This is a genomic window from Sphaerotilus sp. (assembly GCF_031429695.1).
Lineage (GTDB): Bacteria > Pseudomonadota > Gammaproteobacteria > Burkholderiales > Burkholderiaceae_C > Sphaerotilus.
Genome location: NZ_JANPAB010000053.1, coordinates 1 through 55,579, shown reverse-complemented (window position 1 = coordinate 55,579; position 55,579 = coordinate 1). Strand labels below are relative to the sequence as shown.

The window sequence follows — 55,579 nt, the reverse complement described above, 5'->3', positions numbered from 1 at the left end:
CGGCCGCCTCGTCGAAGTCGAGAACCGCCGCCGCACGCCGGTGACGCTGGAGGTGCTCGAAGCGACGCCGGTCAGCACCGACGAGAAGATCACCGTCACCCGCCAGTTCACCCCCGCGCCGCAGCCCGGCGACTGGCAGGACCAGCCCGGTGTCGTCGCCTGGACGCAGACGCTGGCGCCGGGGCAGAAGGCGCGGTTCGGGGCGGAGTACGTCATCGGCCATGCGAAGGATCTGCCCGTGATCGAGCGGCGGTGAAGGGTAGGGACTGCCAAGCTGTGTTGACATCGGCTACACAGGCTTTTATGCTTTGTGTAGCTGTTGTGTATCCATATCCCGGAGAACCCCATGCGTGATGCCGCCATCAACCTGCGTGCGCTGCCCGAGCAGCGCGACCTGATCGACCATGCGGCGAACCTGCTGGGCAAGAACCGCTCGGACTTCATGCTGGAGGCGGCGTGCGAGCGCGCCCAGGCGGTGGTGCTGGACCAGGTGTTCTTCCGCCTGGACGACGACAAGTTCCAGCAGTTCACCGCATGGCTGGACGCACCGCCGGCCGCCAATCCCGGTCTGGAGCGACTGTTGACGGTCAAGGCACCGTGGCAGAACCCGTCGGCCGATTGAGGTCCGGGTGATGCAAGAACTGTCTGCACCGCAGCCGCTGGGCACCCACCACCGGCTGACCGAATTCGATTGCGGTGAGCCCTCTCTGGACGATTGGCTTCGGCGTCGGGCCTTGACCAACCACCTGAGCGGGGCGAGCCGCACGTTCGTCGTGGCCGATCTCGACGACGTGGTCCTCGGCTATTACGCGCTCGCAGCCGGCGCGCTGGCCCATGAAGTCGCCACCAGCGCGGTTCGGCGCAACATGCCGGACCCGCTTCCGGTCATGGTGCTGGCCCGGCTGGCGGTGGATCGGCGTGCGCAGGGCGGACGAGTCGGCTCGGCCCTGCTGCAGGACGCCGTGCTGCGTTCACAGGGTGTCGCTCGAAATGCGGGGGTGCGGGCACTGCTGGTTCATGCGCTGCATGAGCGTGCGCGGCAGTTCTACGCGCACTACGGTTTCCAGGCTTCTCCCATCCACCCGATGACGCTGATGCTGCGGCTCAGTCCGCTTTGATCGCTCAGGCATTTGATGCGTTGATCCCCGCCAGCCCCCCCAGCAGATCGACCACCGCCGCCAACTGCTCGCCCGACACCGCCTGCGTGGCGTCCTGGCAGATCACCTCGGCGGACGCCAGCGCGTAGCCGTGCAGTTCCTGCCCTGCGGGGGTCAGCGTCGCATAGCCGACGCGGGCGTCCCGCGGGTCGGACTCGCGCCCCACCAGCCCGATCTTCTCCAGCGGCAGCAGCGTGCGCGTCACGCCCGAGGCGGTCAGTCCCATGCGCTCGGCCAGGTCGATGCGACGCAGCCGGCTGCCTTCGGCGCGGGCGAGGCTGTGCAGCACCATGAAGTCGCTGAAGCTCAGGCCGTGGACGCTGGAGAGCTTGTTGTCCAGGCGGCGGGTTAGGACAGCATAGGCGCGGGTCAGGCGCAAGCAGAGTTCGAGCGAGGTGCTGGGCGTGGACATGGACATGGAGATGCTTTCTTGATGTTTGATCAATCAACTATAAATCAAGCAACTCAACCCTGCAAGGCCCCGTATTTACCCGAATTCAACACAACACGCACTGGAATGCATTGCGTCACGTCAGTACATGCAATATCATGCATTCACTGATTCACCCGATCCCCACCAGATGCACCATCGTGCGTCTCGCCTCTGGAGCTGTCCCATGAGTGATGCCGCTGTTGCCCCCGCCCCCGCCGCCGTCGATTACCGCACCCACCCCACGCGCTACCGCCACTGGAAGCTGTCGTTCGAGGGCGCCGTCGCCACGCTGGCCGCCGATTTCGACGAGAACGCCGGCCTGCGCCCCGGCTACAAGCTCAAGCTCAACAGCTACGACCTGGGCGTGGACATCGAGCTGAACGACGCGATTCAGCGCATCCGCTTCGAGCATCCGGAAGTGCGCACGGTCGTCCTGACCAGCGCGAAGGAGAAGGTGTTCTGCTCGGGCGCCAACATCTTCATGCTGGGCGTGTCGAGCCACGGCTGGAAGGTCAACTTCTGCAAGTTCACCAACGAGACGCGCAACGGGCTGGAAGATTCCTCGACGCACTCGGGCCTGAAGTTCCTGGCCGCCGTGAACGGTGCGTGTGCCGGTGGCGGCTACGAGCTGGCGCTGGCCTGCGACGAGATCATCCTGGTCGATGACCGCTCGTCCGCCGTGTCGCTGCCGGAAGTGCCGCTGCTGGGTGTGCTGCCGGGCACGGGCGGCCTGACCCGCGTGACCGACAAGCGCAAGGTGCGCCACGACCTCGCCGACCTGTTCTGCACCAGCGTCGAAGGCGTGCGCGGCAAGAAGGCCAAGGACTGGCGCCTCGTGGACGACATCGTCAAGCCGGCCCAGTTCGCTGCCAAGGTGCAGGAACGCGCCCTGCAACTCGCCGCCCAGAGCGACCGCCCCGCCGATGGCCAGGGTGTCACGCTGACGCAGGTCGAGCGCACGGTCGACGCCGACGCGCTGCGCTACGCCAACGTCACCGTCGAGATCGACCGCGCCAAGCGCACGGCGACCTGGACCGTCAAGGCCCCCACCGGCGCACAGCCGACCGACATCGCCGGCATCGAAGCCGCAGGTAGCGCGTGGTATCCGCTGCAGATGGCCCGCGAGCTGGAAGACGCGATCCTGTCGATGCGCACCAACGAGCTGGAGATCGGCACCTGGCTGATCAAGACCTCGGGCGACGCCGCTGACGTGCTGGCGATGGACGCCACGCTCGCCGCCCACCAGAACCACTGGCTGGTGCGCGAAACCATCGGCCTGCTGCGCCGCACGTTCAGCCGCTTTGATGTCTCGTCGCGCAGCCTGTTCGCGCTGGTCGAGCCGGGTTCGTGCTTCGCGGGCACCTTCCTCGAACTGGCGCTCGCCTGTGACCGCAGCTACCACCTCGCGTTGCCGGACGACGAGGCCGCCGCGCCGAAGCTCACCGTCGGCGAGGCCAACTTCGGCCGCTACCCGATGGTCACCGGCCAGAGCCGCCTGGGCCGCCGTTTCTACGACGAACAGCCCGCGATGGACGCAGTGCGTGCCGCGATCGGTCAGCCGCTGGACGCCGACGCTGCCTTCGCGCTGGGCCTGGTCACGTCGAACCCGGACGACATCGACTGGGCCGACGAGGTGCGCATCGCCATCGAGGAGCGGGTGTCGATGTCCCCGGACGCGCTGACCGGCCTGGAAGCCAACCTGCGCTTCAACGGCCCCGAGAACATGTTCACGCGCGTCTTCGGCCGCCTGACCGCGTGGCAGAACTGGATTTTCCAGCGCCCCAACGCCGTCGGCGAAAAGGGCGCACTCAAGGTCTACGGCAAGGGCGACAAGGCCGCGTTCGACTGGAACCGGGTCTGATCTGAATCCGCATCGAGTTCAAGGAGCACACACATGAGCAGCATCGACTACAGCCAGAAGATCCCCAACAACGTCAACCTCAGCGAAGACCGCACCCTGCAGCGCGCGCTGGAGCAGTGGCAGCCGAACTTCATCAACTGGTGGGACGACATCGGCCCCGAAGGTTCGACCAACAGCGACGTGTACCTGCGCACCGCCGTCAGCGTCGATCCGCAGGGCTGGGCGCAGTTCGGCCACGTCAAGATGCGCGACTACCGCTGGGGCATCTTCCTGAACCCGGGCGAGACCGACCGCACCATCCACTTCGGCGACCACAAGGGCGAGAAGGCGTGGCAGGACGTGCCCGGCGAGTACCGCGCCAACCTGCGCCGCATCATCGTCACGCAGGGCGACACCGAGCCGGCTTCGGTCGAGCAGCAGCGCCACCTCGGCCTGACCGCGCCGAGCATGTACGACCTGCGCAACCTGTACCAGATCAACGTCGAGGAAGGCCGCCACCTGTGGGCGATGGTCTACCTGCTGCACAAGCACTTCGGCCGCGACGGCCGCGAAGAAGCCGAGGCGCTGCTGGAGCGGCGTTCGGGCGACGAGAACAACCCGCGCATCCTGGGCGCGTTCAATGAAGCGACGCCGGACTGGCTGGCGTTCTTCATGTTCACGTACTTCACCGACCGCGACGGCAAGTTTCAGCTCTGCGCCCTGGCCGAGTCCGCCTTCGACCCGCTGGCCCGCACGTCCAAGTTCATGCTGACCGAGGAAGCGCACCACATGTTCGTGGGCGAGTCCGGCATCAGCCGCGTCATCAGCCGCACCGCGCAGGTGATGAACGAGCTGAAGACCGACGACGTGGGCAAGCTGCGCGCCGCGGGCGTGATTGACCTGCCGACGATCCAGCGTTACATCAACTTCCACTACAGCGTCACCATCGACCTGTTCGGCGCCGACGAGTCGAGCAACGCCGCGACCTTCTACAGCTCCGGTCTGAAGGGCCGCTACGAAGAAGGCAAGCGCGTCGATGACCACCAGTTGCGCGGCCAGACCTACAAGGTGCTGGAAGTGCGTGGCGGCCAGTTGGTCGAGAAGGACGTGCCGATGCTCAACGCGCTGAACGAAGTGCTGCGCGACGACTACATCAAGGACTCGGTGGCTGGCGTGAACCGCTGGAACAAGGTGCTGGAGAAGGCGGGCATCCCGGTGAAGCTGACCGTGCCGCACAAGGCGTTCCACCGCAACATCGGCGCGCTGTCGGGCGTGAAGGTGGCGCCGGACGGCCGCGTGGTGTCGGACGCCGAGTGGGCCGCCAAGGTCGACCAGTGGCTGCCCTCGGGAGGCGACCGTGCCTTTGTCGCCAGCCTGATGGGCCGCGTCATCGAGCCGGGCAAGTTCGCCAACTGGATCGCCCCGCCGGTCATGGGCATCAACCGTCAGCCGGTGGACTTCGAGTACGTGCGCTTCAACTGAGTGCCGCATACTGGAACCACGACCGCTGACAGGGGCCCGAGGGCCCCTTCTTCACGACTTGGAACGACCTGGAGAGCACTCCCATGGACATGGCCGACACGGCAGTCATCCGCCAGCACCTGATCGACCCCGAAATCTGCATCCGCTGCAACACCTGCGAGGCGATCTGCCCGGTGGGTGCGATCACGCACGATGACCGCAATTACGTGGTCGATGCGGGCAAATGCAACCTGTGCATGGCCTGCATCTCGCCGTGTCCGACCGGCTCGATCGACAACTGGCGGGTGATGCCGCGGGTGATGGCCTACACGCCCGAGGTGCAGCTCGAATGGGAGGAACTGCCCGCCGAGCTGACGCCGGAGCAGTTGGCCGAAGCCGGTGTCGCCGACGGCGCGGCGCCGGACATCGAACCCGCGCCCGTGTCGCTGCCGGCCGCTGCCGATGGCGCGACCGCGTTCAACAGCGCGCAGTACGGCGCCACGCTGCCACCGTGGTCCGCCGCCCACGCCTACACCAACCTCTACGGCCCGAAGTCAGCCGAGAAGACGGTGACGGCCACGGTGACCGGCAACGTGCGCGTCACCGAGGTCGGCCAGCACGCGGGCAGCGACTACGACACGCACCACGTCGTGCTCGACTTCGGCGCGATGCCGTTTCCGGTGCTGGAAGGCCAGTCGATCGGCATCGTCCCACCTGGCGTCGATGACAAGGGCCGCAGCCACCACGCCCGCCAGTACTCGATCGCCAGCCCGCGCAACGGCGAGCGCCCCGGCTACAACAACGTCTCGCTGACCATCAAGCGCGTGCTGGAGGACCACCAGGGCCGGCCGGTGCGCGGCGTGGGCAGCAACTACATGTGCGACCTGCAGGTGGGCGACAAGGTGCAGGTGATCGGCCCGTTCGGCACCAGCTTCCTGATGCCCAATCACCCGAAGTCGCACCTCGTGATGATCTGCACTGGCACGGGTTCCGCACCGATGCGGGCGATGACCGAGTGGCGGCGCCGGCTGCGGGCGAGCGGCAAGTTCGAGGGCGGCAAGCTGATGCTGTTCTTCGGTGCCCGCACCAAGGAAGAGCTGCCGTACTTCGGCCCGCTGCAGACGCTGCCCAGGGACTTCATCGACATCAGCTTCACCTTCTCGCGGGAGGCGGGCAAGCCGAAGCGGTACGTGCAGGACGCGCTGCGCGAACGGGCGGCGGATCTGGCGCCGCTGCTGAACGATCCGAATGCGTACTTCTACGTCTGCGGGCTGAAGGCGATGGAGGAAGGCGTCGTGCTGGCGCTGCGCGATGTGGCGCAGCAGGCGGGGCTGCACTGGGACACGGTGGGGGCGGCGCTCAAGGCGCAAGGGCGGCTGCACCTGGAGACGTACTGAGATGGCCATGACCACCCTGTCGATCCACACGCGAGGGCCCGGCGTTGCCCAGGTCACGATGGCCCGCCCGGCGGTGTTCAACGCCTTCGACGAAGCGATGATCGCCGAGCTGGACGCCGCCTTCACCCAGCTCGCCAGTGATGCCGCCGTGCGCGTGATCGTGCTGGCGGGCGAGGGCAAGCACTTCAGCGCCGGCGCCGACCTGCAGTGGATGCAGCGCGCCAGCACCGCCTCGGTCGAGTGGAACGTCGCCGATGCGCGCAAGTTCGCCGGGATGCTGGCGCGCATCGAAGCCTGCCCGAAGCCGACGGTGGCGCGGGTGCAGGGCGCGGCGCTGGGCGGCGGCGTGGGGCTGGCGTGCGCGTGCGACATCGCCATCGCGGCGGACAACGCCAGCTTCTCGGTCAGCGAGGCCAAGTTCGGCATCCTGCCTGCCGTCATCGGCCCTTATGTCGTCAACGCGGTCGGCCTGCGCCAGGCCAAGCGGCTGGCGCTGACGACCACGCGCGTCGCTGCTGCCGAGGCGCTCGCCATCGGCCTGGTGCAGCAGGTGACGGCGCTCGACGCCCTGGATGCGGCCGTGGATGCAACGGTGAAGGAACTGCTCGCGGGCGGCCCGAACGCGCAGCGCGAAATCAAGGCGCTCTACGCCCAGATGCAGCCCGGCCCGGTCACCGCCGAGGTGCGCGAACTCACCGCGCAGACCATCGCCCGCGTGCGCGGCACCGACGAGGCCCGCGAAGGCTTCGCCGCGTTCCTGGGCAAGCGGCCCGCCAACTGGATTCCGCAATGACGACTCCGAACACGACCATGACGATGACCTCGATTCCTCCGCTGAACCTCGCCCCGATGCTGGTCATCGGCGCCGGCATCATGGGCGCTGGCATCGCGCAGGTGGCCGCGCAGGCCGGCCACCCGGTGCTGCTGCACGACGCCCGCGAAGGCGCCGCCGCCGAAGCGAAAACCAAGCTCGCCAAGAGCCTGGACACGCTCGTCGCCAAGGGCAAGCTGACGGCCGAGTCGGTCGCGCAGACGCTCCTGCGCATCACGCCGGTCACCGCGATCGAGGAGGCCGCGCCCGTGCGGCTGGTGGTCGAGGCCATCGTCGAGAAGCTGGAGGTCAAGCGGACGCTGTTCCGGCAACTGGAGGGCATCGTCGCCGCCGACTGCGTGCTGGCGACCAACACCTCGTCGATCTCGGTGACGGCCATTGCCAACGGGCTGGCGCACCCGGAGCGGCTGGTCGGGATGCATTTCTTCAACCCGGTGCCGCTGATGAAGCTGGTCGAGGTCGTCTCCGGCCTGCAGACCGCGCCAGCGGTGGCCGAAGCGATCTTCGCGCTGTCGAAGGTCTGGGGCAAGACGCCGGTCCATGCCCGTTCGACGCCCGGTTTCATCGTCAACCGCATCGCCCGGCCGTACTACGCCGAGACGCTGGCGCTGCTGCTCGAACAGGCGGCGACGCCAGCCGTGCTGGACGCCTGCCTGCGGGCGGCGGGGTTCCGCATGGGTCCGTGCGAGCTGATGGACCTGATCGGCCACGACACCAACTTCTCGGTGACGCAATCCGTGTACGAGGCCAACTTCTTCGACAAGCGGTTCGTGCCATCGCTGGTGCAGCGCGAGATGGTCGATGGCGGGCTGTTCGGCCGCAAGACCGGGCGCGGTTTCTACGCCTATCCGAACGACGGTGCGGCGCTGCCGGTGGCTGTCCACGAGGCGCCGAACACGGCGGGCGAGGTCACGGTGCATGGCGCCGGCCCGATCGCCGATGCGCTGGAGCAGGCCGCCACTGCTGCGCTGTCGTCGCAAGGCTGGGGGCCGGCGCGGGTGACGGACAGCGGCTGGACCGGTCTGGAGATCGACGGCGCCCGTCTGATGCTGACCGATGGCCGCTGCGCCGCGCAGGTCGCTGCCGACACCGGCTGCCGCGACGTGGCGGTGTTCGACCGGCCGGTGGTGCTGCCGTCGGCGGCGGGGGCGGCGCTGGCCTACGCGGTGGCGGGAGGCGCTTCGGTGGCGTGGCGCGGGCAGGCGCCGGCCTGGCTCGCGGCGCTGGGCTTCGCGCCGATGCCACTGGTGGATGTGCCGGGCCTGGTGGTGGCGCGCACGGTCGCGATGCTGATCAACGAGGCGGCGGACGCGGTGCTGCAAGGCGTGTGCTCGACCGAGGGCGCGGACGCGGCGATGAAGCTGGGCGTGAACTACCCGGCGGGGCCGTTCGAGTGGCTCTCGCGCTGGCGCGTCGCCGAGGTGATCGCGCTGCTGGAGGCGCTGGACGCACAGTACCGGGGTGAACGCTACCGCGTCAGCCCCTGGCTGCGCCGCGCCACCTGACGACAGGACGCCATGAAATACGCCGAATTCTTCCCCGGGCAGGTCATCGAAGCCGGCCCGTACCACGTCACCGAGGCCGAAGTGGTGCAGTTCGCTACCGCCTACGACCCGCAGTGGTTCCACACCGACCCCGACGCCGCCGCGCAAGGCCCGTTCGGCGGCCTGATCGCCAGCGGCTGGCAGACCTGCGGCATCGCGATGCGGCTGGTGGCGGACGCGGCGCTGGCGGGCTCGGAATCGTTTGCCTCGCCGGGGCTGGCGTACCTGAAATGGAAACACCCGGTGCGGCCGGGCGACACGCTGCGCGCCCGTGCGCTGGTGCTGGAGACGCGCCGCTCGGGGAGCCAGCCGCATCTGGGCATCCTGCGCTGGCGCTGGCAGCTCTTCAACCAGACGGACACCGAGGTGCTCGACCTCGAAGCGACCAGCCTGTTCGACCTCAACCGTACCTGATCCGGATATCCCATGACCCACGCCTACATCTGCGACGCGATCCGCACCCCCTTCGGCCGCTACGGCGGCGCCTTGTCCAGCGTGCGCGCCGACGACCTCGGCGCGGTGCCGATCCGGGCGCTGATGGCGCGCAATCCGAACGTCGATTGGGCAGCGGTCACCGACGTGCTCTACGGCTGCGCCAACCAGGCCGGCGAGGACAACCGCAACGTGGCGCGCATGTCGGCGCTGCTGGCGGGGCTGCCGATGGACGTGCCCGGTGCGACGATCAACCGGCTGTGCGGCTCGGGCATGGACGCGGTGGGCAGTGCCGCACGGGCGATCCGCGCTGGCGAGGCCGGTCTGATGATCGCGGGTGGCGTGGAGAGCATGAGCCGCGCCCCGTTCGTGATGCCCAAGGCCGAATCCGCCTTCAGCCGCAACAACGCGGTGTATGACACCACGATTGGCTGGCGTTTCGTCAACAAGCTGATGAAGGCGCAGTACGGCGTGGATTCGATGCCGGAGACGGCCGAGAACGTCGCCACCGAGTTCGGCATCGAGCGCGAGGCGCAGGACCGCATGGCGCTGCGCTCGCAGCAGAATGCGGTGAAGGCGCAGCAGGCGGGTGTCTTCGACAGCGAGATCACCCCGGTCAGCATCGCGCAGAAGAAGGGCGACCCGGTCCTGGTCACCAAGGACGAACATCCGCGGGACACCAGCCTGGAATCGCTGGCCAGGCTCAAGGGCGTGGTGCGACCGGACGGGACGGTGACGGCGGGCAATGCGTCGGGGGTGAACGACGGATCGTGTGCGCTGCTGCTGGCGGACGAGGCCAACGCCGCCCGCTACGGCCTGACGCCCCGCGCCCGCGTGGTGGGCATGGCGACGGCGGGCCTGGCGCCGCGGATCATGGGCTTCGGCCCGGCGCCGGCCACGCGCAAGGTGCTGGCGCTCACCGGACTGACGCTGGCGCAGATGGACGTGATCGAGCTGAACGAGGCGTTCGCGGCGCAGGGGCTGGCGGTGCTGCGCGACCTGGGGCTGGCGGACGACGACGCGCGGGTCAATCCGAACGGCGGGGCGATCGCACTGGGCCACCCGCTGGGGGCGAGCGGGGCGCGGCTGGTGACGACGGCGGTGAACCAGCTGCACCGCATCCAAGGGCGCTATGCGCTGTGCACGATGTGCATCGGGGTGGGTCAGGGGATCGCGCTCGTCGTCGAGCGCGTCTGAGCCGCCGCGTCAGTAGTGCGGCGGCAGTTCGTCGCGCAGACTGCGGAAGGCCGGCACGCCGCTGTCGGCACCACTGTTCTGGCGCAACTGGCTGACCTCGCGGGCGAGGGCGTCAAGCTGTTGCTGCTGGCGGATGATGATCTGGTTGAGCTGATCGACCAGGTCTTCGGTGAAGCTGGACTTGATTTCCAGGTCGATCAGACGCTGGGCAATGTCGTGCTCCAGATCCAGGGGGTGGGGCTGCGGATGTTCCATGCCGCCATTGGACGACAGATCCGCCGCAGGGCGCCCGGGAGGGCGCCCGATCGTTCAGGTCATGTCACTTCTTGCGGGCGCGCACCGCGGGCGCCGCCGCGGTGATCGTCGGGGGCGCAGCGCCGGCCGGCAGTGGCTTGGGCTGCACCTTCTTGGGCTTCTTGACCTCCTTGTTGCCGTTCTGACTCTTGGACATGGCAGTTCCTTGTGGGGTGGAGGTGCGAACCAGTATGGACCTGAAGTGCCTCGGCCGTCTGTCTGCCGTGCGTGGCGCTGTCGTATCGTGCGGGCAGGGCGGTCCGCGTCGGACCTGCCTGCCCCTTTCGCCAGAGCCGATCCGATGAGCCTCTACGCTTTCTCTCCCGAACCCCAGGTCGCCGTCCCGGTGGCCGGCCGCGACACGCTGTTCCCGGTGCGCCGCCTTTACTGCGTCGGTCGCAACTACGCCGCCCACGCCCGCGAGATGGGCGGCGACCCCGACCGCGAGCCGCCGTTCTTCTTCTGCAAGCCCGACAACAGCATCGTCGTCGCGCCGCCGGGGCAGACGGTCGAGTTCCCCTACCCGCCGCAGTCCGCCAACGTCCACCACGAGATCGAGCTGGTGGTGGCGATCGGGCGGGGTGGGCGCGACATCCCGGTCGAGCAGGCGCTGGACCACGTCTACGGCTACGCGGTCGGGCTGGACATGACCCGGCGCGACCTGCAGTTCAAGATGCGCGACAAGGGCCGGCCGTGGGAGCTGGGCAAGGCCTTCGACCACTCGGCGCCGATCGGGCCGATCCACGCCGCCGAGGACATCGGCCATCCGGCGGCCGGTGCGGTCTGGTTGCAGGTCGATGGTGCGGACCGCCAGCGCAGCGATATCGACACGCTGATCTGGTCGGTGCCCGAGGTGGTCGCCAACCTCTCGACCTTCTTCGAACTGCAGTCCGGCGACCTCATCTACACCGGCACGCCCGAAGGCGTCGGCCCGGTCGTGCGGGGTCAGGTGATGCGCGGCGGCATCGACGGGCTGGGCGAACTCTCGGTGCGGGTGGTCTGAGGCGCCCGCTTCAGACGCCGACCGTCAGCGTCGCCGCGAAGCCGCTGGTGACGTTGCCGGTGACGGTGGCGATCTGCTTGACGCCAGCGTCGTCGCTGAAGACGTTGTCGCTGGTCAGCGAGATGGCATTGAAGCTCGACACGCTGGCCGAGTAGCCGCTGGCCACGCCGTAGACCTGGGTGCAGGCCGACGAGGGCAGGGCGAGCTGCGAGGTGTGCACGTCGTTGCTGCCGCTGGTGGCCACGGCGAGGCTGGGGAAGACCTCGAAGTGGATGTGCGGCCAGCGCCCGCTGTAGCAGCCGGGGAAGATGGTGGTGAACGTGACCTGGCCGTTTGCGTCCGCGACCTGCACGCCGCGCAGGAAATTCTGGCCCGTGACCCCGCTGGAGTAGAGCGAGTAGCCGCCGTCGGCCGTGCAGTGCCACAGGTAGACCGCGTAGCCGGCCAGGTCGGCGCACGCGGCGGCCGTGTTCACCAGCCGCAGCGTCACCGTCAGCGGCACGCCGCTGGCCGTGCCGCTCAGGCCGTTGAAGCTGCTGCGGATGTCGCTCCGCACGATGCCGGTCTGCGTCAGCACGTTGACCACGCCGCTGCTGTTGGAGTTGGTGCCATCGCCGGGAAAGGGGCCGGCGGTTTCGCCGGGAATGGCGGAGCAGGACGAAACCGTGCCCGTGCCCGTACCCGTGGTGGCTGCGCTGGCCGTGTCGCCGCCGCCACAGCCGATCAGCGGCAGGGCGCCCGCAGCCATGCCACCCAGCATCCGCAGCGCGCGTCGGCGCTGGGCGATGCGGGCGAGTTCCATCTGTTCGAGGTCGTGGCGAAGGCCGTGCGGGTGGTGTGCCATGGCTTGATGCAGGTCAATGTGGAGGTGCGCGATTTTTCGCGCTGCCACGTTGCTGCTGTATCAAGCGGGTGTGTCGAAGTTCACGGCCTTGAAACGCATCAGAACCGCGTCTCCGCGCCTGGCGTGCGCATGCGCTGGTAGATCTCGCGGGCGTGGTGGACCCAGCCGTGGGTGGCCCAGCGGTGGAAGAGGATGGTGCCGCGGATCCACTCGTCGGCGGCGTAGGCGATGAAGATGCCCGGCAGGCCGAAGTAGCGGCTCAGCACCACCGAGCCCACGCCCAGCACCAGGATCAGCGAGGCCATGCTCGCCGCCACTGGATAAACCACATCACCTGTGGCCCGCAGCGCGCCGAGCACGACGATGTTGGCGACCCGGCCGGTCTCCAGTGCGAACGCGATCCACAGCAGGGTCTGGGCGGCATCAATGACTTCCGGATCACGGGTGAAGGCGCGCATCAGCCATGGCGCGCCGCTGGCCGCCAGCAGCGCGAGTGCGCCCGAGGCCAGCATGCCGTTGCGCAGGCCCTTGCGGACGAGCTGGTGCGCGGTGCGGAACTCGCCCGCGCCGACCAGGTGCCCGACCATGATCTCGCAGGCCCAGCCGATCGACAGGCTCACCAGCACCACATATTTCAGCGTCTGCAGCGTGTAGGCCTGCGTGGCCAGCGCCGGCACGCCGAGCTTGGCCGCCGCGGCCAGCGACATCATGAAACCGATCCGGTAGACCAGCTCCAGCGACGCCGCCGGCACGCCCGTGCGCAGCACCGGCATCAGCGACCGCACGGGACAGACCCACCAGTCCCGGCTGTGCGGCACCAGCTTGAGCCGCAGGCGCCAGAACCGCAGGTGCATGACGAGGCCGACCACGCGGCTCACGGTCAGTCCGACCGCGTAGCCGTACAGCCCCAGCCCGTCCCAGCTCCCCACGCCACGCATCAGGACGAAGGCCAGCACCAGATGGACGCTGTGCATCACCAGCATGACCTGCAGCGTGTCGCGGGCGTGCAGGTGGGCACGCAGGATGGCGGCCATCGTCAGGTTGTAGGCCTCCAGCACCAGCGCCAGCGCCAGCGTCTGCATGTAGGGCTCCGCCAGTCGGCTGACCCCGAGCGGCGCGTTCAGCACGTCCAGCGTCCACTCGTTGGCCAGCAGCATCCAGCTCGCCACGAACAGCCCCGCCCAGGTGCTGGCCCCGAGCCCGACCAGCGCCGTGCGCCGCGCCGCTTCGGGCCGCTGTCCGCCGACCGCCTGCGTGACCCCCGCGCCGACACCGATCGCCAGCACGCGGAAGACGACGAACAGCGTCTCCATCACCTGGTTGGTCATGCCGAAGGCACCGGCCGCCACGTCCGAGGTCTGCGAGGCCAGCCACAGCCCGGCCATCGCCACGCTCATGCCGACGAGGAATTCACCGAGGATGGGGCCGGCGATGGCGTTGAGGTGCGGGCGTGTGGGGGTGGTCATGGCGACGGCGGGGATGCGGCGGAAGGGCAGGCGTGGGTGGCCGGAATCGGCACCGGCCATTCTGCGGCGTAATCTTCGTGTAACCCAGCGTGGTCAACGGAAATCCCGGCTCGTCCCCGAGGCGAGCCGGCCGAGCAGCGGGGTCAGGTCCTCGAACTGGCCGGCGATGACGTGGCCGACGCCGTCGCGGCGCTCCCAGGTGCCGCGCACCAGCAGCAGCCGCGCGTGCAGCAGCACGTCCCGGCAGCGTTCGCGCAACCGCTTCCAGACGATGATCTGCACCGAGCCGGTCTCGTCCTCGAGCGAGAGGAACAGCGTGCCGTGCGCGGTGCCGGGCTGCTGGCGCACGGTGACGATGCCGCAGGTGCGCACGGGGCGGCGGTCCGGCTGGTCGAGCAGTTGGGCCGAGGTCAGCAGCCGGCGCGCGGCCAGCCGCGGGCGCAGCAGGGCCAGCGGATGCCGGCGCAGCGTGAGGCCGAGCGCGGCATAGTCCCAGACGATCTCCTCGCCTTCGGGCGCGGCCGGCAGCGCGAGCGGGGCTTCCTCGACCGGGATGTCGCGCCACAGCGGCGGGGTCGGGTGCTGTGCGGCGGCCTGCCAGACCTGCTGGCGGCGGTGGCCGGACAGGCGCTGCAGGGCGTCGGCCGCGGCCAGCGCCGACAGGTCCTGGCGCGTCAGTGCGGCGCGGCGCGCGAGGTCGTCGGCGTCGGTGAAGGGCTGCGCCAGCCGGGCGGCGACGATGCGCTGCGCCGTGTCGCGGCCCAGCCCGGCCACCAGGCGCAGCCCCAGGCGCACGGCGGGCGGGCCGGACCGCGGGCCTTCCAGCGTGCTGTCCACCGCGCTGTCGCAGACCTCGACCGGCCGCACCTCGACGCCGTGCCGGCGCGCGTCCTGCACGAGCTGGCCCGGGCTGTAGAACCCGAGCGGCTGCGCATTCAGCAGCCCGGCGAGGAACTCGGCCGGGTGGTGGCACTTCAGCCAGCTGCTGGCGTAGACCAGCAGCGCGAACGAAGCGGAATGCGATTCGGGGAAGCCGTAGGCCGAGAAGCCCTTGATCTGCTCGAAGATGGCCTCGGCGAAGGCGAGGTCGTAGCCGCGGGCGGTCATGCCGTCCACCAGCCGGGTGCGGTAGCGGGCCAGATCGCCCTGGCGCTTCCACGAGGCCATGGCGCGGCGCAGGTCGTCGGCTTCGCCGGCCGTGAAACCGGCCGCCAGCATGGCGATCTGCATCACCTGTTCCTGGAAGATCGGCACACCCAGCGTGCGGCCCAGCGCCGTTTTCAGCGCCTCGCTGGGATAGGTGACCGGCTCCAGCTTCTGTCGACGGCGCAGGTACGGCTCCACCATGCCGCCCTGGATCGGGCCGGGCCGCACGATGGCGACCTCGATCACCAGGTCGTAGAAGCAGCGGGGCCGCAGGCGCGGCAGCATCGCCTGCTGGGCGCGGCTCTCGATCTGGAACACGCCCACCGTGTCGGCGGCGCAGACCATGTCGTAGGTGGCCTTGTCGTCGTCGGGGATGTCCTGCAGCGTGGGCGCCGGGCCGCCGCGGTGCGCGCCGATCAGGTCGAAGGTCTTGCGGAGTGCCGTGAGCATGCCCAGCGCCAGCACATCGACCTTGAGCAGCCCGAGCGCGTCCAGGTCGTCCTTGTCCCACTCGATGACGGTGCGCCCGGGCATGGCGGCGCGCTCGATCGGCACCATCCGGTCCAGCGGCCCGCGGGTCAGCACGAAGCCGCCGGGGTGCTGCGAGAGGTGGCGCGGAAAGCCCAGCAGCGTCTTCGCCAGCTCCAGCCACTGCTGCAGCGCCGGGTCGTCCGCCGACAGCCCGGCGGCGGCCAGCCCTTCGGGGCGTGCGAGCTGGCCGTCGCTCCAGCGGTGGTCGCGGGCCAGCCAGTCGATGGGCTCGGGCGGGAATCCCAGCGCCTTGCCGACATCGCGGAGCGCGCCGCGGGGGCGGTAGGTGTGCAGCGTGGCGGTCAGCGCGGCGCGGTCGCGGCCGTACTTGGCGTAGAGGTACTGGATGACCTCCTCGCGGCGTTCGTGCTCGAAATCGACGTCGATGTCGGGCGGCTCGTTGCGCTCGCGGCTGATGAAACGCTCGAACAGGGTGGAGAGGTGTTGCGGGTTCACCTCGGTGATGCCCAGGCAGTAGCAGACGACCGAGTTGGCCGCCGAGCCGCGCCCCTGGCAGAGGATGCCGCGTGACCGGGCGAAGGCGACGATGTCCTCGACGGTGAGGAAGTAATGCTCGTAGCCCAGCTCGGCGATCAGGGCCAGCTCGTGGTCGATCTGTTCCCGGATCAACGCGCCCGGGCCTGCCGGCCAGCGCCGGGCCGCGCCCACCCGGGTGAGGCGGCGCAGGCAGCCGGTGGCCGTTTCGCCCGGCGGCACCAGCTCGTGCGGGTACTGGTAGCGCAGCGCGTCGAGCGAGAACCGGCAGCGTTCGGCCACCCGCAGCGTCTCGGCCAGCAGCTCGGCCGGGTAGAGCCGGGCCAGCCGCAGCCGCGGGCGCAGGTGGCGCTCGGCATTGGGCTGCAGGTCCAGCCCGCAGTCGGCCACCGGCCGGCCGGTGCGGATGGCGCAGAGGACATCCTGCAGCGGCTTGCGCGAGCGCACGTGCAGGTGCACATCGCCGGCCGCGACCAGCGGGACACCGCTGTGCCGGCTGGCCTGGCGCAGGGTGTGCAGCCAGTGTTCGTCGTCGAGCTGGCGCAGCAGGGTCACCGCCAGCCAGCAGCGGTCGGCGAAGTGCTGCTGCAGCCACCCGGCCAGCGCCTGTGCCTGGGGCAGCGTCGCCGTGCGGGCCGGTGCGGCCAGGACCAGGCAGCCTGCCAGCGCCGGGCCGGACAGGGCGGCGCGGGGGAGCCGGTAACGGCCTTTTTCGGGCGTGTCGGTGCGCAGCCGGGTGATGAACTGGCAGAGGTTGCCGTAGCCGTCGAGGTGGCAGGCCAGCACGACCAGCGTGCAGGCGCAGGCGTCCTCGCTCTCGGCATTGGCATCGGCATCGACCTGGAACTGCGCCCCCACCAGCAGCGGCAGGCCGCAGGCCTTGGCGGCGACGTGGGCCCGCACGATGCCGGCCAGCGAGGCGTCGTCGGTCAGCGCGAGCGCCGCGTAGCCCAGCGCCTGCGCCCGGGTGACCAGTTCCTCGGGGTGGCTGGCGCCGCGCAGGAACGAGAAGTTGCTCAGGCAGTGCAGCTCGGCGTAGGCGGGCAGGGCGGGATGCATGCCTGGATTCATGCGAAATGGCCCTGCAGGAACCAGCCCGGTTCGGTGCCGGGGGTCCGCTCGGTGGGCCGCTCCTGGTAGATCCAGAGCACGCCGGCCTGTGCGCCGAAGGCGACCCAGTAGTCGCGCTGGACACGGGGCAGGGCGGTCGGGCCGTGCCACCAGCCGGCCTCGACCCGGTGCGGGCCGATCAGCAGCTGCAGCGGCCCCTGGTAACACGGCCGGTGGTTGCGCACGGCCAGCCGCACCGGCTCGGCCAGCACCCAGGTCGGCTGCGGAACGGGTGTCGCGCGGGGCATGGCGGCCGACGGGTGGAGCGGCGCCAGGGTCGCACCGGGCTGCCAGTGCTGCATGCCTTCGAGGCGGTGGTCCTCGTGCAGCACCGGCCGGCAGACCCGCTCCGGCCCGAACCGTGCGGCGATGCACTCCAGCGCCTGTCCGAGCGAGACCGACGCCGCGCCACCGGGCTCGGGCAGCAGCGGGGCACTGGCATCAACCAGCGGCACGACCTCGTCGGCGCGCAGCGTGAGCGCATCCACGGGCGCGGCCAGCGTGAGCTGTTGCAGGTGTTCGCCGAGCAGGCGGCCGAGGTGGACGAGGTCGCGGGTGGCGGCACCCGTGCGCAGTTGCAGCGCGTCGCCCGCGGCGACCGTGCGGGCGCGCAGCGCGTCGTGGTGCCAGTGCAGCGTCAGGGCGCACACGCCAGCCTGGCGCGCGGTGAGCCAGGCATCGAGCTGGGCGAACAGCGGCGCGGTCTCGGCCAGCAGCGCGGCGGTGGTGTCCACCCGGTCCTCCAGCGACCGTTTCACCTCGAAGTGGTCGGCGGTGGGCACCCAGTCATGGCCTTCGGTGCTGAGGCCATAGGCCCGGTCGAGTGCCAGGCCCAGCCCCGGGCCGAAGCGCCGGTGCAGCCCGCCACGCGGCAACCGGCGCACGTCGCCCAGCCGCCGGCAGCCCAGGCGGCCGAGCGTGGCGGCGTGTTCGGCGGCGGCACTCAGGGTGTGCAGTGGCAGCGGGTCGATCAGGTCCGGCAGTGGCACGTCCTCGCGCTCGCCATCGCACTGGCCCGGTGGCCGGCCGGCGCGGGCCAGCGCGAGTGCGGCCAGGCTGGTGGGCGCCCGGCCCAGGGTGCCGATGGCACCGAACGCCTCCGCCCCGCGCACCAGACGTGCCTGCAGCGCGGCTGCCCCACCGAACAGCCGCACGCTGGCGGCCACCTCCATCGCCACCGCCTCCTCCAGCCGTGTCACCCGGGGCGTGAACTGCAGCGCCCAGGCAATGACCGCGTGGGTGTGGTCAGTGGTGGACGGGCCAGGGGTCGGCGCGGTGTCCATGCACCGCAGGGCGTACCAGAGTTTCGGCATGGGGGTTCCCCTCCAGTGGCAAGGCACCGACCCGCAGCAGGCGCGGCGTGAGCACCCGCGCCAGCCCGGCCGGCACGGCGGGCAGGTCGAGCACGCCGTCCAGCGCCGGCCCGCGGCGTTTGAGCAGGCGCACGCGCAACTGCCAGTCCGCCGCCGGCAGCACGGCCACGCGCAGCGGCGCGGGCGAGGCTTCGTGCGCGGCGCTGTCGGGGCGGAACAGGAACACCGGGCACGCGCAGGTCTGCGCCCGCACCTGCAGCCGGCGCAGCGCCACCGCCCGCGCCTGTGGCAGCCAGACCAGCAGCGCGCCGCGGTCCGGCCGCGACTGGAGCACCTGCTCGGCCGCCCACAGCCGCTCGGCCACGGTGCGGGCGTCGATCCAGACCAGATCCCGGGCGCGCAAACCGGCCTGCAGCAGCCCCGGCAGGTGCGGATCGCGTGGCGGCCCGACCAGCACGACCGGCCCGGCCTGCTCCGCCAGCGCCCGCAGTCCGGGCCCGAGCAGGCGCCATTCACACAGCGCCGGTTGTGGCGACAGGATCTCCGTCAATGCCTGGCAGGGCCAGCCCCCGCCGGGCAGCACGGCGTCGAGCAGGGCATGGCCGCTGGGCACCGTGTGCGCCGGCCCGCCCCCCAGCGCATGGCCGCGCCAGAGTGCTGCCGCCACGGACGGGGGCAGGTCCGGGAGGTCGCGCATGGTGGGGTGGGGCAGGGCGGCAGGCATGGCGGTTCGTAGGGGTTCCAATGCGAAATACTGTTTGTTTATACAGTAATTTGGGCCCGCCAACCACCCCATGACCGCCCTGCCGGCGTGATCCTGTCTTGCATGTAACCCCTGCAAGAAAGTACAAAGCTGTACTTTGCTGTCGCTGATCATGGAAAACACTGAGAACTCAATGCAATGCAGTACATGAAGCTGGAGCGGCAGTATCGAGACCCGCATCACGCCACGCCTATCGTTGCACTTGTCGATTGGCTCAGTCTGTTCGATCGGTTCCTTGTTCCACCCCCAAGAGGAGACACCCCATGAAGCTGACGCTCAAAGCATCCCTGGCCCTGGCATTCGGTCTCGCCGCCGGCCTGACAACGATGGCCCAGGCCGCGACCGAACTCGTCGTCGCCACCGTCAACAACGGTCACATGATCGAAATGCAGAAGCTGACCAAGCATTTCGAGACCGCCAACCCTGACATCAAGGTCAAGTGGGTCACGCTGGAAGAAGGCGTGCTGCGCCAGCGCGTGACGACGGACATCGCCACCAAGGGCGGCCAGTTCGACGTGATGACGATCGGCATGTACGAAACCCCGATCTGGGGCAAGAAGGGCTGGCTGCAGGAACTCAAGACCGACGCCGCCTATGACGCCGACGACATCCTGCCGGCCATGCGCAACGGCCTGTCGGTCGGCGGCAAGATGTATGCCGCCCCGTTCTACGGCGAAAGCTCGATGCTGATGTACCGCAAGGATCTGGCCGACAAGGCTGGCATCACCGTCGCGGCCAACCCGACCTGGGCCGACATCAAGACGCTGGCCTCCAAGATCCACGACCCGAAGAACGGCGTGTACGGCATCTGCCTGCGCGGCAAGCCGGGCTGGGGCGACAACATGGCCTTCCTGACCACGCTGGTGAACACCTCCGGTGGCCAGTGGTTCGACATGAACTGGAAGCCGCAGCTCACCAGCAAGCCCTGGAAGGACGCGATCACGTTCTACGTCGATCTGCTGAAGAACTACGGCCCTCCGGGATCGTCGGCCAACAGCTTCAACGAAATCCTGGCGCTGTACAACGAAGGCAAGTGCGGCATGTGGATCGACGCGACGATCGCCGCGTCCTTCATCACCGACCCGAAGCAGTCCAAGGTCGCTGACAAGGTGGCGTTTGCACAGGCCCCGACGATGGTCACCCCGAAGGGCGCCAACTGGCTGTGGGCGTGGGCACTGGCGGTTCCGTCGGGCACCAAGAAGCAGGACGCAGCGCAGAAGTTCGTGAGCTGGGCGACCTCGAAGGAGTACATCGAGCTGGTGGCCAAGACCAACGGCTGGGCGCACGTCCCGACCGGCACCCGCAAGAGCACCTACGCCAACGCCGAGTTCCAGAAGGCCGCCGTCTTCGCCAATGCCGAGAAGGCCGCCATCGACAGCGCCAACCCGAACGACTCGACGCTGCCGAAGTCGCCGTACGTGGGCGTGCAGTTCGCCGCGATCCCCGAGTTCCAGGCGATCGGCATTGCCGTCGGTCAGCAGATGAGCGCGGCCCTGGCCGGCAAGACCTCGATCGACGCGGCGCTGAAGGCCAGCCAGAACGCCGCCGAGCGCGAGATGAAGAAGGCCGGTTACTACAAGTGACCTGATCTGAAGTGATCTGATCCGAGATCCATGTCCGGCGGTCGGTGACCACCGGACATGCCCGACTCCCTGTGGTGAGGTGGGGCGAAGCCGATCGGGCGGGAAGGGGCCACCCCGACCCGCCCGATGGGCCCAGCCCTTCATGGTGACCCCGATGAACCGATTCCTGCCCCGCGCCCTGATGGCGCCCGCGGTGGTCACGCTCTTCCTGTGGATGATCGTGCCGCTGGTCATGACGCTGTACTTCAGCGTCATCCGCTACAACCTGATGCAGCCCGAGAACGTTGGCTTCATCGGACTCGAAAACTTCGAATACTTCATCACCGACCCGTCGTTCGCGACCTCGGTGGTCAACACGCTGCTCCTGCTGGGCAGCGTCATCCTCATCACCGTGCTGATGGGCATTGGCATCGCGCTGCTGATCGACGATCCCTTCCCCGGTCGCGGCCTGGTGCGCATCCTGCTGATCAGCCCCTTCTTCGTCATGCCGACGGTGAACGCGCTGCTGTGGAAGCACATGATGATGAACCCGATCTACGGCGTGCTCGCCCAGGTCTGGATCTTCTTCGGCGCGCAGCCCGTGGACTGGCTGACCGACTTTCCGCTGCTGAGCGTGATCATCATGGTGGCGTGGCAGTGGTTGCCGTTCGCCACGCTGATCTTCATCACCTCGCTGCAGAGCATGGACCGCGACCAGCTCGAAGCCTCGCGCATGGACGGCGCCACCTACCTGCAGCAACTGCGTTATCTGTACCTGCCGCACCTCGGCCGCTCTGTCGCGGTGGTGGTGATGATCGAGATGATCTTCCTGCTGAGCGTGTTCGCCGAGATCTACACGACCACGGGTGGCGGCCCCGGTGACGCCAGCACCAACCTGGCCTTCCTGATCTTCAAGCAGGCACTGCTGAATTTCGATGCTGGCGTGGCCTCGGCCGGGGCGCTGTTCGCGGTGGTGCTGGCCAACATCGCGGCGGTGTTCCTGATCCGCATGGTCGGCAAGAACCTGGACAAGTAAACACCATGGCACGACCCTCCACTTTCACGCCCGCCCTGGCGGCGCGCACCCTCGTCGCCTGGCTGGTGACGCTGATCCTGTTCTTCCCGCTCGGCTGGCTGGTGCTGACGGCGTTCAAGACCGAGCTGCAGGCGATCTCCGTGCCGCCGCTGCTGTTCTTCACGCCCACGCTGGAGAACTTCCACGAGGTGCAGGAGCGCAGCGATTACCTGCTCTACGCGACGAACTCGCTCGTCACCAGCGTGGTCTCGACGCTGCTGGGCCTGCTGCTGGCGGCTCCGGCGGCGTATTCGATGGCCTTCTTCAAGGGGCCGCACACCAAGGACGTGCTGATGTGGATGCTGTCCACGAAGATGATGCCGGCGGTGGGCGCGCTGATGCCGATCTACGTGCTGGCACAGTGGTCGGGCCTGCTCGACACGCAGCTCGGCCTGATCATCATCTTCACGCTGAGCAACCTGCCGATCATGGTGTGGATGCTGTACTCGGGCTACAAGGACATTCCGCCCGAGATCCTCGAAGCCGCCCGCATGGACGGCGCGACCCTGTGGCAGGAGTTCCGCCAGGTGCTGCTGCCGCTGTCGCTGGGCGGGCTGGCCTCGACCGGGCTGCTGTGCCTGGTGCTGAGCTGGAACGAGGCGTTCTGGAGCCTCACGCTCAGTGCAGCCAAGGCCGGCACGCTCGCCGCGCTGATTGCCAGCTATTCGAGTCCGGAAGGGCTGTTCTGGGCCAAGCTGTCTGCCGCTTCGCTGATGGCGATCGCGCCCATCGTCGTGTTCGGCTGGTTCAGCCAGAAGCAACTGGTGCAGGGTCTGACCTTCGGCGCCGTCAAGTAAGAGACAAGAGACATCCCATGGCCTACCTCCAGCTCCAAGGTATCGAGAAATTCTTCGGTGAACACCGCGCCATCAAGGGCATCGACCTGACGATCCAGCAAGGCGAGTTCGTCGTCTTCGTCGGCCCGTCGGGCTGCGGCAAATCGACGCTGCTGCGCCTGATCGCCGGGCTCGAACACATCGACGGCGGCAAGCTGCTGCTCGATGGCAAGGACATCACGCACCTGCCGTCGAGTCAGCGTGACCTCGCCATGGTGTTCCAGAGCTACGCGCTCTACCCGCACATGAGCGTGTACGAGAACATGAGCTTCGCGCTGAAGCTTGCGGGCGTCGATCCCAAGGTGATCCGCGAGAAGGTGGACCGCGCCGCGAAGATCCTCAATCTGACGGATTACCTCGACCGCACGCCCAAGGCGCTGTCGGGTGGACAGCGGCAGCGCGTGGCGATCGGCCGTGCCATCGTGCGGGCGCCGAAGGTGTTCCTGTTCGACGAACCGCTGTCCAACCTCGACGCTGCGCTGCGCGGCCAGACGCGGGTCGAGATCGCCAAGCTGCACCGCGACCTCGGCGCGACCACGATCTACGTCACGCACGACCAGGTGGAAGCCATGACGCTGGCCGACCGCATCGTCGTGCTGCGCGATGGCCTGATCGAGCAGGTCGGCACGCCGCTGGAGCTGTACGACAAGCCGGCGAACCAGTTCGTTGCGCAGTTCATCGGCTCGCCGCAGATGAACGTGGTCGAAGACAAGCATGTGCCGGGTGTGCTGGGCGTGCCGGCCGGTGGGTTCCTTGGGCTGCGGCCGGAGGATGTGACGCTGCAGCCGGCGGCGCAGGCGGCGGCCGGTGGCCTGCCGGGCACGGTCGAGCTGGTCGAGTCGCTCGGCGCCGAGACGCTGATCTACGTGGCGACCGACAGCGGCGCGCAACTGGTCGCACGGCAGGCCACGCGCTCGTCGCTGCGCAACGGCGACCGCGTCGGCATCTTCATCGAATCCGCCAACGCGCACCGTTTCGACGCGCAGGGCCGTGCCGCCCGCATGGTCTGAGCCGGGGAACACCACATGAACCAACCATTCCAGGGCAAAGTCGCCGCCGTCACGGGATCGGCCTCGGGCATCGGCCGGGCGAGTGCCGAGGCCATGCTGGCCGGCGGTGCGCGGGTCGTGCTGATCGACCGTGACGCGGCTGGACTCGCGGCGATGCAGGCGCGGCATGGCGATGCGGCCATCCCGCTGCAGCTCGACCTGCTGGACCCGGCGCAGTGCAAGACGCTGGTGCCGCGGGTGCTCGCACTCGCTGGCCGGCTCGACATCCTGCACGCCAACGCGGGCCTGTACGTCGGCGGCGATCTGGTGGACGCGGACACCGACGCCATCGACCGGATGCTGCACCTGAACATCAACGTCGTGATGAAAAACGTCCGCGACGCGCTGCCGCACATGATCGAACGCGGCTCGGGCGACATCCTCGTCACCAGCTCGCTGGCCGCCCATTACCCGACGCCGTGGGAGCCCGTCTACGCCTCGTCGAAGTGGGCAATCGACTGCTTCGTGCAGACGACGCGCCGGCAGGTGTTCAAGCACGGCATCCGCGTCGGCGCCATCTCGCCGGGGCCGGTGATGACGGGCCTGCTCGCCGACTGGCCGGCCGACAAGCTCGCCGAGGCGCGGGCGTCCGGCAGCCTGCTGGATCCGGCCGAGGTCGGCGAGGTCATCACCTTCATGCTGACCCGGCCGCGTGGCATGACGATCCGCGATGTCGTGATGATGCCCAGCAACTTCGATCTCTGACCTTCCCCGTACAACCTTCACCGACACGACGCCCACCATGAACGTCATCCTGCACCTCGGCCTGGGTTCGTTCCACCGCGCCCACCTGGCCGTCTACCTGCACGAGCTGATCAAGACCGGCGACACCGCGTGGCAACTCGCTGGCGGCAACACCCGCCCCGACATGGCCGAGACGATCGCCGCGCTGCAAGCCCAGGGCGGCGCCTACACGCTGGAGACGATCTCCCCGGCGGGCGAACACCGCTACGAGCGTGTCACCTCGATCCGCCAGGTCATTCCGTACACGCCCGACCTCGCCGGTCTGGTCGCGCAAGGCGCCAGCGCCGACACGAAGATCATCTCCTTCACCGTTACCGAGGCCGGCTACTACCTCGATGCGCAGAACCGCCTCGACCTCGCCACCTTCGCTGACTTGCGTGCCGATCTCGACGCGGCGCGTGCCGGTCATCCCGGCTCGACGATCTACGGCGCGCTGACCGCGATCCTGCGGGCGCGCATGGTCAGCGGCGCGGGCGCGGTGACGCTGCTCAACTGCGACAACCTGCGCCACAACGGCGACCGCTCGCGGGGTGGCCTGCTGCAGTTCATCGAACTCGTCGGCGACACCGCGCTGCTCGACTGGGTGCAGGCCAACACCACCAGCCCGAACGCGATGGTGGACCGCATCACACCGCGTCCGACCCCCGATGTGCGCGAGCGCGTGCTGGCGGCGACTGGCGTGGACGACCCGGCTGCGCTGATGGGCGAGAGCTTCATCCAGTGGGTCATCGAGGACCGTTTCATCGCCGGCCGCCCCGCGTGGGAGACCGTCGGCGTCGAGATGGTGCAGTCGGTGGATGCGTACGAGGAAGCCAAGATCCGCCTGCTCAACGCGACGCACTCCTGCATCGCCTGGGCCGGCACGCTGGTCGGTTACCTCTACATCCACGAGGGCACACACGACCCGGCGATCCGCAAGTTCGCTTTCGACTACGTCACCGACGACACCATCCCGGTGCTCGACACGCCCGAACACCCTTGTCCGATCCACCTGCCGACCTACCGCGACGTGGTGCTCGACCGCTTCGGCAACCCCGCCATCCGCGACACCAACCAGCGCGTGGCGATGGACGGCTTCAGCAAGATCCCCGGCTTCATCGCGCCGACGATCCGCGAGCGGCTGGCCCGCGGCGAGACCATCGACAGCGTGGCGGTGCTGCCGGCGCTGTTCCTGGCCTACCTGCAGCGCTGGCACGCCGGGCAGATTCCGTACACCTACCAGGACCAGGCGATGGACCCGGCGGTGGCGCACGCGGTCTGCGACGCGGCGGACCCGGTCGCGGCTTTCTGCGCCGACCGGCCGCTGTGGGGCGATCTGGCGGGCGATGCGCGGCTGGTCGCGGCGGTGCGCGGGGCCAGCGAGCGGGTCGCGCGCTTCGTGGCCGACCACACCGCAAGCGCAGGACACCCCACCGATTAAGCTCAGGGCCATGCCCGCCAAGCCCCGCACCGTCCCCCGCCAGATCAAGCCCGAGCTGGAGCACGACTACGCCCGCTCGCCCGACCTGGGCTACGAGGCGCCGGGGGAGGCCGGGTTCATCCGCTGTCTGGCGCACGGTTTCCCGACGCCGCTGGCGCGCTGGCACTACCACGACGAGTACGAGCTGCACCTGATCACCAGCACCTCGGGCAAGGTGTTCGTCGGCGACTGGATCGGCCAGTTCCAGCCCGGCCACCTCGTGCTGACCGGGCCGCGCCTGCCGCACAACTGGCTGTCGATGGACCTGCCCGAAGGCGGCGTGGCCGAGCGTGACCTCGTGATCCAGTTCCACCACGAGCCGCTGACCCGCTCGGCGGCGACGATCCCCGAGCTGGCCGAGGTGCTGCCGCTGCTGGAGCGGGCGCGCCATGGCATCGAATTCTTCGGCATGGGCGAAAGCGCCCGGCAGCACTGGCACCGCGTCAAGGCGGGCCGCGGGCTGCGGCGCTTCACGGCGTTCTGCGACTTCCTGTGCGACCTCTCGGCCAGCACCGACTACCGGCTGCTGTCGAACGTGCAGATGCAGAGCATCGACGACGACGACTCGCTCGACCAGATCGACGCCGTGGTCAGCCGCATCACCGACAACCTCTCGCAGCCCTTCTCGGCGGCCGACATCGCCGTCGAACTCGGCATGAGCGAGAGCCGCTTCAGCCGCTTCTTCCGGCGTGCGACCGGCAATACCTTCACCGACTTCGTCAACCGCGTGCGCATCAACCGCGCCTGCCAGTTGCTGATGGAGTCCGACCGGCTGATCACCCACATCTGCTACGAAGTCGGCTTCAACAACGTCGCCAACTTCAACCGCCGCTTCCTGGAAATCAAGGGCATGACGCCGAGCGAGTTCCGCAAGCAGGCGGACAACCGCTTCGGAACCACCGCATGTACCTAGGCATCGATCTCGGCACGTCCGAAGTCAAGTTCCTGCTGCTCGACGCGCAGCACCAGATCCACGCCGTCGTCGGCGAGCCGCTGACCGTGCAGCGCCCGCAGCCGCTGTGGAGCGAGCAGTCGCCCGGCGAGTGGTGGGCGGCGACGGAGCGGGCGATGCAGCGGCTGAAGGCCGAGCACGGGGCGGCGCTGGCGCAGGTGCGTGCGATCGGGCTGTCCGGGCAGATGCACGGGGCGGTGCTGATGGATGCGGCCGGTGAGGTGCTGCGGCCGGCGATCCTGTGGAACGACGGGCGCAGCGGGGCGGAGTGTGCGGAGCTGGAGGCGGCGTGTCCGCGGCTGCACGCCATCGCCGGCAATCTGGCGATGCCGGGGTTCACGGCGCCGAAGCTGCTGTGGGTCCGCAAGCATGAGCCGGACCTGTTCGCCCGCACGGCGACCGTGCTGCTGCCCAAGGACTGGCTGCGCTTCATGCTGACCGGCGAGCGCGTCGGCGAGATGAGCGACGCGGCGGGGACGCTGTGGCTCGATGTCGCGGCGCGGCGCTGGTCGCCCGAAGTGCTCGCCGCGTGTGGGATGAGCGAAGCGCAGATGCCACGGCTGGTCGAGGGCAGCGAGGTGTCGGGGGTGCTCAAGGCGGAGTTGGCCGAGCGCTGGGGCTTGCCGGCGGGCGTGGTCATCGCGGGCGGCGGCGGCGACAACGCGGCGAGCGCGGTCGGCATCGGCGCGGTGCGGCCGGGCGAGGGCTTTGTCTCGCTGGGCACGTCGGGCGTGATCTTCCTGACCAGCGACCGCTTCCGCCCGAACCCGGCCAGCGCGATGCACGCCTTCTGCCACGCGCTGCCCGGCACCTGGCACCAGATGAGCGTGATGCTCAGCGCCGCCAACGGCCTGCGCTGGGTCACGCACCTCGTCGGCGCGGCAAGCGAGGCGGCGCTGCTCGAACAGGTCGCACAACTGACGCCGCAGCAGCGCGAACGCGCCCCGCTGTTCCTGCCCTACCTCAACGGCGAGCGCACACCACACAACAACCCGCACGCGCAGGGCTGCTTCTTCGGCTTGACCAACGACCACGACGCGGCGGCGTTGGGCTACGCGGTGGTCGAGGGCGTGACCTTCGGGCTGCTGGACGGGTGGCACAGCCTGGGTGTGCAGCCGGGCGAGGTGGCGAGCCTGTCGCTGGTCGGCGGCGGGGCGCGCAGCGCGCTGTGGGCGCAACTGCTGGCGAGCGCGATCGGGGTACCGATGGTGACGCGGCACGGTGGTGAGGCCGGCGGGGCGCTGGGGGCGGCGCGGCTGGCTTGGCTCGCGGATGGCGGGGCGGTGGACGAGGTCTGCCGGGCGCCGGAGGTGGCGGCGACGTTTGCGCCGGATGCGGGGGAGGCGGAGGTGCTGGCGGGCCGGTATGCGCGGTTCAGGGCGCTGTATCGGGCGGTCGAGGGCTTGTTTCCTGCGGCTTGACGCGCCGTGCTCCGAACCACCTCACCGTCATGGGATGAACTCACAAGGCACCCACTGCTCGCCAAGTTTGATTGCATCGAATGTCATCTGGCATGTTCCGTAAGTTGAAAAACTGCAGCATATGCGGTGATCTCGGGGGCTTTTGAGCCATTTTCCGTGGGTATCGACGCAGCACTCGCCCTGCTCGAAGGTCGTACAGGACACTGAATATTCCCATTCGGAATAAACCCATTTTATTCCAATCAAGAATAAGATGCCCCCATGAAGCACCTCCTGCGCACCACCTACCAGATCGGCCAGTTGCTGCAATCGGCCCGCAAGCGCGCCGGCTGGTCGCAGACCGAACTGGCCGTGCGGATCAACCTGAGCCAGTCGCGGCTGTCGAAGCTGGAGCAGAACCCGGGGTCGATGACGGTCGAGCAACTGCTGGCGCTGTGCGGGAGCCTCGGGCTGGACCTGACCTTGCAGGTGCGCGGGACGGATGAGCCGGCGACCCCGGCCGAGTGGTGAGCAGGCCGAGGTGAGGTGACGCATGGCCCGCCGATCCCAATCCCAGGCACTGTCGATCTGGTCCAATGGCGAGCGGGTGGGCACCTGGCGCCTGCCGGCGAACGGCCCGATGGAACTCCGCTACGACGCGGCCTGGATGGCCTCGCCCCAAGGTCGGCCGCTCTCGCTGTCCCTGCCGTTCCGGGCGGATGACGCACCGCATGCCGGCGAGCAGGTCGGCCACTACTTCGAGAACCTGCTGCCCGACAGCGACGAGATCCGCAAGCGTCTGGCAAGCAAGTTCAGAACGGCGTCGATCGGTGCGTTCGATCTGCTGCAAGCGATTGGGCGCGATTGTGTCGGCGCGGTGCAGTTGCTGCCCGAAGACGACACCCCGACCGGCTTCGACCGGATCGAGGGCACGGTCCTGGATGACGCGGCGGTCGAGCAGTACCTGAGCCGTGTCGTGGCGCCTGCCGCCTTGAGGATGCACGACGCCGACGAAGACGACTTCCGACTGTCGCTCGCGGGCGCACAGGAAAAGACCGCGCTGCTCCGGCACGACGGCCAGTGGCTGCGCCCGCACGGCGCCACGCCGACCACCCACATCCTGAAACTCCCGCTCGGGCTGGTGGGCAACAGCCGGGTGGATCTGTCGTCCTCGGTCGAGAACGAATGGCTGTGCCTGAACCTGCTGCGCGAGTACGGCCTGCCGGTGCCTTCGTGCGAGATCCTGACCTTCGGGACACGGCGGGTGCTGAGCGTCGAGCGGTTCGACCGGCGCCTGCACCCGTCTGGGCAATGGTGGCTGCGGCTGCCGCAGGAGGATTTCTGTCAGGCGCTGGGCTTGTCGCCACACCTGAAATACGAATCAGATGGTGGCCCCGGCGTGCGCGACCTCGCGCAGATCCTGCGCCAGTCCGACGAGTCCGCACGCGACATCGAGACGCTGCTCACGGCGCAGCTCCTGTTCTGGCTGCTCGCCGCGCCGGACGGCCACGCCAAGAACTTCAGCCTGCACCTGCTGCCCGGCGGGCGCTACCGGCTGGCGCCGCTGTACGACGTGATGTCAATCTGGCCCGTCGAAGGCGCGGGGCCGAACCAGTGGTCGTGGCACAAGGCCCGGCTGGCGATGGCGGTGGTGGGCAAGCGCCGGCACTACCATTTCAAGGAGGTGCAGCGGCGGCACTTCAACGCGATGGCGCAGCACTGCGGGCACGGGCGCGATGCCGAGGCCGTGATCGAGCGGGTGCTGGCAGCGACCGCTGACGTGGTCGATCGGGTCGGTGCGCGACTGCCGATCGGGTTTTCGGCGCGCGTGTTCGAATCGGTGACGCAGGGGCTGGTGCGGACGGCGGCGGCGCTACGACGGATGCCGGCACGGTGAGCCGCCCTCACGCACCGCCTCGCTGCTGATGCCCCGTTACCGACCGTCACGCCACCCACCGACGCCACCCACGACTGGACCGTCAAGATCGACGCCACCGGCCTGCAGCCCGCCACGCGCTATTGGTACCGCTTCAAGGTCGGCACGCAGGTCTCGCCCGTCGGCCGCGCCCGCACGCTGCCGGTCGGCGCGGTCGGGCAGGTGCGGCTGGCGGTGTTCTCCTGCGCGCATTACGGGGCGGGTTACTTCAACGTCTACGCCGCCGCTGCGCAGCGCGAAGACCTGGACGCGGTGCTGCACCTCGGCGACTACCTCTACGAATATGGCCGCGACGGCTACGCCAACGAACAGGCCGCCGCACTCGGCCGCCTCGTCCTGCCGGCGACCGAGCTGCTGACCCTGGCCGACTACCGCCAGCGCCACGCCCAGGTCCGCACCGACGCCGACCTGCAGGTTCTGCACGCCTCGGTGGCGATGATCGCGGTGTGGGACGACCACGAGATTGCCAACGACACCTGGCGCGCAGGGGCCGACAACCACACCGCCGCCACCGAAGGCGCCTTCACCACCCGCCGCGCCGCCGCCGTGCAGGCGTGGCACGAGTGGCTGCCCGTGCGCAGCGGCGCGGACCGGCTGTCGATGCACATGCTCGACCCCCGCGTGCTCGCCCGCGACCAGCAGCTCGACTACGCCAACTTCCTCACCGCCACCGGCTTGAACGCCGCCGCCTTCACCTCCCGGCGCCGATCCTGCTGGACGCGCTGGTGCCGGGCTCGGGCGTCAGCGTCTCGGGCTACGCGGCGATCGTCCAGAAAGCCGCCGGTCGAGTGCCGTGCCGACTGGGTGTACGTCAGCACGGTGGCGTCGCGGACGTACACGGTGGTGTCGGACAAGGCGCTGCGGGTGCTGCCGGGGGTGGGGAACCGGAAGGTGGTGGTCTGACCCTGGCGTGCGTGCGTGGACGACCGATGGCGCGCGGGTCGTGGCACAGTGCAAGACACACCCTGTGCCACCAGACGTGAGGAGTCGCCATGAAGTCCATCCATCACCTGCGCTGCGCAGCGCTGTGCCTGCTCGGCATGGCGGGTCTGGTGCATGCGCAGTTCGACCCGGCCAAGGTCTTGCGCGAGCCCTCCGCAGTCGCGGCGCGCTTTCCCGACCCCGCCGTGTCGTACCCGACGCCAAGCCTGCGCTCGGACCGTACGGATTTCGCTTCGCACGCCGAGGTGCTGGCCTTCCTGGACGAGACGGCCAGGACTTCTGGCGGCCGTGTGCAGATCGAGACCATCGGCCACTCGCAGAAGGGACTGCCAGTGCCGCTCGCCGTGCTGACTGCGCGTGGACGACCCGACCCGGCACTGCCGACGGTAATGGTCATCGCCCAGCAGCATGGCAACGAGCCGGCCAGCGGGGAGGCTGCGCTCGCGCTGGTGCAGCAATTGGCCGGGCCGAGGGCGGCGCTGTTGTCCCGCGTGAACGTGCTGGTCGTGCCACGCGGCAACGCCGACGGCGCCGAACGCTTCGCCCGCGCCACCGCCAACGGCATCGACGTGAACCGCGACCACCTGCTGCTGCGGACACCGGAGGCGCGGGCGATCGCCGCGGCCACGCTGAAGTACGCGCCGCAGGTGGTGCTAGATCTGCATGAGTTCACCGTGGCGGGTCGCTGGGTGGACAAGTTCGGCGTGATGCAGCAGTACGACGCACTGGTGCAGCCCGCGACCGTCGGCAACCTGGACCCGCAGATCGCCGCGACTGCCCAGCGCGACCACGTCGATCGCATCACCGCCGCGTGGACACGCGCCGGCCTGAACAGCTTCGCCTACCACACGACCTCGCCGGACCCGCGTGACCCAGTGGTCTCGATGGGCGGCGTGCAGGCGGACACGGGGCGCAACACCAGTGGCTTGCGCCCGGCGATCAGCCTGCTGATCGAGGTGCGGGGCGTGGGGCTGGGCCGTGCGCACCTGCTCCGGCGGGTCCACACGGCCGTGATCGCCGGCCTGACCGTCGTCGAGACGGCGGCCGAGCAAGGCGGCGCGCTGGTGCAGCTCGTGCGCACGGCGGGGGCGGATACCGGCGCGCTGGCCTGTCGGGGCGAGCTGGTCGTGTCGGCGCGCCACAGCACGACGCGCCAGCGGATGGTCTTCGTCGATGCGGTCACCGGGGCCGACAAGGCGATCGAGGTGGACTGGCGCGCGGCCGAGCCGCTGGACGTGCAGCGCCGCCGCGCCCGGCCCTGCGGCTACCTGATCGCCGCCGAGCAGACCGAGGCGCTGGAGCGGCTGCGGCTGCTGGGCGTGCGGATGCAGCCGATCGATCAGGCGGCGCGCTGGTCCGTCGAGGGCTACCGCGTGCTGGAAGAGTCGGGCGGCCGGCGACAGGACGCGCGCGGAGCCATCGACGATGGTGAAGGCGGGGCCATCCGTCTGCTCGACGTGGCGCTCGAACCCGAGCAGAAGGTGGCCGCGCCCGGCGCCTGGTACGTCGGCCTGGACCAGCCGATGGGTGCGCTGATCGCCGCGGCGCTCGAACCCGATTCGCAGAACAGCTTCGCGGCCAATCGGCTGCTCGACCCGGCACGTCTCTGGCGCGTCCTCCAGGCGCCACCAGCGGGTGCGATGGCGTCACCCGCCCGACCCTAGGCGGCTGGCAACAACGCGCTCAGGCCGAGCGCCACTTCTCCGCCAGCGCATCCGCCCCCGCGATCAGCAGGTGCAGATCCGTCCCCACGCCCACCAGCGTCGCGCCCCGGGCGATGTAGTGCTCCGCCTTGCCATCGGCCGCCAGGATGCCCACCGCCTTGCCAGCGGCGCGCCCCGTGTCGATGGCCTGCGCGATGGCGGCCTGCACCTCGGGATGGCCAGCGTTGCCCCGGTGGCCGAGGCTGGCGGCGAGGTCCGACGGGCCGATGAACACGGCGTCGATGCCCGGCACGGCGCAGATGTCCGCCAGTGCGTCCAGCGCCTCGCGGGACTCGATCTGCACGATCACGCCGATCTCGTCGTTGGCCCGCGCCAGGAAGTCCTTGCGCCGCAGCCAGCCGCCGGCGCGGGTGCTGCTGGCGACACCGCGCTGGCCGTCCGGCGCGAAGCGGGTCCACGAGACCACCTCGCGGGCTTCCTCGACGCTGCGGATGTTGGGCACCATCAGATTCGGTGCGCCAGCGTCGAGCACGCGCTTGATCCAGGCCATGTCGTGGATCGGCACCCGCACGATCGGCGCCACCGGCGTGCTGCGCAGCGCGAGCAGTTGCTCGCCGATGACATGCAGGTCGCTGGGCGTGTGCTCCATGTCGAGCAGCAGCCAGTCGAAGCCCGAGCCGGCCAGCACTTCGACGATCGGCGCATGGGCGAAGTTGACCCACAGCCCGAGCAGCCGCTCGCCGGCCACCAGGGCGCGCTTGAAGGTGTTGTCGGGCAGGGTGTGGGTGATCTGGTGCATGGAATGTCTCCTCAGAGCACGGCGGCGTAGAGCGCGCGCATGTCGTCGCGGCCCATCGGGCGCGGGTTGTTGTTCAGCAGGCGGGTGACCTTGGCGGCGCCGGCCACCAGCGCGTCGAGGTCGTCCTCGGTCACGCCGAGGTCGCGCAGGCGGGTGGTGATGCCGAGGTCGGCGTTGAGCTGCGCCAGCGCCTGCACGAAGGCATCGGCCGCGTCCAAGTCGGACAGGCCTTGCACCGGCAGGTCCATCGCCCGTGCCATCGCGGCGAAACGCGCCTCGCTGCCGATGCGGTTGAAGGCCATCACGGCCGGCAGCAGCATCGCGTTCGACAGCCCGTGCGGCACCCGGTAGCGCCCGCCGAGCGGATAGGCCAGCGCGTGGACGGCGGTGGTGCTGGACGTGGCGATGCAGACGCCGCCGTAGTACGAACCCAGCAGCATGTCCTGCCGCGCCGCCACGTCCTGCCCGTCGGCGAAGGCGCGGCGCAGGCTGCGGCTGATCAGGCGGATGGCCTCCAGGGCGTAGAGGTCGCTGAAGACGTTCTGCTTCTTCGAGGTGTAGCACTCGATGGCGTGGCACAGCGCGTCGATGCCGGTGTGCGCCGTCACCATCGGCGGCAGCGTGCGCGTCAGCAGCGGGTCGAGCAGCACCAGATCCGGCAGCAGGTGCGGGCTGACGATGCCGATCTTCAGCGCGTCCTCGGGGACCAGGAGGATCGAGTTCGGCGTGGCCTCGGCGCCGGTGCCGGCGGTGGTCGGCACCATCACCGTCGGCAGGCCGCGACCGGGCACCGGCGTGCCGGTCAGCAGCGCCCGCACGGCAACCGGATGCGCCAGCAGCACCGCCAGCGCCTTGGCCACGTCGATGGCACTGCCGCCGCCCACGCCGACCACGAGGTCGATCGGGCCTGCCGACTGTGCCGCCGCCAACGCGGCTTCGACATCGGCCACCACAGGTTCGGGCGGCACCGGGTCAAGCGCGACGACGGCTGTGCCCGCCGTTTCCAGCGCCTCACGCACGGCCAGCAGGCCAGGGTCTTGCGTGACGTGGCGGCCCAGCACCAGCAGCAGCCGCTGCGGGCGCCACTGCGCGATCAGCTCGGGCAGTTGCAACAGGCAGCCGGCCCCGGCGACGACGCGGCCGGCCTGGTGCAGCACGGCCGGGAGAGTGGTGAGAGAAGAGGCGATGGCGGTCATGTCGAGGAAGGCAGGTTCGCATCGGCGGGCAGCGTCGCCACCCAGGTTTCGTCGCACTGCACATGGCGGATGTGCTGGCGGTGGTGCGTGTAGGCGACGTGGAGGCGACCGTCGGCGCGCTGGTGGATCGAGGGGTAGGACAGCTCGCGGTTGCGCTGCTCGGCCGAGTTGTTGGTCATGCAGTAGCCGTCGCCCGTCTCCAGGTCGCGGCGCATCGGCCACGTCTGCCCGTCGTCATCGGACAGCATCAGCGCCATCGGCGCACGCGGCGTGCCCCAGAACGCGAGGCGGTGGCCGGTCGTCCCGGCACCAGCCTCGGGCAGCGGATTCACGGCATCGTCCTCGGACTCGATCTCGTCATACAGCGACACGCGGCGCTCCTGCGCGTGTTCGGCGCCGACCGGGTTGCACACCATCGCCAGCCGACCGGACGCCAGCCGGATCACCTGGATCGACGAGTTGTTGTTCGGCACCAAAGTGGGCTGCGGTGCGCTCCAGGTCTCGCCGCCGTCGTGCGACGCGCTGCGGTACACGCGGTCAGCCCAGCGGCTGCGGTAGAAGGCGAGCAGGTGGTCCGGGTTGTCCTGGCTTTGGCTGCCCGCCACGACGTTCATGTGGACGCAGCCCTGGCTGTCCGGCACGGCGCGGGTCTCCCACGTCCGGCCCTGGTCGTGGCTGAGGTAGAGCACGCTGTCGTCGTCGTCACCGCTCCAGCGCAGCCCGGGCAAGGCGCGGCAGCGGAACACCGGCAGCAGCCACGCCCCGTCGCGCCGCACCACCGGCGGCTGGCGCACGAACAGCCCGCTGCCGGGCAGCAGGTCACGCGGCGCGTCCCACGTCCGGCCGCCGTCCTTTGACGTGCGGCAGCGCACGACGGCCGTGTCCTGGTGACCGGCGCGCTGTGCGGTGTGGATCAGCCAGAGGCGGCCGTCCGGGGTGCCAGTGGCGTCGAACAGGATCGGGTTCTGCTCGGAGCGGGCCTCGTCGAAGCTCAGCCGCTCGGGTGTGCTCCACCATGTACCTGCACCGAGGGCCAGCCGCGAGAACCACACGCAGATGTCCGACAGCCCCTCCTGCGTGCCGCCGAACCAGACGCAGCCAAGGCCCCCGTCCGGCAGCGTCGCGAGGTTGGCCGCGTGACTCTGCACGCCCGACGCCGGCAGGTCCAGCACCGCGCCAGCACGCACCAGATCGGGGTGCAGCCCGTGGATCGGCGCGTTCATGCCCGTGCCTTTCGACCCTCGATGAGCTGCTGCGCGTAGCGGATCGCGTCGATCAGGCTGTCCGCGGTCGCCACGCCCTTGCCGGCGATGTCGAACGCCGTGCCGTGGTCCACCGAGGTGCGCAGGATCGGCAGGCCGAGCGTGATGTTCACGCCGCTGATCGCCTGCCACTGCCCCGTCGCCGGATCGACGTGGAAGCCGAGCAGCTTGACCGGGATGTGCCCCTGGTCGTGGAACATCGCCACCACCGCGTCGAACTGGCCGGCGCGCAGCTTGATGAACACCGTGTCGCCCGGCCACGGCCCGCTCATCGCCTCGCCGCGGGCCTGGTACGCGCGGATCACGGGTGCAATCACGGCGTCGTCCTCCTTGCCCAGCACGCCGTTTTCGCCCGCGTGCGGGTTCAGGCCGCAGACCGCCACGCGCGGCTGCGCGAACCCGAGCGTGCGCAGCGCGTCCAGCGTCACGTCGAACACCCGCTCCAGCCGCTGCGGCGTCACCCGGCCCGGCACGCTGGCCAGGGCGCAGTGCGTCGTGACGTGGGTGACGCGCATGTTCTCGTGCGCCAGCATCATCACGGCGTCGCGCTGGCCGGTCAGGTGGGCGAGCAGCTCGGTGTGGCCTTCGAACGCATGGCCGGCGAGGTGCAGCGCCTCCTTCGACAGCGGGCCGGTGACGATGGCATCCGCCTCGCCCGCCTGCACGAGTTCGACCGCCCGCACCACCGCCCGGTACGCCCACTCGCCGCCCGCCGCGCCGACCTCGCCGGTCTGCCAGGGCGCGTCCACCGGGCCGGGGTCGTCCAGTTGGTACAGCGTCGGGTCAGGCGGCAGGCCCATCTGCGCCTCGGCCTGCCGCAGCGCGTCGCCGCAGCCGCAGACGGTCAGCACCAGTTCGCCGGACCGCACGGCGGACTGCAACTGCCGCGCCGCCTTGGCGATGATCTCGGGGCCGATGCCGGCCGGGTCGCCCATCGTCAGGACCAGTCGGGTGGGGGTGCTCATGTCGTGTGTGTCCTCTGGGGTCAGTCGGCCTTGATGTTGGCGGTCTTGATGAGCTGCGCGATGCGGGCATGCTCGATCGGCACCAGCCTGGCGAGTTCGGCGGCGTCGCCACTGGCGGTGGTCACGCCCACGCCACGCAGCTTGTCCACCACCTCGGGGTTCTTCAGCGCGGTCTGCAGCGCGCCCGAGAGTTTGGCCACCACGTCCTTGGGCGTCTTGGCCGGCGCGAACATGCCGTACCAGGCGCTGAACTGCCACTGCGGGAAGCCGGCTTCGGCGAAGGTGGGTACGCCGGGCAGGTCGGGCGTGCGCTGCGGCAGGCCGATCGCGATCGCGCGGATCTTGCCGCCCTTGATCTGGCCCATCGCGGCCGTGGTGGTGTCGAAGATGACGTGCAGGCGCCCGCCGATCAGGTCCAGCGTGTGCGCACTGCCGCCCTTGTACGGGACATGGGTCATCTTGGTGCCGGTGATTTCGGTGAAGATCTCGCCGGCCAGATGCAACGGCGAGCCATTGCCCGACGAGCCGTACATCACCGAGCCGGGGTTCTTCTTGTCGGCGTCCACCAAGTCCTTGAGCGTCTTGTAGGGCGAATCGGGGTTGACGGTGGCGACGATGGGCGCCTGGCCGATCAGGCCGATCGCCTCGAAATCCGTCAGCGGGTTGTAGTCGGCCTTGATCAGGTTGGGGCTGGCAGCGTGCGTGGCCAGACCGCCCACCAGCACGGTGTAGCCGTCGGGTGCGGCCTTGGCCACGGCGTTGGCGCCGAGCAGTGCCGCTGCGCCGGGCTTGTTGTCCACGATGACCTGGGTGCCCAGGGCCTCGCCCATCTTCTGGCCGATCAGGCGGCCGAGCATGTCGTTGGCGCCGCCGGGCGGATAGGGCACGACGACGGTGATCGGCCTGGACGGGAAGGCCGCCTGCGCCAAGGCGGTCAGCGGCGTCACGGCACAGGCCAGTGCTGCCAGGCAAAGGGCGCGGCGGGTGGAACGATGATCGGTCATGGTGTGTCTCCTCGTTGTGGGGTTCAAGGTTCCAACATGCTGCACAAACTTCCACAAAACTTCAATAGGTGTCACAACCATTCCTTCAAACCTTCCACCGACCTACCATCCCCGACCATGTCCATGACTTCCGAAGCTCCTTCCTCTGTCCTGACGGTCGTCTCGCTGCTGCCGGCGCAGCGTCGGCAACGCATCGTCGATTTCCTGCGCCGCCACGGCGCCGTCACGCTGACGCAACTGGAGCAGGCGCTGGACGTGTCGATCTCGACGCTCCGCCGCGACCTTGACGCGCTGGCGGCGGAAGGCGTGATCGACCGCACCCACGGCGGCGCGCTGCTGCGCCAGCAGGGCTACACCGCGTTCGAGCCGGACTCGGTGGCCTCGTCCGAGCTGTCGCCCCGCGAGAAGCGCGCCATCGGGGCGGCGGCGGCCGCGACCTTGCAGCCATACCAGAGCGTCATCTTCGACAGCGGCAGCACGGTGCTCGAAGCCGCCCGCGCCGCCGTGCAGCGCGGCATCCCGTTCACGGCGGTCACCAACGACCTGGCGATCGCGCAGGTGCTCGGCAGCAGCGCGCAGGTGCAGGTCCACGTCTTCGGCGGCCACTTGCGCCCCGGCAGCCAGACGCTCGTCGGCGACGCGCTGATCGAGTCGGCGCGGGCGATCCAGGCCGACGTGCTGCTGTGCGGTGCCCACGCAATCACCGAGGGCGTCATCACCGAGACCTCGCCCGAGGTGGCCGCCGTCAAGCGGGCGCTGATGCGGGCGGCGGTCTGCCGGCGGCTGCTGGTGGATGCGTCCAAGTTCCGGCCGCGCACCTTCATGCAGGTCGCCACGCTGGCCGAGGTCGAGGAGGTCATCTGCGACGACGGACTGGCCACCGAGGAAGCCGAGCGCATCCGCACGCTGGGCAAGCGGTTGACGCTGGTGTCGGTGCCACAGTGACCCCTGCTGCACTGCGCCTGCTGGCCGACGACCTGACCGGGGCGCTGGACAGTGCGGCGGCGTTCGGGGCGGGGGTGCCGGTGCATCTGGACCGTCCCGGCGCGGTGAACGCGGGCGCGGCCGTGCAAGTGGTCGCCACGGCCACGCGGGACGTGCAGGCCGATGAACTGCCTGCGTTGCTCGGTGACTGCGTGCCCTGGCTGGCCGGTGCGGGGCTGGCGTTCAAGAAGGTGGACAGCCTGCTGCGCGGCAACACGCTGGACGAGGTGCGCTGGCTGGCGGCGGCGGGGGGCTTTCGGCGCGTGGTGTTCGCGCCGGCCTTTCCGGCGCAGGGGCGCTACACGCTGGGCGGCCGGCTGGCCGTGGCGCCGCCCGGTGGCTCGGTGGATCAGGCCGAAGCGCGAGGCCAGGATCTGCGCGAGGCGCTGCAGGCAGGTGCATGGCCGGCTGGTTGCACGCTGGAGTTGCCCGAGGTGCGTTCGCAGGCGGATCTGGCCCGGCTCGTTGCCCGGCCCGCACGGCGTGAAACCGACACCGGGCCGACGCTGTGGTGCGGGAGCGCGGGGCTGGCGGCTGCGCTGGCGGATGCAGCGTCGAAGGAAGGCCGGGAGGGGGGCCAGGCAGTCCGCAGACCTCCCAATCCCGGCCCCGTCTGGGTCATCGGCGCGAGCCACCAACCCGTCACGCGCCGCCAGTGGGCACATGCCATGGCCGCGCACCCGGACGCCGTGACCGTCCGCCACGGCGACGCCGCCGAGTTCGACCAGGCGCTGACCCGGCTGGCTGGCGACGCCGCACGCCCCGCACTGGCGCTGCTCGACCTGTCGCCACTGACCCCGCTCATGCCGGCCGAGGCCGCCACGCTGCTGCACGCGCAAGTGCAGCGGCTGGCCGCGTTGCCGCAAGGCCCCGCCCGCCTGCTCGTGCTCGGCGGCGACACGGCGCAGGCGCTGGTGCGCGCCACCGGCGTCGATCACCTCGTGTCCGGCCAACCGGTGCGGCCCGGCTGGGGCCAGGCGAGCTGGGTCGGCGGGCGCTGGGACGGGCTGTGGATGGACTGCCGCTCCGGTGCCTTCGGCGGCGGCGACGACCTGCTGGCGGCGCTGGGCCTGTGACCTGGACCCAGCGTGTGCCGGCCCAGCCCGACATGCCCACGGTGGGCGAGACGGTGCCGGGCTATGCGTTCTATAGCTGGTACGGCCTGTGGGGTCCGGCGGGTCGGCCGGCGGCCATTGCCCAGCGCCTGAACGCCGAGGTCAACAAGGCGCTCGCCACCGACATGAAGGACAAGCTGATCCAGCAGGGCCTCGTGCTCACGCCGGGCAGCATCGCCGACTTCACGAAGTTCCAGGCCGATGACATGGCGGTGTCGGCCCGCATCATCCGCGAGGGCAACATCCGTGCCGAATGAGTCCACCGAGCAAGCCGAAGCGGTTGTTACCGGGGCCAGCTCCGGCATCGGCCATGCCATCGCCCGGATGCTGCTCAATGGCGGCTGGCGGGTCTGCGGGCTGAGCCGCAGCGCACCGGCCGATCTGGCGGCGCACCCGGTGTGTTGCGGGTCGGGCCGCTGGGGGCGTTGCAGCCCGAGGACGGCGAACGGCATGTGGCGCCTGCATGTCGCGGCGGCCGAATGCCTGGCCGATGCGCTGGTGCCGGCGATGGCGCAGCGGGGCCACGGCCGCGTCGTGCTGGGTCGCGCAGGGCAAGGCCGGACGCAGCCAGTACGCGGCGACCAAGGCGGCGCTGGTGGTGCTGGCGCGGCGCTGGGCGGCGGAGGTGGTGGGGCAGGGCGTGACGGTCAACGTCGTGTCCCCGGCCGCCACCGACACCGCGATGCTGGCCGACCCGGCCCGCCGCAGCACCTCGCCGGTGCTGCCCCCGATCGGCCGGCTGATCCGCCCGGAGGAAGTCGCAGCGCTGGTGGCGTTCCTGCTGTCGCCGATGGGGGCGGCCATCACGGGGCAGGAGCTGCAGGTGTGCGGGGGGGCGTCGCTGCCGCGCTGAAAGAAAGTGAAGCTGGTTTGACGGCGTTCCGAGTGAGATCTACCATTGGTCATGACCCAACCCGCCCCCAGCACCGCTAAACTCTTCATGTCCGGTCGCAGCCAGGCTGTACGGTTGCCCAAGTCACTGCGCTTCGAGGGCACCGAGGTGATCGCCCGCCGGTTCGGCAATGGCGTGCTGCTGCTGCCGGCCGAGGCACCGTGGGCGCTGATGCGCGAGGCGCTGGACGAGTTCGAGCCGGGATTCGAGCTGCAGCGCGAACAGCCCGAGCAGGCGAATCGGGAAGACCTGCTGCCATGAGCGCCACCGCCCTGGTGACGCCGTGCTACCTGCTCGACACCAACATCTGCGTCTACATCATCAACCGACGCCCGCCGCATGTCTTCGACCACTTCGTCGGTCGGCAGATCGGCGAGATCGCCATTTCCTCGATCACCGGGGCGGAACTGGCCTTCGGGGTCGCCAAGAGTGGTTCGACCCGCAACCAGGAGGCGATGGACAAGTTCCTCGCGCCGCTGGACATCCTGCCGTTCGACGAGAACGCCATGCGTCGATACGGCCCGCTGCGCAGCACGCTGGAGCGGCAGGAGTGGCCGATCGGGTCGCTCGACATGCTGATTGCGGCGCACGCGTTGGCGCTGGGCTGCACGCTGGTGACGAACAACACGCGGGAGTTCGAGCGGGTGCCGGGGCTGCGGCTGGAGAACTGGGCACAAGCTGCCTGACCGTCATGCCCGCGCAGGCGGGCACCCACACGGTCAACTGACCGTGGTGGACTGCGTGGGCCTCACCCGCGCCAAGCCGCCATCAATTCCGCCCACTTCCCCCGCACCTTGGCGAGATTCCCCGCCTTCACCCGCCCATACCCCCGGATCTCCTCCGGCAGCCGCGCAATCTCCACCGCCGCCCCCAGCCGCTCGGCTGACAAGCGCCCCAGCACCTCCTCGATCGCCGCCCGGTACTCGCCGACCAGCGCCCGCTCGGTGCGCCGCTCCTCGGTCCGGCCGAACGGATCGAACGCCGTGCCGCGCAGCCCTTTCAGCTTCGCCAGCCACGGCATCACCCGGTGCATCCACGGCCCGAACGCCTGCTTGACCGCCTGCCCCTGCGCGTCGGTCTTGCCCAGCAGCGGCGGCGCGAGGTGGTGGACGAGCTTGAACTCGCCCTCGAACATCGCGCCGATCTGTGCCGCGAACGCCGGATCGCTGTGCAGCCGGGCGACCTCGTACTCGTCCTTGTAGGCCATCAGCTTGAAGAGGTAGCGCGCCACCGCCTCGGTCAGCTTCGTGCTCGACAACGGCGCCTCGGCTGTGCGCACCTTGCTGACAAACGCGCGGTACTCGTCCGCATAGGCCGCGTTCTGGTAGCCGGTGAGGAACTCGACCCGCTTGGCGATCACCTCGTCGAGCGACGGTCGCTTGACGATCTGGATCACCTGCTGCGCTGCGTACAGGCTGCGCACGCTGGCCAAATCATGCGCGCAGCGGCGGCCCCATTCGAACGCCGCCTGGTTGTTTGCCACCTGCACGCCGTTCAGCTCCATCGCCTTCAGGATCGCGGCCCGACTCAGCGGAATGCGGCCCTTCTGCCACGCGAAGCCCATCAGCAGCGGGTTCGTGTAGATCGAGTCGCCGAGCAGTTGCGAGGCGGCCTGTTCCGCGTCGAACGCGCCCAGCCCGTCCGCGCCGACCGCCGCCGTCAACGCGGTGTCGCAGTTCCCGGCCGGGAATTGCCAATCCGGGTTGTGGACAAACCCCGCCGTCGGCGCCCCGTGGCTGTTCAGCGCCACGAAGGTGCGCCCGGCCTGCATCGTCGCCAGCGTGGCCTTGTTCGCGCCGACGATCGGGTCGCAGGCGATCACCAGGTCGGCGCGGGCGATGTCCACCTTGGTGGTGTGGATCGCGTCGGCGCGGTTGGCGATCTGGATGTGGCTCCAGGTCGCGCCGCCTTTCTGCGCGAGGCCGCCGGCGTCCTGCGTGACGACGCCCTTGCCTTCGAGGTGCGCCGCCATGCCCAGCACCTGCCCGACCGTGATCACGCCCGTGCCGCCGACCCCCGCGACGACGATGCCCCAGGCGCTCTCCGCCACCGGCAGCACCGGCTCCGGCAGCGGGGGCAGGGCGCTCAGGTCACCGCGCTGCTCCTTCTTCGGCTTCTTGAGCTGCCCGCCCTCGACCGTGACGAAACTCGGGCAGAAGCCCTTCACGCAGGAAAAATCCTTGTTGCACGAGTGTTGGTTGATGCGCCGCTTGCGGCCGAACTCGGTCTCGATCGGCTCGACGCTCAGGCAGTTGCTCTGCTCCGAGCAATCGCCGCAGCCCTCGCAGACCAGCTCGTTGATGACGACGCGCTTCTCCGGGTCGGCCATCGTGCCGCGCTTCCTGCGGCGCCGCTTCTCGGTCGCGCAGGTCTGGTCGTAGATGATCGCCGTCGTGCCCTGGATCTCGCGGAACTGCCGCTGGATCGCGTCGAGTTCATCGCGGTGGTGCACCGTCACGCCCGGCAGCAGCGCCGCGCCGTCGTACTTCGCCGGCTCGTCCGTGACGATGACCAGCTTGGTCACGCCCTCGGCCAGCACGCTCTGCATGATCTGCAGCACCGAATGCCCCTCCGGCCGCTCGCCCACGCGCTGGCCGCCGGTCATCGCCACCGCGTCGTTGTAGAGGATCTTGTAGGTGATGTTCACCCCCGAGGCGATCGACTGCCGGATGGCGAGCAGGCCGCTGTGGAAATAGGTGCCGTCGCCGAGGTTGGCGAACACATGCGTGTCGGTGGTGAACGGCGCCTGACCGACCCAGGCGACGCCCTCGCCGCCCATCTGGCTGAAGGTCACGGTGCTGCGGTCCATCCACACCGCCATGAAATGGCAGCCGATGCCGGCCAGCGCCCGCGAGCCTTCCGGCACCCGCGTGCTGGTGTTGTGCGGACAGCCCGAGCAGAACCACGGCGTCCGGTCGCCGACCACCGCGACGGGGGCCGCCAATGCCCGCTCCTTCGCGGCGATCACGTCAAGCCGCTGGTCCATGCGCGCCGCGATGTCGGCCGGCACGCCGAGCTTCTTCAGCCGCTGGGCGATGGCCTTGGCGATGATCGCGGGCGTCAGGTCGGCCTTGGCGCGCAGCAGCCAGTTCTGGCCCGGGTTCGGCATCGACCACTCGCCGCCGGTCTGGTCGCCCTCCGGCTCGTCGAACTTGCCGAGCACGTTGGGCCGCACGTCGCTGCGCCAGTTGTACAGCTCCTCCTTGACCTGGTACTCGATGACCTGGCGCTTCTCCTCGACGACCAGGATCTCCTGCAACCCGCGCGCGAACTCCCGCGTGATCGTCGCTTCGAGCGGCCAGACCACGCCCACCTTGTGGACCCGGATGCCCAGCGCCCGGCAGGTGTCGTCGTCCAGCCCCAGATCGGCCAGCGCCTGGCGCATGTCGTTGTACGCCTTGCCGCTGGCGATCAGCCCGAAGCGGTCATTGGGCGTCGAAACGACGTTGTAGTTCAGCCGATTTGCGCGGACGTAGGCCAGCGCGGCATACCACTTGTGGTCCATCAGCCGCGCCTCCTGCTCCAGCGCCGCGTCCGGCCAGCGGATGTGCAGCCCGCCGGGCGGCATCTGGAAATCCTCGGGCATCAGGATCTGCACCCGGTCCGGCTCGATGCTGACGGACGACGACGACTCCACCACCTCCTGGATCGTCTTCATCCCCGCCCAGACGCCCGAGTAGCGGCTCAGCGCCAGCGCGTGCAGCCCCAGGTCGAGGATCTCCTGCACCGTGGACGGGAAGAACACCGGGATGCCGCAGGCCTTGAAGATGTGGTCGCTCTGGTGCGCGGCGGTGCTGCTCTTGGCGATGTGGTCGTCGCCGGCGATGGCCAGCACGCCGCCGTGGCGGGCGGTACCGGCCATGTTGGCGTGCTTGAAGACGTCGCTGCAGCGGTCCACGCCCGGCCCCTTGCCGTACCAGAGGCCGAACACGCCGTCGTGCTTTTTCGTCTGCGGGAACAGGTCGAGCTGCTGCGTGCCCCAGACGGCGGTGGCGGCGAGTTCCTCGTTGACGCCGGGCTGGAAGACGATGTTCTGTGCGGCAAGGTGCTTTTTTGCAGCCCAGAGCGCCTGGTCGTAGGTGCCGAGCGGCGAGCCGCGGTAGCCGCTGATGAAGCCGGCGGTGTTGAGGCCGGCCGCCTTGTCGCGCTGCTGCTGGAGCATCGGCAAGCGGACCAGCGCCTGCACGCCGCTCATGAAGGCGCGGCCGTGGTCGAGCGTGTACTTGTCGTCGAGCGTGACCGCATCGAGCGAGCGGCGGACGGCATCGGGCAGAGGGGCGTTCATGCAAGGACTCCAGCGCGGGCAACCAGACGGGCCACCAATGCCAGAAAGTGTAGGCATCCACGCCCGACAGGTGTTTTCTTTTCATGCCCTGCTTACACTGTCCGCAGCAAGCATTTGAACAAGACTGGTCCATGAGCGAAACAGCATTGCCACAATCTTCCGATTCAGGGAAAACCCGTATCTCTGCCGACGGTGGACTCGACCGCTACGACATCGCCATCCTGGCCGAGTTGCAGCGCGATGCCCGGCTCACCAACGCCGAGCTGGCCACCCGGATCGGCCTGTCCGCGGCCCCGACGTGGCGGCGCGTCAAGCGGCTCGAAGAGGAGGGCTACATCACCGGCTACCGCGCCGAGATCGACCGCCGCAAGATCGGCCTGGGCGTGCTCGCCTTCGTGCGCGTGGACGCTGACCGCAACAACGCCGACGCGGTGCGCGGGCTGGAGACGGCGCTGCGGGCGATGCCGGAGGTCGTCGCCTGCCACTACATCAGCGGCACCGGCACCTTCGAGCTGCACGTCGTCACGACCGACCTCGACGCCTACTCGCGCTGGGCGAGGGAGGCGCTGTTCACGCTGCCCCACGTCAAGGACATGCACACCAGCTTTTCGCTGGGCGAAGTGAAAGCCGGCGCAGCCTGGCCGCTGTCGCACCTCATGCATTCAGGCGGGCGGGCCTGAGGGGTGGGAAAATTGCATGGAATCAGTGAAGATTGACATGGATCACTCCAAGAATTCGATTATTTCGTGAACAACTCAACAACCCCTGCAGCCGACTGGCTGCTCGGCCCGGCTGGTCCGCAACGCTGGCGCGTGACCCAGAGCCTGCTGGCGCTGGGGGCGTATGCCTTGCTGGCGCTGGTGCTGACCTGGCAGTGGCGCCTGGACCTGATCAGCACGCGCGCGGCCTTGCCGCTGGGGGTGGCTGGGCTGGGCTGTGGGGTGGTTTTTGCCGGGCTGATGCGCAGCGGGCTGAACCAGGTGCTGCACCGGCGCTTCGGCTGCGAGTCGTCGTTGACGCTGCCGCAGTCGATCGCCGGTCTGCTGGGCGCCGTGTGGGTCTACCTGGTCACGGGGCCGGTGCGTGGCGCTGCGCTGGGCTTGCTGGTGCTGGTGGTCGTGTTCGCGATGTTCCGGCTCGGCCCGCGCGAGGCGCTGGGGCTGGCGGCGGCGGCGCTGCTGCTGCTCGGGGCGGCGTCCCGCTGGTTGGTCCTGTCGGATGCCTTCCACTTCCCGGCCGAGGTCGAGGTGCTGAATCTGGCCTACACCACCGTCGTGCTGGCAGGGGTGGCGCTGCTGGCGATGCGGGTGACGCAGTTGCGCGAGCAGCACCAGCAGCAGCGCGTCGCGTTGCAGCACGCGCTGGCCCGCATCAGCGAACTCGCCACCCGCGACGAGCTGACGGGCCTGCCCAATCGCCGCGCCATCCTCGACCAGCTCGCCACCGAAACCGCCCGCCAGGCACGCAAGAAGCTGCCGCTGGCGCTGGCGCTGATCGACCTGGACCACTTCAAGCGCATCAACGACGAACATGGCCACGCAGGTGGCGACCAGGTGCTGCGGGGTTTCGCGCACCGGGTCGAATCCGAGCTGCGCGGCGGCGACGTGATGGCGCGCTGGGGCGGCGAGGAGTTTCTGTTGATGCTGCCCGACACCTCGATCGAGGCGGCGCAGCAATGTCTGGAGCGGCTGCGCGAGCGGCTGCGCCAGACGCCGTTCGACGAGGTGGCGCCGGGGTTGTCGCTCACGTTCTCGGCAGGCGTCACCGGTTGCCTGGGGCAGGGCGACATCGACAGCGCGATCGAGCGCGCCGATCAGGCGATGTACCGCGCCAAGCAAGCCGGGCGCGACCGGATCGAAGCGAGCTGAACCTCCCGCGCCCCGGCGCTGGTCACTTCGGCCAGAGCACCCACAGCTTCAGCGGCTGCTTGGTGCGCCCGGCGCGCTCTTCCACGCCGTCGCCCCAGCCCCAGAAGTAGTCGGCGCGCACGGCACCGAGGATGGCGCTGCCGGTGTCCTGCGCCAGCACGAGGCGCTGCAGCGGGCGGGCGGGTGGCGGGTTCTGGCTCCAGATCTGCGGCTCCGTGCTGGCGAGCCAGACGGGGGTGCCGTAGGGAATGCTGTCCTTGTCCACCGCGATGGAGCGGCCCGGTGTCAGCGGCACGCCCTGCGCGCCGACGGCGCCGATCGCCGGGTCCGCCAGCGGCTCTTCGCGGAAAAAGACGTAGCGGGTGTTGACCGCCAGCATCTCCTTGATGCGCTGCGGGTTCTGGCGTGCCCACTGGCGTATCGCCGGCCAGCTCGCCTGCTCCAGCGTGAACGCGCCTTGCTCGACCAGCCAGCGGCCGACCGACTGGTAAGGCTGGTCGTTGTGTCCCGCAAACGCCAGCCGCACCATGCGCCGCACGCCACCCGCTTCGGTGAACGTCAGCCGGCCGGATCCCTGGATCTGCACCAGCAGCAGATCCATCGGGTCGGTCAGCCACGCGATCTCGCGGCCTTTCAGGGCGGCTTGCGCGGCGGGCTGGGTGTCGATCTCGCCGCGGGTGAACCAGGGTTTGCGCAGGCCGAAATCGGCCGGCAGGCCGTACACCGGCACGGTGTGGCGCTCGGTGCGCACGCGGCTGGCCTCCAGCAGCGGCTCGAAGTAGCCGGTCATCAGGCCGTCGGGCTTGCCCTCGGTGCTTTCGACGCGCCAGGGCTGCAGCCGCGACTGGAGCAACTGCCGCACCTGCGCCTCGTTCGGCCCGGGGCCGAGGCGGCGGACGTCGCGGCACAGCGCGTTCCATTCCGACGCGAAGGCGAACGGGTTGAAGCTGACCGTGCCGGTGGCGACGCTGGCGGCAGCCAGGCCGCGGCCGCTGGTGTTGCCACCGTTGGTGGCGGTGATCACCTTGTCGCAGCTGCGCTGCAGCGCGGGCCAGGCCATCAGGGTCTGGTCCGCTTCCCAGCCCGGCAGGTCCGACCACTCGCCGCGGACCCAGCGCCCGCGTGGCGTGGTGCGGATCTGGGCGTCGGTGGCGGCGGGTGGTGGCGTCTGCACCGAGGGCGGGATCTCCAGCGGCGGCGGCTCGGGCACCCGGGGCGGGGCGCTGCCGCAGCCGGCGAACAGGCCCGCCAGGGTGCCTAGAATCGCGGCCACCAAGGCGGCCCCGACCCGCTGGCGCACGCGGTGCGCGAATTCGGGGCGGTTCGAGAGGAACAAGGACATGACGCTGATCATTCTGGAAGCACTGGGGGCCGGGTTGCTGCTGGTCGGGATCGTCTGGTGGACGATGTTCTCGGGGCGCCGCGGCGGCGAGCGCATCGAGGACACCCCGGAAACCCCGGACGACCGGCGACTGTAGCGCCTGGCGCCTGCGTCAGACCGGCCGCAGGAAGCTGCCCGGCGCCGTTCGCAAGCGCTGCCGCAATGCCGCATACAGCCGCCCGCGGTCGCGCACCTTCAGCCCCCGCGAGCGCAGCGCCAGCCGGAACGCCAGCGTGAAGCTCACGAGCACGTTGAGCACCCCCGTCAACGGTACCGCCGCCACGCACCACCAGAAGGCCGGCTCGGACAGCACCGACACCCCCAGCGTGCCCAGCGCGGCCGCGATCTGGCCCGCCGACAGTGTGACGTGGCGCACCTCGATCGGAAGCCCGAAGAAGGCGGCCAGCGACGGCACCAGTCCGAGCATCATCCCCAGCGAGCAGTTGGCCGCCAGGCCCGAGATGTTGCCCCGCCACCAGACCGACCAGCGCTGCGCCCGCCCGGTGCCGAGCCAGCGCACGATGCGCGGGTTGCAGGCGATGGCGCTGTCGAGCCGGTGGAAGACGAACCAGTTCTCCCACCAGCCCGCGATCAGGCTCGACAGGAACAGCAGCACCCCCGTGAACGCCGCGTAGGGCAGCGTCGGCCCGAGCAGCGTGAGCTTGTCGAGCACCTTGTGTGCCGTGTGGGCATCGATCAGCGGCGCACCCTGCAGCGCCCAGGCGGCGAGCTGGACCAGCAGCACGACGGGGGCCACCACCAGCACATTGCCCAGGATGCCGGCGATCTGCGTGCGGATCAGGTGCGCCACCTCGTCGACGAAGTCCTCGGTGGCGGGGTCGCTGTCGCCCACGTTGTCCAGCTTGGCGGCCATGGCGGGTGCGGTCATCGCCGGCTGCTTGGTGGCCACGGTCCAGTGCAGCAGGTGGATCAGCACGAAGCTGGCGGCGTAGTTGGCCCCGGCCCAGAATCCGGCCCAGAACGCCGACAGCGCCACCGCGCCGATGGCGAACTTCAGGAACGTGGTGCCCGCGATCACCAGGCCGCCACCGCAGGCGCGGCGCAGCATGTCCATGTACCCGTCACGGGTGCGGGTGATGTAGTGCTCGCCGGTGGCGGCGCTGCGCTCGGCGACCTTGCGGGCGAGCATGGCGTAGTGGTGCGAGAACAGCGCGCCGATGCTGCGCCGCGTCTGCACGCTGCGGGCGAAGGCCACGGTCAGCAACTGCCACTCGCGTGCCGGCTCGGCGGCGGCCAGGCAATTCAGCAGCGCCACGATGCGGGCGATGCGCTCGTGGAGTTGCTCGATCTGGAACACCACGTCCACCGATACGCCCCAGGCGTCGAGGTGTTCCCGCACGCTGGCCGCCGCCGTGCGGCAGGCATCGAGCAGCACGCGCAGGTAGTTCATCTGCTGCTGCTGTTCCGCGGTGTCCACGGCCTCGTCGGCATCGGACAGCAGCGCGGCGGCCTGCGCGAGCTGGTGGAACGGCCGGTCGGCCAGCAGCGCGGGGTCGATGCGTGGCCGGATCGCCGCGGACAGGCCCACCGCCCGCACCTGGCTGGCCAGCATCTGCACCGAGTCGATCAGCGCCCGGTGCCAGTGCCCGCGGACGTGGTCATCGACCAGCAGGCGTTCGATGCGCGCCAGCGTCGGGGCGTCGATGGCGCCGAGCCAGTCGGCGTCGCTGGGGTGGTGGAAGACCATCAGGAAGAGCTGACCGAGATCGCCGGTGTCGGGCGTGCCGGGCAGGGTGACCATGCGCAGCCGGTCGATCAGCTCGGCACCGAAGCCCGAGCGCGGCGAGAAGCCGAAGTCCGCCAGCAGCGTGCCGGCGTCGGCGGTGGCGAACACCGAGCGCAGCAGTGCGCGGCAGCGCTGGGCCAGCGCGGGATCCGTGTCGAGGAGGTCGAGCAGGTGGTGCAGGCGCGCCAATGGGACAACTGGGACCAGGGGGGCCGCCGTGTCGCCGGCTGCGTGGCCCGCAGGGCGCAGCGCATCCACCAGCGCGATCAGCCAGAGGTGGCGGTTGGCGCGCGTGGCGCCGGGGTCTGCGGCGTCGAGCAGGGTGGGCAGATCGGCGTCGGGCCGTGCGGCCAGCGCCGTGCGCAGGCGCAGCAGCAGGGCCGTCAATGCAGGGCGTGAGCTTGCGACAGCTCGAAGGCGGGGACGGGGGTGTCGAAGGGCCGGGCTTCTTCGGTCATGCAGAAGAAGGTGCCGCGCATCTGCCCGCGGGGCGAGGCCAGCCGGGTCCAGCTGGTGTACTCGAAACGCTCGCCCGGCTTGAGCATCGGCTGGTGGCCGACGACGCCGAGGCCGCGCACTTCCTCGGTGTGGCCGGCGGTGTCGGTGATGACCCAGTGGCGCCCGATGAGCTGGGCCGGCACGTCACCGGTGTTGACCACCGTGATGGTGTACGAGAAGGCGTAGATCCCTTTCGACGCATCCGAATGCTCGGCGAGGTAGGCGGGGACGACGGTGCAGGTGAACTGGGGGTACGGCATGGGGCGGATGATAGACGGCTACCTGGTCTGCGGCAGCGGAGGCACGGCGCGCAGCTGGGTGTTCAGTGTGTCGATCAGTACCGACCAATCCCCGTCCTCCTGCAGCTTCTCCCGGATCAGGGCGCGCTGCGAGGGCGACCAGAACGGCGCGTCGAACAGCCGGATCTCCAGCGGCAGCGGGCGGTGCCGGGCGATGAACGCGCCGATGGCGGCGGGGTCGTCGTCCAGGCCCAGCTGGGCGAAGAGTTCCTTCATCGAGTGGAAGAGACTGTCCATGGTGCGATCTCCGATGGGGGTTGGGTGAGGTGGACGGACGCCTGGGCGGTTAGCATGATGAATCGCCCTGGAGTCCCTCCCGCATGCATTTCTCCGAAGCCCGATGGCGCGCCGCCGGCGTACGGCATGAGATCTTGCTGCGCATGTGGCCTCTGCAACAGCACGACATCCTCGGGCCCCTGTCGGCGATGCGGTTATCGCTGGCGATCCTGCAGCGCCGCACGGCCGTCCCGGTACCAGATGGTGCGGCGCTGGGCCGGAAAGTTGCTGAACTCGGCGTCCAGATGGACGAAATGCTCGCCGCGCTCGCCGGCCTGCGCTGCTGGGATGGCAGCCCTGGCGACAGCGCCGAAGCGGCCCGGGCACTGCCGGTCTGTCTGGTACTCGCCGGCCATGCCCTGAGCCTGCGCGGCCACCGCCTGGAGGCGCCCGCCGTGTCGAGCGAGCCCGACCCCGTGCGCATGCCGGACTTCACCTACGCGGTGCTGGGCCTGCTGCTGCACGTGACGGACCTGCGCACCACGGCGCAGGTCTTCCACCTCGTGCACCAGCCGGGGCAGTTGCGCTTGTGGACCGAACCCCTGCCGCCGCGCGGCGTGCCGGCACCCTTGCCGGTCCCGCCACGACCGCGGCTGGATGCCCAGGCGCTGCAATGGCTCGTCGATGACCTGGGCTGGGCGCTGACCCTGCCGGACGGGCCGTCCGGGTGGCGGCTGTGCTGGCGTCCTCCCGGGGGTTGATGGCGGGCGCCAGGGCATTCAGCCCTTCACCAGGAGCTGGTTGTCCACACGGTGCACGCCCTTGACGCCCATCGCCAGCGTGCTCGCCCGCTCGCGGGCCACGGCCGAGGGGGCCGTGCCCCGCAGTGTCACGGCGCCGACCGCGGTGTCGACATTGATGGACAAGGCGCTCAGGGTCGGATCCTTGGCCAGCTCGGCGTTCACGGCGGTGGTGATGGCGGCGTCCTCGACCTTCTCGACCACCTTGTTCGCGGCGCTGGTGGTCTTGTCGGCCGCCTTGTCGAGGGCGGTCTCGGTGCGTGCCTTCAGCTCGGCTGATTCCTTGCGCATCTTTTCGGCGGCAGCATCGGTTTTCTGTTCGGCGGAGTTCACTGCGGCATCGACCTTCTGGCCGACGGTGCGGTCGTCCGGCTTGCCGCACGCGGCCAGCAGCGCCAGGGACGCCGCGGTCAGCACGGTCCAGCGCAGACGGGCGGCGGAGGATGCGGTGGTGCGTGTGGAGGCCATGGAAAGTCCTTTCAGTCGTTGGCAGGTCATGGCCCCAGCCTAGGCGCCGCAGGGTCCGTGCACCATCGGCCGTCGACCCGCCGCCGTGTGGGCATCGTCCGACAGCGAGCGCTCGGCGCGGTGCCGCGCAGGTCAGCGCGGCCTGGCCGGTGTCCGCGCCGGCTGCCCCCGCATTAACCGGGTGCAGCCGGCCACGGACGGTGCGCCACCGTCGCTGCCGGTGTCCAGCAGCGGCACCAGCCCGGCCAGCGGCGTGACCAGTGCCAGCAGCGCCGCCGGCCCGAGCCGGCCGAGCAGGGCCCCCCGTTCGAGCTGCACCCGGGGGGCGGCAAACGTGCCTTCCACCCGCAGCGGTGAGCGCAGGCTCAGGGGGCTGAAGTCCTTCGGGTACACACGCGCCGTCAGGGCCAGCGATTCGCGGACGAAGGACGCCTGCCCCTCCACCCAGAGCGTGGAGTCGCGGGTGTCCACCAGCAGGACGGTCGGTGTCAGTTGTCCGTCGCGGATCCGCAGATCGGCCGCGCCGCAGGTGACCGGCAGCGCATCGTCGCCCACGAGGAACACCCCCAGTCCCTGTGCCACGTCCAGTCCGGCCACTTCGACCAGCAGGTGCGAAATGGTGCCCTGCGTCCACAGCAGCACGGCGCGGCCGTCGGCCGAGGCCAGCAGCTCGGCCGTGGAGCGTCCGCGGCCGGCCACCTTCAGCGTCATGCCGAGCCGGCCGCTGACATAGGGAGGCTGGCCTGGTCGGTGCGCGGCGCGGATCCAGTGTTCGAGCCGCAGGTCGTGCACCTGCAGGTCGGTGTCCCAGCGGGCGGGGCTTTGCCGGCCGTCGAGCTGGACACGGCCGGTCACGCGTCCGTCGGCCAGGCGGGCGGTCAGCGGGTCCAGCACCAGCACGCCGCCGTCCAGCCGCAGCCGGGTGTCGAGCGCCTGCACGGCCTGCAGGGCGGGCGTACCGAGGTCCAGCCGTGCGAAGGACAACTGCACATCGGCGTCCATCGCGCGCAGGGCGGTGAGGTCGAAGGGGTGGTCCGGCAGGGTGCGGTTGCGGCGGGCGGTCGAAGCGGCAGGGGCACCGGTGTGCGGCGCCCCGATCGCGGGCGCCAGGTCGCGCAACTGGAACAGCGGACTCACGAGCGACCCGGTCAGCCGACCGCGCCCGCCGACGGTGTCATGCCGCACCTGCCCGTGGACACTGCTGCGGCCCACCGTGGCCAGCAGGATCTCCAGATCCCAGTGTGCTGCGCGGTGCGACACGCTGCCGGCCGCGGCGAACGGATGGGTGGCCGGCAGGGTCACGCCCAAGGCCCGGCCCACCGGCGCCAGCGAGAGCCCGCCCACGCCGAAGGTGCCGCGCAGGCCCTCCAGCGTCGCCAGACCCTGTGCCTGTCCGTCGAAGGCGAGCGCGGCCTGACCGACCTGCACGTCGAACGTCAGCCGGGTCTCGACCGCGTCCGGCCCGGACACCCACGGCAGCGGACCCTCGGTGCGCAGCGCCGCGGTGACCTCCTCCTGGCGCACCCGGCCGGTGGCGCGCGCCCGCACGCCGGCGCCGGTCTCGCCGTGTCCTTGCGCCAGCGAAAAGTGCAGCGCCAGCGTCATCTGCCGGGCCTCGTCCTGGAACTGCGCGGTGCCGTCGCGCACGGTCAGCGTGCGCACCTGGACCGGCACCTGCGGCCCATCCGCATCCGGTGTCCCGTTGCCGAACTGCCAGGTGGCACGGCCGTCCGGGGTGCGCAGCAGGTCCAGCGCCAGGCGCTCGGCCTGCAGGCGTTGCACGGCCAGACCGCCGCCGCGCCAGCCCGCCAGCAGGTCGCGGTAGCGCAGGTCGAGCTGGACGCCGTGGGCCTCCAGTGTCGGCGGACGGTCGGCGGCCCAGGCCGGGGGCGCAACCTGCAGCCGGTCCGCCTGCAGGCGCACACCGCCCAGCAGATGGAGCTGGAGCTGCCGCGGGTCCGTGCCGGCCTCCCCGAAGCGCACCGTGCGTCCCAGCCGGTCGCCGAGCCAACCCGCCAGCGGCTGCGCCAGCCACGGCCATCCCGCCCATTCTCCCCAGGCGAAGCCGGCGCAGAGCAGGGCGAGTGTGCCCGCTGCGCCAAGCCACCAGCGGCCGGGGTGCCAGCGCAGGGTCATGGCCGCTCCGGGGCCGTGTCGCGGTGTGACCCGAGCGCGTGGGCATAGACCCAGGTGAACTCCGCCCCCAGCAGGAAGATCTGCGCCGAGTAGTAGACCCAGAGCAGCAGCACCACCAGCGAGCCCGCCGCGCCATAGCCCGCGGCAGCGCCGCTGGTGGAGATCACCAGCCCGATGCCGTGGCGACCGGCGGTGAGCAGGCCCGCCGTCACCAGCGCACCGATCCAGACATCGGTCCACGCGATGCGGGCACGCGGCATGGTCTTGTAGATCATCGCGAACAGCAGCGTCATCAGCGTGAAGCTGGCGAACTGCCCCGCCGCACCGGCAAAGACCTCGCCCAGACCTGGGGCCCACCAGTGCTGCGCGACCGCCAGCGCGGTGTTGAAGAGCAGCGACACGACCAGCAGGAAGCCCACGCCCAGGATCAGCCCGAAGGACAGCACCCGCGCGCGCAGCAAATGCCACAGGCCGTTCGCAGGCCGTGCGGGCGCCCGCCAGATGTGGTCGAGCGTGTCCTGCAACTCGGCGAACACGGTGGTCGCGCCCACCAGCATCAGGCCGAGGCCGAACAGCGTGGCCACCAGGCCGTCGGTCGGGCGGTTCACGCTCGCCAGCAGGGCCTGCAGCGAGACAGCACCGGCCTCGCCGATGAGTCCGCGCATCTGGGTCTCGATCTCGCCACGGGCGGCCTCCGGCCCGAACACGAGCCCGGCCACCGAGATGACGATGAGCAGCAGCGGCGCCAGCGAGAACAGCGTGTAGTAGGCCAGCGCCGCGCCCATGC

52 protein-coding genes and 2 pseudogenes (1 of these 54 cut by a window edge) are annotated in these 55,579 nt (G+C 69.9%); 33 read left to right on the top strand and 21 right to left on the bottom strand.

Annotated features, from left to right (window positions below; translation table 11 throughout):
- From RMP06_RS09235 to RMP06_RS09225, 3 genes are all read left to right on the top strand, one after another.
- A protein-coding gene (locus tag RMP06_RS09235) for a DUF4139 domain-containing protein (protein ID WP_310461483.1) crosses the window boundary here: on the top strand, positions 1 to 256 show its final stretch. The gene continues 1,331 nt to the left of window position 1, outside the view; 256 of the gene's 1,587 nt are visible here — the last part of the coding sequence; its start codon lies beyond the left edge, outside the window; it ends in the stop codon at positions 254 to 256.
- 90 nt (positions 257 to 346) lie between these two features.
- Positions 347 to 622 (top strand): type II toxin-antitoxin system TacA family antitoxin, encoded by a 276-nt coding sequence (locus RMP06_RS09230; protein ID WP_310461482.1) that lies wholly within the window; start codon positions 347 to 349, stop codon positions 620 to 622.
- A gap of 7 nt (positions 623 to 629) precedes the next feature.
- Complete coding sequence (locus RMP06_RS09225; protein WP_310461481.1) at positions 630 to 1,118, top strand: GNAT family N-acetyltransferase; 489 nt, start codon at positions 630 to 632, stop codon at positions 1,116 to 1,118.
- Between the two features lie 4 nt (positions 1,119 to 1,122).
- Here RMP06_RS09225 and RMP06_RS09220 read toward each other — a convergent pair whose 3' ends face one another.
- Positions 1,123 to 1,569, bottom strand: coding sequence for a MarR family winged helix-turn-helix transcriptional regulator (locus RMP06_RS09220; protein ID WP_310461480.1), 447 nt, complete (start codon positions 1,567 to 1,569; stop codon positions 1,123 to 1,125).
- Positions 1,570 to 1,774: 205 nt separating this feature from the next.
- On the opposite strand from RMP06_RS09220, the gene boxC reads away from it, so the two are divergent.
- The 7 genes from boxC (at position 1,775) to pcaF (ending at position 10,293) form a co-directional block, all read left to right on the top strand.
- Positions 1,775 to 3,451, top strand: a complete 1,677-nt coding sequence (gene boxC / locus RMP06_RS09215; RefSeq protein WP_310461479.1) for a 2,3-epoxybenzoyl-CoA dihydrolase — start codon at positions 1,775 to 1,777, stop codon at positions 3,449 to 3,451.
- A 33-nt stretch (positions 3,452 to 3,484) separates the two neighbouring features.
- Positions 3,485 to 4,912 carry a benzoyl-CoA 2,3-epoxidase subunit BoxB gene (gene boxB, locus RMP06_RS09210; protein ID WP_310461478.1) on the top strand — a complete coding sequence of 476 codons (1,428 nt, stop codon included), beginning with the start codon at positions 3,485 to 3,487 and terminating at the stop codon, positions 4,910 to 4,912.
- An 83-nt stretch (positions 4,913 to 4,995) separates the two neighbouring features.
- Positions 4,996 to 6,288, top strand: coding sequence for a benzoyl-CoA 2,3-epoxidase subunit BoxA (boxA, locus tag RMP06_RS09205; RefSeq protein WP_310461477.1), 1,293 nt, complete (start codon positions 4,996 to 4,998; stop codon positions 6,286 to 6,288).
- A 7-nt stretch (positions 6,289 to 6,295) separates the two neighbouring features.
- Positions 6,296 to 7,081 (top strand): enoyl-CoA hydratase-related protein, encoded by a 786-nt coding sequence (locus RMP06_RS09200; protein WP_409050138.1) that lies wholly within the window; start codon positions 6,296 to 6,298, stop codon positions 7,079 to 7,081.
- Positions 7,078 to 8,625, top strand: coding sequence for a 3-hydroxyacyl-CoA dehydrogenase (locus RMP06_RS09195; protein WP_310461475.1), 1,548 nt, complete (start codon positions 7,078 to 7,080; stop codon positions 8,623 to 8,625). Before RMP06_RS09200 ends, RMP06_RS09195 begins: the two co-directional genes overlap by 4 nt.
- Positions 8,626 to 8,637: 12 nt before the next feature.
- The gene (locus tag RMP06_RS09190) at positions 8,638 to 9,078 is read left to right on the top strand and encodes a MaoC family dehydratase (RefSeq protein ID WP_310461474.1); all 441 of its coding nucleotides are present in this window, start codon (positions 8,638 to 8,640) and stop codon (positions 9,076 to 9,078) included.
- 12 nt (positions 9,079 to 9,090) lie between these two features.
- The gene (pcaF, locus tag RMP06_RS09185; protein WP_310461473.1) at positions 9,091 to 10,293 is read left to right on the top strand and encodes a 3-oxoadipyl-CoA thiolase; all 1,203 of its coding nucleotides are present in this window, start codon (positions 9,091 to 9,093) and stop codon (positions 10,291 to 10,293) included.
- A gap of 9 nt (positions 10,294 to 10,302) precedes the next feature.
- On the opposite strand, the gene RMP06_RS09180 is transcribed toward pcaF, so the two are convergent.
- Both RMP06_RS09180 and RMP06_RS09175 read right to left on the bottom strand, forming a co-directional pair.
- A complete protein-coding gene (locus RMP06_RS09180) occupies positions 10,303 to 10,548 on the bottom strand; it encodes a SlyX family protein (protein WP_409050136.1) in 246 nt (81 codons plus the stop codon).
- A 64-nt stretch (positions 10,549 to 10,612) separates the two neighbouring features.
- Positions 10,613 to 10,744 (bottom strand): hypothetical protein, encoded by a 132-nt coding sequence (locus RMP06_RS09175; protein WP_310461472.1) that lies wholly within the window; start codon positions 10,742 to 10,744, stop codon positions 10,613 to 10,615.
- A gap of 144 nt (positions 10,745 to 10,888) precedes the next feature.
- On the opposite strand from RMP06_RS09175, the gene RMP06_RS09170 reads away from it, so the two are divergent.
- The gene (locus RMP06_RS09170) at positions 10,889 to 11,590 is read left to right on the top strand and encodes a fumarylacetoacetate hydrolase family protein (RefSeq protein WP_310461471.1); all 702 of its coding nucleotides are present in this window, start codon (positions 10,889 to 10,891) and stop codon (positions 11,588 to 11,590) included.
- A 10-nt stretch (positions 11,591 to 11,600) separates the two neighbouring features.
- On the opposite strand, the gene RMP06_RS09165 is transcribed toward RMP06_RS09170, so the two are convergent.
- The 5 genes from RMP06_RS09165 to imuA all read right to left on the bottom strand — a co-directional run bounded on the left by RMP06_RS09165 (position 11,601) and on the right by imuA (position 19,219).
- Positions 11,601 to 12,434: an intradiol ring-cleavage dioxygenase gene (locus RMP06_RS09165; protein ID WP_310461470.1), complete on the bottom strand. Its 834-nt coding sequence runs from the start codon at positions 12,432 to 12,434 to the stop codon at positions 11,601 to 11,603.
- Between the two features lie 98 nt (positions 12,435 to 12,532).
- On the bottom strand, positions 12,533 to 13,900 hold the full coding sequence (locus tag RMP06_RS09160; protein ID WP_310461469.1) for an MATE family efflux transporter: 1,368 nt from the start codon (positions 13,898 to 13,900) through the stop codon (positions 12,533 to 12,535).
- Positions 13,901 to 13,993: 93 nt separating this feature from the next.
- A complete protein-coding gene (locus RMP06_RS09155; protein WP_310461468.1) occupies positions 13,994 to 17,131 on the bottom strand; it encodes an error-prone DNA polymerase in 3,138 nt (1,045 codons plus the stop codon).
- 8 nt (positions 17,132 to 17,139) lie between these two features.
- A complete protein-coding gene (locus tag RMP06_RS09150) occupies positions 17,140 to 18,495 on the bottom strand; it encodes a Y-family DNA polymerase (RefSeq protein ID WP_310461467.1) in 1,356 nt (451 codons plus the stop codon).
- Complete coding sequence (gene imuA, locus RMP06_RS09145; protein ID WP_310461466.1) at positions 18,428 to 19,219, bottom strand: translesion DNA synthesis-associated protein ImuA; 792 nt, start codon at positions 19,217 to 19,219, stop codon at positions 18,428 to 18,430. Before imuA ends, RMP06_RS09150 begins: the two co-directional genes overlap by 68 nt.
- A gap of 302 nt (positions 19,220 to 19,521) precedes the next feature.
- Between imuA and RMP06_RS09140 the strand changes: the two genes are divergently transcribed.
- From RMP06_RS09140 to RMP06_RS09085, 12 genes are all read left to right on the top strand, one after another.
- Positions 19,522 to 20,841: an ABC transporter substrate-binding protein gene (locus tag RMP06_RS09140; RefSeq protein WP_310461465.1), complete on the top strand. Its 1,320-nt coding sequence runs from the start codon at positions 19,522 to 19,524 to the stop codon at positions 20,839 to 20,841.
- 154 nt (positions 20,842 to 20,995) lie between these two features.
- The gene (locus tag RMP06_RS09135; protein ID WP_310461464.1) at positions 20,996 to 21,856 is read left to right on the top strand and encodes a carbohydrate ABC transporter permease; all 861 of its coding nucleotides are present in this window, start codon (positions 20,996 to 20,998) and stop codon (positions 21,854 to 21,856) included.
- Positions 21,857 to 21,861: 5 nt separating this feature from the next.
- A complete protein-coding gene (locus RMP06_RS09130; RefSeq protein ID WP_310461463.1) occupies positions 21,862 to 22,692 on the top strand; it encodes a carbohydrate ABC transporter permease in 831 nt (276 codons plus the stop codon).
- 17 nt (positions 22,693 to 22,709) lie between these two features.
- Positions 22,710 to 23,741: an ABC transporter ATP-binding protein gene (locus RMP06_RS09125; RefSeq protein ID WP_310461462.1), complete on the top strand. Its 1,032-nt coding sequence runs from the start codon at positions 22,710 to 22,712 to the stop codon at positions 23,739 to 23,741.
- A gap of 15 nt (positions 23,742 to 23,756) precedes the next feature.
- Positions 23,757 to 24,485, top strand: a complete 729-nt coding sequence (locus RMP06_RS09120) for an SDR family oxidoreductase (RefSeq protein WP_310461461.1) — start codon at positions 23,757 to 23,759, stop codon at positions 24,483 to 24,485.
- Between the two features lie 37 nt (positions 24,486 to 24,522).
- Positions 24,523 to 25,944 (top strand): D-arabinitol 4-dehydrogenase, encoded by a 1,422-nt coding sequence (dalD, locus tag RMP06_RS09115; protein WP_310461460.1) that lies wholly within the window; start codon positions 24,523 to 24,525, stop codon positions 25,942 to 25,944.
- A gap of 10 nt (positions 25,945 to 25,954) precedes the next feature.
- Positions 25,955 to 26,896 carry an AraC family transcriptional regulator gene (locus RMP06_RS09110; RefSeq protein WP_310461459.1) on the top strand — a complete coding sequence of 314 codons (942 nt, stop codon included), beginning with the start codon at positions 25,955 to 25,957 and terminating at the stop codon, positions 26,894 to 26,896.
- Entirely contained in the window at positions 26,887 to 28,356 is a 1,470-nt protein-coding gene (xylB, locus tag RMP06_RS09105; protein WP_310461458.1) for a xylulokinase, read from the top strand. The genes RMP06_RS09110 and xylB overlap by 10 nt, the downstream gene beginning before the upstream one ends.
- 261 nt (positions 28,357 to 28,617) lie before the next feature.
- Positions 28,618 to 28,866, top strand: a complete 249-nt coding sequence (locus tag RMP06_RS09100; protein ID WP_310461457.1) for a helix-turn-helix domain-containing protein — start codon at positions 28,618 to 28,620, stop codon at positions 28,864 to 28,866.
- A 22-nt stretch (positions 28,867 to 28,888) separates the two neighbouring features.
- Complete coding sequence (locus tag RMP06_RS09095; protein ID WP_310461456.1) at positions 28,889 to 30,232, top strand: type II toxin-antitoxin system HipA family toxin; 1,344 nt, start codon at positions 28,889 to 28,891, stop codon at positions 30,230 to 30,232.
- Positions 30,233 to 30,445: 213 nt separating this feature from the next.
- Positions 30,446 to 31,174, top strand: coding sequence for an alkaline phosphatase D family protein (locus RMP06_RS09090; protein ID WP_310461455.1), 729 nt, complete (start codon positions 30,446 to 30,448; stop codon positions 31,172 to 31,174).
- An 89-nt stretch (positions 31,175 to 31,263) separates the two neighbouring features.
- Entirely contained in the window at positions 31,264 to 32,877 is a 1,614-nt protein-coding gene (locus RMP06_RS09085) for a M14 family zinc carboxypeptidase (RefSeq protein WP_310461454.1), read from the top strand.
- A gap of 19 nt (positions 32,878 to 32,896) precedes the next feature.
- On the opposite strand, the gene RMP06_RS09080 is transcribed toward RMP06_RS09085, so the two are convergent.
- Genes RMP06_RS09080 through RMP06_RS09060 form a run of 5 tightly spaced genes read right to left on the bottom strand, consistent with a single transcriptional unit; the run spans position 32,897 to position 38,103 of the window.
- Entirely contained in the window at positions 32,897 to 33,676 is a 780-nt protein-coding gene (locus RMP06_RS09080; RefSeq protein ID WP_310461453.1) for an HpcH/HpaI aldolase family protein, read from the bottom strand.
- Positions 33,677 to 33,687: 11 nt separating this feature from the next.
- Positions 33,688 to 34,872, bottom strand: a complete 1,185-nt coding sequence (locus RMP06_RS09075) for an iron-containing alcohol dehydrogenase (RefSeq protein ID WP_310461452.1) — start codon at positions 34,870 to 34,872, stop codon at positions 33,688 to 33,690.
- Positions 34,869 to 36,095, bottom strand: a complete 1,227-nt coding sequence (locus RMP06_RS09070; protein WP_310461451.1) for a sialidase family protein — start codon at positions 36,093 to 36,095, stop codon at positions 34,869 to 34,871. The genes RMP06_RS09075 and RMP06_RS09070 overlap by 4 nt, the downstream gene beginning before the upstream one ends.
- Positions 36,092 to 37,099 carry a 4-hydroxythreonine-4-phosphate dehydrogenase PdxA gene (pdxA, locus tag RMP06_RS09065; protein ID WP_310461450.1) on the bottom strand — a complete coding sequence of 336 codons (1,008 nt, stop codon included), beginning with the start codon at positions 37,097 to 37,099 and terminating at the stop codon, positions 36,092 to 36,094. Before pdxA ends, RMP06_RS09070 begins: the two co-directional genes overlap by 4 nt.
- Before the next feature lie 20 nt (positions 37,100 to 37,119).
- Positions 37,120 to 38,103 carry a Bug family tripartite tricarboxylate transporter substrate binding protein gene (locus tag RMP06_RS09060; protein WP_310461449.1) on the bottom strand — a complete coding sequence of 328 codons (984 nt, stop codon included), beginning with the start codon at positions 38,101 to 38,103 and terminating at the stop codon, positions 37,120 to 37,122.
- Positions 38,104 to 38,220: 117 nt separating this feature from the next.
- On the opposite strand from RMP06_RS09060, the gene RMP06_RS09055 reads away from it, so the two are divergent.
- The 6 genes and pseudogenes from RMP06_RS09055 to vapC all read left to right on the top strand — a co-directional run bounded on the left by RMP06_RS09055 (position 38,221) and on the right by vapC (position 41,780).
- Entirely contained in the window at positions 38,221 to 39,048 is an 828-nt protein-coding gene (locus tag RMP06_RS09055) for a DeoR/GlpR family DNA-binding transcription regulator (protein WP_310461448.1), read from the top strand.
- Positions 39,045 to 40,163 carry a four-carbon acid sugar kinase family protein gene (locus RMP06_RS09050; RefSeq protein ID WP_310461447.1) on the top strand — a complete coding sequence of 373 codons (1,119 nt, stop codon included), beginning with the start codon at positions 39,045 to 39,047 and terminating at the stop codon, positions 40,161 to 40,163. Before RMP06_RS09055 ends, RMP06_RS09050 begins: the two co-directional genes overlap by 4 nt.
- A pseudogene (locus RMP06_RS09045) lies at positions 40,160 to 40,459 on the top strand (tripartite tricarboxylate transporter substrate-binding protein); the annotation flags it as partial. The gene RMP06_RS09050 and the pseudogene RMP06_RS09045, both read left to right, overlap by 4 nt.
- A pseudogene (locus tag RMP06_RS09040) lies at positions 40,404 to 41,055 on the top strand (SDR family NAD(P)-dependent oxidoreductase). The pseudogenes RMP06_RS09045 and RMP06_RS09040, both read left to right, overlap by 56 nt.
- 87 nt (positions 41,056 to 41,142) lie before the next feature.
- On the top strand, positions 41,143 to 41,355 hold the full coding sequence (locus RMP06_RS09035) for an antitoxin (protein ID WP_310461446.1): 213 nt from the start codon (positions 41,143 to 41,145) through the stop codon (positions 41,353 to 41,355).
- Positions 41,352 to 41,780 (top strand): type II toxin-antitoxin system tRNA(fMet)-specific endonuclease VapC, encoded by a 429-nt coding sequence (gene vapC / locus RMP06_RS09030; RefSeq protein WP_310461445.1) that lies wholly within the window; start codon positions 41,352 to 41,354, stop codon positions 41,778 to 41,780. The genes RMP06_RS09035 and vapC overlap by 4 nt, the downstream gene beginning before the upstream one ends.
- A gap of 62 nt (positions 41,781 to 41,842) precedes the next feature.
- Here the strand turns inward: vapC and RMP06_RS09025 are convergent, their stop codons facing one another.
- Complete coding sequence (locus tag RMP06_RS09025; protein ID WP_310461444.1) at positions 41,843 to 45,379, bottom strand: indolepyruvate ferredoxin oxidoreductase family protein; 3,537 nt, start codon at positions 45,377 to 45,379, stop codon at positions 41,843 to 41,845.
- A gap of 131 nt (positions 45,380 to 45,510) precedes the next feature.
- Between RMP06_RS09025 and RMP06_RS09020 the strand changes: the two genes are divergently transcribed.
- Together RMP06_RS09020 and RMP06_RS09015 are read left to right on the top strand one after the other, a co-directional pair.
- A complete protein-coding gene (locus RMP06_RS09020) occupies positions 45,511 to 46,059 on the top strand; it encodes an Lrp/AsnC family transcriptional regulator (protein ID WP_310461443.1) in 549 nt (182 codons plus the stop codon).
- 66 nt (positions 46,060 to 46,125) lie between these two features.
- Positions 46,126 to 47,247: a GGDEF domain-containing protein gene (locus RMP06_RS09015; protein ID WP_310461442.1), complete on the top strand. Its 1,122-nt coding sequence runs from the start codon at positions 46,126 to 46,128 to the stop codon at positions 47,245 to 47,247.
- 22 nt (positions 47,248 to 47,269) lie between these two features.
- Here the strand turns inward: RMP06_RS09015 and mltA are convergent, their stop codons facing one another.
- A complete protein-coding gene (mltA, locus tag RMP06_RS09010; RefSeq protein WP_310461441.1) occupies positions 47,270 to 48,589 on the bottom strand; it encodes a murein transglycosylase A in 1,320 nt (439 codons plus the stop codon).
- Between mltA and RMP06_RS09005 the strand changes: the two genes are divergently transcribed.
- Complete coding sequence (locus RMP06_RS09005) at positions 48,588 to 48,725, top strand: hypothetical protein (RefSeq protein ID WP_310461440.1); 138 nt, start codon at positions 48,588 to 48,590, stop codon at positions 48,723 to 48,725. The two genes, mltA and RMP06_RS09005, sit on opposite strands and share 2 nt — an antisense overlap.
- Positions 48,726 to 48,740: 15 nt before the next feature.
- On the opposite strand, the gene RMP06_RS09000 is transcribed toward RMP06_RS09005, so the two are convergent.
- Genes RMP06_RS09000 through RMP06_RS08990 form a run of 3 tightly spaced genes read right to left on the bottom strand, consistent with a single transcriptional unit; the run spans position 48,741 to position 51,409 of the window.
- Positions 48,741 to 50,762, bottom strand: a complete 2,022-nt coding sequence (locus RMP06_RS09000; protein ID WP_310461439.1) for a site-specific recombinase — start codon at positions 50,760 to 50,762, stop codon at positions 48,741 to 48,743.
- On the bottom strand, positions 50,759 to 51,133 hold the full coding sequence (gene apaG, locus RMP06_RS08995; RefSeq protein ID WP_310461438.1) for a Co2+/Mg2+ efflux protein ApaG: 375 nt from the start codon (positions 51,131 to 51,133) through the stop codon (positions 50,759 to 50,761). The genes RMP06_RS09000 and apaG overlap by 4 nt, the downstream gene beginning before the upstream one ends.
- An 18-nt stretch (positions 51,134 to 51,151) precedes the next feature.
- On the bottom strand, positions 51,152 to 51,409 hold the full coding sequence (locus RMP06_RS08990) for a DUF2789 domain-containing protein (protein WP_310461437.1): 258 nt from the start codon (positions 51,407 to 51,409) through the stop codon (positions 51,152 to 51,154).
- Positions 51,410 to 51,552: 143 nt separating this feature from the next.
- Between RMP06_RS08990 and RMP06_RS08985 the strand changes: the two genes are divergently transcribed.
- A complete protein-coding gene (locus RMP06_RS08985; RefSeq protein WP_310461436.1) occupies positions 51,553 to 52,149 on the top strand; it encodes a hypothetical protein in 597 nt (198 codons plus the stop codon).
- Positions 52,150 to 52,167: 18 nt separating this feature from the next.
- On the opposite strand, the gene RMP06_RS08980 is transcribed toward RMP06_RS08985, so the two are convergent.
- The 3 genes from RMP06_RS08980 to RMP06_RS08970 form a co-directional block, all read right to left on the bottom strand.
- Positions 52,168 to 52,656, bottom strand: coding sequence for a BON domain-containing protein (locus RMP06_RS08980; RefSeq protein WP_310461435.1), 489 nt, complete (start codon positions 52,654 to 52,656; stop codon positions 52,168 to 52,170).
- A gap of 132 nt (positions 52,657 to 52,788) precedes the next feature.
- Positions 52,789 to 54,792, bottom strand: coding sequence for an AsmA family protein (locus tag RMP06_RS08975; protein WP_310461434.1), 2,004 nt, complete (start codon positions 54,790 to 54,792; stop codon positions 52,789 to 52,791).
- Positions 54,789 to 55,579, bottom strand: a 791-nt coding sequence (locus RMP06_RS08970) for a YihY/virulence factor BrkB family protein (protein ID WP_310461433.1), incomplete at its 5' end; no start/stop codon positions are given. The genes RMP06_RS08970 and RMP06_RS08975, both read right to left, overlap by 4 nt.

Coding starts and splice junctions, on each gene's coding strand:
- RMP06_RS09230 (WP_310461482.1), top strand. CDS start 347: ATGCGTGATGCCGCCATCAACCTGCGTGCGCTGCCCGAGCAGCGCGAC.
- RMP06_RS09220 (WP_310461480.1), bottom strand. CDS start 1,569: ATGTCCACGCCCAGCACCTCGCTCGAACTCTGCTTGCGCCTGACCCGC.
- boxC (WP_310461479.1), top strand. CDS start 1,775: ATGAGTGATGCCGCTGTTGCCCCCGCCCCCGCCGCCGTCGATTACCGC.
- boxB (WP_310461478.1), top strand. CDS start 3,485: ATGAGCAGCATCGACTACAGCCAGAAGATCCCCAACAACGTCAACCTC.
- boxA (WP_310461477.1), top strand. CDS start 4,996: ATGGACATGGCCGACACGGCAGTCATCCGCCAGCACCTGATCGACCCC.
- RMP06_RS09200 (WP_409050138.1), top strand. CDS start 6,296: ATGACCACCCTGTCGATCCACACGCGAGGGCCCGGCGTTGCCCAGGTC.
- RMP06_RS09195 (WP_310461475.1), top strand. CDS start 7,078: ATGACGACTCCGAACACGACCATGACGATGACCTCGATTCCTCCGCTG.
- RMP06_RS09190 (WP_310461474.1), top strand. CDS start 8,638: ATGAAATACGCCGAATTCTTCCCCGGGCAGGTCATCGAAGCCGGCCCG.
- pcaF (WP_310461473.1), top strand. CDS start 9,091: ATGACCCACGCCTACATCTGCGACGCGATCCGCACCCCCTTCGGCCGC.
- RMP06_RS09180 (WP_409050136.1), bottom strand. CDS start 10,548: ATGGAACATCCGCAGCCCCACCCCCTGGATCTGGAGCACGACATTGCC.
- RMP06_RS09175 (WP_310461472.1), bottom strand. CDS start 10,744: ATGTCCAAGAGTCAGAACGGCAACAAGGAGGTCAAGAAGCCCAAGAAG.
- RMP06_RS09170 (WP_310461471.1), top strand. CDS start 10,889: ATGAGCCTCTACGCTTTCTCTCCCGAACCCCAGGTCGCCGTCCCGGTG.
- RMP06_RS09165 (WP_310461470.1), bottom strand. CDS start 12,434: ATGGCACACCACCCGCACGGCCTTCGCCACGACCTCGAACAGATGGAA.
- RMP06_RS09160 (WP_310461469.1), bottom strand. CDS start 13,900: ATGACCACCCCCACACGCCCGCACCTCAACGCCATCGCCGGCCCCATC.
- RMP06_RS09155 (WP_310461468.1), bottom strand. CDS start 17,131: ATGCATCCCGCCCTGCCCGCCTACGCCGAGCTGCACTGCCTGAGCAAC.
- RMP06_RS09150 (WP_310461467.1), bottom strand. CDS start 18,495: ATGCCGAAACTCTGGTACGCCCTGCGGTGCATGGACACCGCGCCGACC.
- imuA (WP_310461466.1), bottom strand. CDS start 19,219: ATGCCTGCCGCCCTGCCCCACCCCACCATGCGCGACCTCCCGGACCTG.
- RMP06_RS09140 (WP_310461465.1), top strand. CDS start 19,522: ATGAAGCTGACGCTCAAAGCATCCCTGGCCCTGGCATTCGGTCTCGCC.
- RMP06_RS09135 (WP_310461464.1), top strand. CDS start 20,996: ATGAACCGATTCCTGCCCCGCGCCCTGATGGCGCCCGCGGTGGTCACG.
- RMP06_RS09130 (WP_310461463.1), top strand. CDS start 21,862: ATGGCACGACCCTCCACTTTCACGCCCGCCCTGGCGGCGCGCACCCTC.
- RMP06_RS09125 (WP_310461462.1), top strand. CDS start 22,710: ATGGCCTACCTCCAGCTCCAAGGTATCGAGAAATTCTTCGGTGAACAC.
- RMP06_RS09120 (WP_310461461.1), top strand. CDS start 23,757: ATGAACCAACCATTCCAGGGCAAAGTCGCCGCCGTCACGGGATCGGCC.
- dalD (WP_310461460.1), top strand. CDS start 24,523: ATGAACGTCATCCTGCACCTCGGCCTGGGTTCGTTCCACCGCGCCCAC.
- RMP06_RS09110 (WP_310461459.1), top strand. CDS start 25,955: ATGCCCGCCAAGCCCCGCACCGTCCCCCGCCAGATCAAGCCCGAGCTG.
- xylB (WP_310461458.1), top strand. CDS start 26,887: ATGTACCTAGGCATCGATCTCGGCACGTCCGAAGTCAAGTTCCTGCTG.
- RMP06_RS09100 (WP_310461457.1), top strand. CDS start 28,618: ATGAAGCACCTCCTGCGCACCACCTACCAGATCGGCCAGTTGCTGCAA.
- RMP06_RS09095 (WP_310461456.1), top strand. CDS start 28,889: ATGGCCCGCCGATCCCAATCCCAGGCACTGTCGATCTGGTCCAATGGC.
- RMP06_RS09085 (WP_310461454.1), top strand. CDS start 31,264: ATGAAGTCCATCCATCACCTGCGCTGCGCAGCGCTGTGCCTGCTCGGC.
- RMP06_RS09080 (WP_310461453.1), bottom strand. CDS start 33,676: ATGCACCAGATCACCCACACCCTGCCCGACAACACCTTCAAGCGCGCC.
- RMP06_RS09075 (WP_310461452.1), bottom strand. CDS start 34,872: ATGACCGCCATCGCCTCTTCTCTCACCACTCTCCCGGCCGTGCTGCAC.
- RMP06_RS09070 (WP_310461451.1), bottom strand. CDS start 36,095: ATGAACGCGCCGATCCACGGGCTGCACCCCGATCTGGTGCGTGCTGGC.
- pdxA (WP_310461450.1), bottom strand. CDS start 37,099: ATGAGCACCCCCACCCGACTGGTCCTGACGATGGGCGACCCGGCCGGC.
- RMP06_RS09060 (WP_310461449.1), bottom strand. CDS start 38,103: ATGACCGATCATCGTTCCACCCGCCGCGCCCTTTGCCTGGCAGCACTG.
- RMP06_RS09055 (WP_310461448.1), top strand. CDS start 38,221: ATGTCCATGACTTCCGAAGCTCCTTCCTCTGTCCTGACGGTCGTCTCG.
- RMP06_RS09035 (WP_310461446.1), top strand. CDS start 41,143: ATGTCCGGTCGCAGCCAGGCTGTACGGTTGCCCAAGTCACTGCGCTTC.
- vapC (WP_310461445.1), top strand. CDS start 41,352: ATGAGCGCCACCGCCCTGGTGACGCCGTGCTACCTGCTCGACACCAAC.
- RMP06_RS09025 (WP_310461444.1), bottom strand. CDS start 45,379: ATGAACGCCCCTCTGCCCGATGCCGTCCGCCGCTCGCTCGATGCGGTC.
- RMP06_RS09020 (WP_310461443.1), top strand. CDS start 45,511: ATGAGCGAAACAGCATTGCCACAATCTTCCGATTCAGGGAAAACCCGT.
- RMP06_RS09005 (WP_310461440.1), top strand. CDS start 48,588: ATGACGCTGATCATTCTGGAAGCACTGGGGGCCGGGTTGCTGCTGGTC.
- mltA (WP_310461441.1), bottom strand. CDS start 48,589: ATGTCCTTGTTCCTCTCGAACCGCCCCGAATTCGCGCACCGCGTGCGC.
- apaG (WP_310461438.1), bottom strand. CDS start 51,133: ATGCCGTACCCCCAGTTCACCTGCACCGTCGTCCCCGCCTACCTCGCC.
- RMP06_RS08990 (WP_310461437.1), bottom strand. CDS start 51,409: ATGGACAGTCTCTTCCACTCGATGAAGGAACTCTTCGCCCAGCTGGGC.
- RMP06_RS08985 (WP_310461436.1), top strand. CDS start 51,553: ATGTGGCCTCTGCAACAGCACGACATCCTCGGGCCCCTGTCGGCGATG.
- RMP06_RS08980 (WP_310461435.1), bottom strand. CDS start 52,656: ATGGCCTCCACACGCACCACCGCATCCTCCGCCGCCCGTCTGCGCTGG.
- RMP06_RS08975 (WP_310461434.1), bottom strand. CDS start 54,792: ATGACCCTGCGCTGGCACCCCGGCCGCTGGTGGCTTGGCGCAGCGGGC.